Source organism: Pseudomonas sp. IT-P44 (assembly GCF_949768225.1).
GTDB lineage: Bacteria > Pseudomonadota > Gammaproteobacteria > Pseudomonadales > Pseudomonadaceae > Aquipseudomonas > Aquipseudomonas migulae.
The window spans coordinates 1-40,581 of record NZ_CATKQM010000039.1 but is presented as its reverse complement, the minus strand read 5'-3'; the positions used below and the strand labels follow the sequence as shown (position 1 = coordinate 40,581).

Genomic DNA, 40,581 nt, shown 5'->3' with positions numbered 1-40,581 from the left:
CAAGGGGAATGTGTGAGTTCAGCTACCCCGCCTTTCGCACCACCCCCATATCAATCCCCAGATGCACCAGCTCGGCATGGGAGCTCACCTGCAATTTGCTCTTGAGCAACGTCAGGTGATTGGAGACGGTCTTGCTGCTGATGCTCAGTTGTTCGGCAATCACACGGGCCGGGGTGCCTTTGGCGAGCATCACGAAAATCTCCAGTTCGCGCTGGGTCATGCTCTGCAAACGCGGGTCGCTGGCGTCCTGTTGCGGGTGACACGCCAGTTGTGTGGCCAGGGGCTGTTCGATGTAGGCGTGGCCCGCGAGAATCCGCCGCACCGCCTCGATCAGCACTTCGGGCGCCGAGCTTTTGGTCAGGTAACCCGAAGCACCCGCCTCCAGTGCCTGGCGCACCAGCGGCAGCTCATCGTGCATGCTGAAAAACAGCACGCGCAGTTGCGGCAGACGCTGTCGCAACCGGCGCGTGGTTTCCAGCCCGCTGATCCCCGGCAGGCCGAAATCCATGATCACCAGATTCGGCACGGCCTCCTGAACCCTGATCAGCGCTTCTTCACCCGTCGCGGCTTCACGCACTTCCATCGCCGGCAGCAACGCGCGCAACAAACTCGCGTAGCCCTGACGGACTACCGCATGGTCATCCACCAGCAGAATATTCATGACGCCTCCAAAGGCATGCTCAAGGCCAGCGCCCAACCGGCGCCGGGGAGGCTGATGATGCGTAACTCACCGCCCAGACTGCGGGCGCGCTCGAACATCGAATACAAACCGACACCCGGCCGCTGTGGCTGGCGGGCGCCGCAACCGTTGTCACGGATCAATAAGCGCAAGTGGCCGCCGCAGTGTTGCAGGCGAACCCGCACCTGGCTTGCATCGGCGTGGCGGGCGACGTTGGTCAAGGCTTCCTGCAACAGGCGGTAGAGATGGGTCTTGTCCGGCGCAGACAATGGCGGCAACGAAGCGCTGACGCGCAACTGACAATCGACACCCTGTCGGCCTTGCCACTGCTCCACCAACAACGCGAAAGCCTCGGCCAACGGCAGGTGTTGCAACACCACCGGATAGAGGTCGTGCACCAGCGCTCTGAATCCTTGTTGCAGGTGCTCGCAGTTGTGTTCCAGCTCACGCACCGTGCGCTCCACGGTGTCCGGTTGGTCGGCGACCAGGCGCAACAGACAGGCCTGCGCGCGAATCCCCGCCAGGTATTGACCGAGGTCGTCGTGCAGGGTCTGCGCCAGATGAGTGCGTTCCTGTTCCTGCACCGCCAGCAAGGTCTGGGTCAGTTGCGTGTTGTCGGCCCGCGCCTGCTCCAGTGCTTCGGTCATGCGATTGAAGTGCACCGCCAGTTGCCGCGCTTCCGGCAGCCCTTGCGCGCGCAGTCGCACCTTGAGCTGGCCTCCGGAAACCTGCCGCAAGGCGCGCAGCAACTCATCGAGCAGGCCCATGCCCCGGCGCACGGCCCAGCGAATGGTCAACAGACTCAACAACAACGCCAGGCCACACAGGCTCAGTAATTGCTGGAGGGAATCCCAGACTTCATCGATTTCATCCCGTGGGTCGACCGCAATCAGCACACGCCGGCCATCCTGCAGATCGAGCTCCCGCGCACTGTGCCTGGCCTCGGCAAACAGCAATCGCCCGAGCCAGGCGTCGAGCCCGTCCTGCATTGGCGGTTGTGCCGCTTCGCCCGGTTCGAGCCAGCGCACCCGCACGTGACGCAGACTTTGCGTCAGCCGTGGTTGCAGGCTGGCGGGATCGCGCGCGGCGGTTTCGCTCAAGTACTCGACCACCGCCTCGGCGGATTGCAGCTCTCGCTCCACATCCGCCAGCGCCTGGTGCACCAGCAAGCCCATGCACGCCAAAGTGACCAGCGCGAAAAATCCGCAGACCCAGAGGTTGATCCGCCACAGGGCCGACACGCCTAGCGCCCCGGTGTCGCAGGCATCACCAGCAGCGACGCGGGGCGCGGGCCGTGGAGCTTGTCGACGCCAATCAGACTCAGGATCAGCAACAACGGCAGGAGCAGCGCCTTGAGAATACGCATGGTCGATCTCCTTCAGAGTGATGGCCGTTGTTGCCCATGCTAAAACCGCGCCGCCCTCGGCGAGTTACTACCTTGGTACTGCCTCACTGGTACTTTCTGCATATTTCATCCCGTCCTCAGGCTTCCTATGCTGGCGCTACCCGTGATGGAGTGCCCTATGCGCCAGCTTGCCCCTTACGCCCTGATCTACCTGTTGGCGATTGCCTGCGCCGCCGGGCTGGCGACACAAAGTCAGGCGGCCGATGCACCGCTGCAAGTGCAGATCGGTTACCTGGGTTATCGCCCCGACCCGGGGCCCTTGCTGTCGAACATCATTCCCGAGCCCGTCGATGCCGGCCTGCGTGGCGCCGAATTGGCGATCACCGACAGCAACAGCACCGGGCGCTTTCTCAATCACAGTTACAGCCTGGCCAACGCCAACGTCGACAACCCGCAGGCCTTGCTCGATGCGGCCAAGGCGCAACACGCGCAAGGTCTGCGCCTGTTTGTGGTGAACGCGCCGGTGGCCAGCCTGCGGCAACTCAGCGCCGCCCTGCCCGACAGTTTGCTGATCAACGCCGGCAGCCCGGATGACAGCCTGCGCACCACCGATTGCCTGCCGAACGTGCTGCACACGCTGCCGAGCCGGGCCATGCTCGCTGATGCCTTGGCGCAGTTTCTGGTGGTGCGCAAATGGCAGCGGGCACTGCTGATTGTCGGCCCGACCGCCGACGATCAAGCCTATGCCGCCGCCCTGCGCCGCGCGGCGAAACGCTTCGGCGTGCAACTGGTGGCGGAAAAAACCTGGAGTTTCGATAACGATCAACGCCGCAGCGCCCAGGCCGACATGCCGCTGTTCACCCAGACCGCCGAGTACGACGTGGTTCTGGTGGCCGATGAACGCGGTGACTTCGGCGAATACGTGCCCTACCAGACCTGGTATCCGCGCCCGGTGGCCGGCACTCAAGGCCTGACCCCGGTGGGCTGGCACAAGACCGTGGAAACTTACGGCGCAGCGCAATTGCAGAAACGCTTCGAAGCCATGGCCGGACGCTGGATGAACGACCGCGACTTTGCCGCGTGGATGGCCGTGCGCAGCATCGCCAGCGCGGTGAGCAAACTGCGTCAGACCGATCCGATGGCGATCCGCAACCTGGAAATCAGTGACCAACTGCCGCTCGATGGCTTCAAGGGTCGCAAGCTCAGTTATCGCCCGTGGAACGGCCAGTTGCGCCAGCCGATCCCCATTGTGCAGCCGCGGGCGCTGGTCAGCACCTCGCCACAGGACGGCTTTCTGCACCCCTTCAACGAAATGGACAGCCTCGGTTACGACAAAGCCGAGGTCAGCTGCCGCTTTCCCTGATCTTCCACAACAACAATAAGGAATCCGCCATGCGCCGCACCCTGCTTTCATGCGCCCTGTTGCTCGCTGCCGGGCACGCCGCGGCCAGCACCGCCTGGGTCTCCAACGAAAAAGACAACAGCCTCAGCCTGATCGACATGCAGACCCTGCAAGTCACCGACACCCTGCCCGTCGGCCAGCGCCCGCGCGGTCTGTTGCTGTCCCACGACAACAAGCTGCTGTACATCTGCGCCAGCGATTCGGACCGGGTGCAGGTGATGGACGTGGCCACGCGCAAGATCATCAAGGAACTGCCTTCGGGCAAGGACCCCGAGCAATTCGCCCTGCACCCGAACAATCGCTGGCTCTACGTTTCCAACGAGGACGATGCGCTGGTGACGGTGATCGACACCGAAACCTCCAAGGTGCTGAGTCAGATCAACGTCGGCGTCGAGCCCGAAGGCATGGCCGTCAGCCCGGACGGCAAATGGGCGGTGAACACCAGCGAAACCACCAACATGCTGCACTGGATCGACACCGGCACCCAGACCCTGGCCGACAGCACGCTGGTGGATCAGCGCCCGCGTTTCGTCGAGTTCGCGCCCGATGGCAAACAGTTGTGGGCCTCGGCGGAAATCGGCGGCACCGTGACCATTCTTGACACCGCCACCCGGCAGGTCCTCAAGACCCTGACCTTCCAGATCAAGGGCGTGCACCCGGACAAGGTGCAACCGGTGGGCATCAAACTCAGCGCTGACGGCAAGTACGGTTTCGTCGCGCTGGGCCCGGCCAACCACGTCGCGGTGATCGATGCCAAAACCTTCGAAATCCTCGATTACCTGCTGGTCGGCCGGCGCGTGTGGCAGATGGCATTCACCCCGGATCAGAAGCAGTTGCTGGCCACTAATGGCGTCAGCGGCGATGTGTCGGTGATTGATATCGACAGCCTCAAAGTGAGCAAATCGGTGAAGGTCGGGCGCTATCCGTGGGGCGTGGTGGTGACGCCATGAACGCACTGGAAGTCAGCGACCTGAGTTTCGCCTACGGCGCGCGGGAGGCGTTGCGCCAAGTGAGTTTCAGCCTGGCGCCCGGTCGTTTTGCGGCGCTGCTGGGGCCGAACGGCGCCGGCAAATCGACGCTGATTGCCTTGCTGACCCGACTGTACGATGTGCAACGCGGTGATATCCGTGTCGGCGCTTGTTCATTGCGGGGTGCTCCGCGCCCGGCGCTCAAGCAATTGGGGGTGGTGTTTCAGCAAAGTACGCTGGACCTGGACCTCAGCGTCGAGCAGAACCTGCGTTATCACGCCGCGCTGCACGGAATGTCGCGGCGTGAAACCGCAATTCGGGTCGATGCCGAACTGGCCCGCCAGTCGTTGACCGAACGCCGTCGCGAGCGGGTACGCGAGCTGAATGGCGGTCATCGTCGCCGGGTGGAAATCGCTCGCGCGCTGCTGCATGAGCCACGCCTGTTGCTGCTCGACGAGGCCAGTGTCGGCCTTGATCCGGCCAGTCGCCTGGCGCTCAATCAACACATCCGCAGCTTGTGCCGCGAGCACCGCCTCAGCGTGCTCTGGACCACGCACTTGCTGGACGAGGTGCAGCCGAGCGATGACTTGCTGATTCTCCATCAAGGGCGCTTGGTCGCCAGTGGCCAGGCCGATGCGTTGAGCCTGGAACACGGCGGCGACCTCGGTTCGGCCTTCGCTCGCCTGACCACCTCGGGAGCCGTCCAATGAATGCTTACTGGCAATGTTTCAGCGGCATCGTGCTGCGTGAATGGCTGCGTTTTGTCTTGCAGCGCACGCGGTTTCTCAGTGCACTGGTGCGGCCACTGCTGTGGCTGCTGGTGTTCGCCGCCGGTTTTCGCGCAGCACTCGGCATCGCGATCATCGAGCCCTACGACACCTACATTCCGTATGACGTCTACATCATTCCGGGGCTGGCCTGCATGATCCTGTTGTTCAACGGCATGCAAGGTTCGCTGTCGATGGTCTACGACCGGGAGATGGGCAGCATGCGTGTACTGCTCACCAGTCCCTTGCCCCGCACATTTCTGCTGTGCAGCAAACTGTTGGCCACCTCGCTGATTTCGCTGTTGCAGGTGTATGCCTTTCTGGCGATTGCCTGGGTGTACGGCGTGCAGCCGCCGGCCATGGGCCTGTTGATCGCTTTGCCGGCGTTGCTGCTGGTGGCGTTGATGCTCAGTGCGTTGGGGTTGTTGCTGTCGAACGCGATCCGCCAACTGGAGAACTTTGCCGGGGTGATGAACTTCGTGATCTTCCCGCTGTTTTTCCTATCGTCGGCGCTGTACCCGCTGTGGAAGATGCGCGAGTCGAGCGAGTGGTTGTATTGGTTGTGCGCCGTGAACCCGTTTACGCATGCAGTGGAACTGGTGCGGTTTGCCTTGTACGAGCGCTTCAACCCGTTGGCATTGGCGGTGTGCATCGGCCTGACGCTGCTGTTCTCGCTACTGGCAGTCCTCACCTTCAACCCCCAACACGCCGCCCTGCGCAAATCCAGCTAACCCCAGTGTGCCAGACACGCCGCCATCGTCGGAACGCCGCCCGCAGCAAGCCGGCTCCTACAAGGGATGTGACCTGCCGCAATCGTGTGATCGACATCGAACTGTAGGAGCCGGCTTGCTGGCGATCCAGACAACGCGGTGTATCAGACACACCGCCATCGCCGGCAAGCCGGCTCCTACAGTTGATCTCACCAAAATTACTACTTTAGTACTGGTTTTCCTGTCTATCGTCGCATTCCCAACGCACCGCGACTGGCATGTAATGGGCTCATAACTATAAGGACTGAACCCATGCCGCGTGCCCGACGTGTTCTGCTGCGCCCTTCCCTCGCTGTGTTATCGCTGAGCCTGTTGCTGGGCGTCGCACACGCCGAAACACCGCTGTTCTCAGCTGATGGCTACCGCATCGGCCTGTACCGCAGCCCCACGCCGAATCAGGCCGAGGGGGTCACCATCGTCGACACCGCCGCCCTGCAAACCCTGCTCACCCAGACGCCTCGCCCAGTGTTGATCGATGTCTACCGCCGCCAATGGCTGCAAGGGCGTTTCATCGAAGACCAGCCCCACGAAAACCTGCCCGGCAGCCACTGGCTGGCCAACACCGGCGATGGCGACCTGACACCCGACTGGCAGGATTACTTCTCGCGCAATCTGCAAAAATTCACCGCCGGCGATCCCCGGCAACCGCTGGTCTTTTACTGCCGGTCCGATTGCTGGTTGAGCTGGAATGCGGTCAAACGCGCCGCCGCCATGGGCTATAAGACTCTGTATTGGTATCGCGATGGCCTGGATGCCTGGCAAGCGGCGAACCTGCCCGTGACACCCGCCCTGCCCGAACCTTTTCCCTGACCTTTACGCGTGCGTGTTGTTGCCACACCATAATCAAAATAATGAGGTGAAAGGCTATGTACAAAATTCTGATTGCCGACGATCACCCGCTGTTTCGCGAAGCCATTCATAACGTCATCAGCGATGGATTCCCGGGCAGCGAGGTCATGGAAACCGCCGACCTCGACAGCGCCCTGGCGCTGACTCAGGACCACGACGACCTGGACCTGATCCTGCTCGACCTGAACATGCCCGGCATGCACGGCCTCAATGGCCTGATCAACCTGCGCAACGAGGCACCGACCATTCCAGTGGTGATCGTCTCGGCGGAACAGGACAAGCAGATCGTGCTGCAAGCCATCACCTATGGCGCGGTGGGTTTCATCACCAAGTCCTCGCCACGGGTGCAGATGACCGAGGCTATCCAGCAGATTCTCAATGGCAACGTCTACCTGCCGCCGGACATCATCCGCACGCAGAAAAGCGGCACCCACCGCCGGATGAACGACACCCCGAGCTTCCCGCCGGAACTGCTCCAGGCCCTGACCCGCAAACAGTTGCTGGTGCTGGAGCGCATGACCAAAGGCGAGTCGAACAAACAGATCGCCTACACCCTGGAAATCGCTGAAACCACGGTCAAGGCCCACGTTTCGGCGATCTTGCGCAAACTCAACGTGCATAATCGGGTACAGGCGATCCTGAGTGCCGGGGATATTGATTTCGGCTCTTATCTACGACGTTGAGACCGCGTCGCGCCCATCGCCATCAAGCCGGCTCCTACAAGAACAACGCAATCCCCTGTAGGAGCCGGCTTGCTGGCGATGAGGCCCTCAACATCAACAAATATCTCAAGGCCTGCCGAGCAAATCGCCAGCAAGCTGGCTCCTACAGGAACAACGCAATCCCCTGTAGGAGCCGGCTTGCCGGCGATGAGGCCATCAGCCCCCGCACAAATTTCAGGGCCGGCCAAGCAAATCGCCAGCAAGCCGGCTCCTACAGGAACAACGCGATCCCCTGTAGGAGCCGGCTTGCTGGCGATGAGGCCCTCAACATCAACAAATATCTCAAGGCCTACCGAGCAAATGACTCATCGCCGTCTTCAGCTTCATCGGCCGCACCGGCTTATGCATCAAGGTGTGCCCCAGCTCTCGAATCTGCAATTTGAGCTCATTGCTGTAATTGGCGGTGATCATCATCGCCGGAATGGCTGAGCCGCGCCGGGCGTTGATCCGCGCCACGGCATCCACGCCGTTCTGATCGTCATCCAGGTGGTAATCGGCAATCAGCAAATCCGCCTCGGCGTGATAGTTGTCCACTTGCCGCGCCAGGTCCTGCTCCGACAGCGCCGTCACCACCAGACAGCCCCAGCCTTCGAGCAAGGTGCGCATGCCGGCGCAAATCGCCGCATCGTTATCCAGCACCCACACTCGCGCACCGCGCAGACGTTCGAGCATCGGCTCACTCATCAACAGGCTCGGCAGTGCCTTGGGTGCCGTCGCGCTCAACGGCACCTCGACGGAAAACACCGAGCCCTTGCCCGGCCACGAACGCACGTGAATGCGGTGCCCGAGAATCCCGGCAATTTTCTCGACGATTGCCAGCCCCAGCCCCAACCCGCGATCCTGATCCGGACGTTGCACATCACCGCGTTTGAACTCCTGGAAAATCTCTTCCAGACGGTTTTCGGCGATGCCCATGCCGCTGTCCCAGACCTCGATCGACAGCCGCTGATGATGCCGCCGGCAACCGAGCACCACGCGGCCGCTGTAGGTGTAGCGAATCGCGTTGCTCAACAGGTTGCGCAAGATCCGCGCGAGCAATTGAATGTCACTGCGAACCAGCGCCGAACACCCGATGAAATGCAGCTCAAGCCCTTCACTGCGCGCGACCTGGGTGTACTCGGCAGCGAGGTTTTCCAGCAACTCGCTCAAGGCGAACGGCGCAATGTCGGCTTTGATCACCCCGGCATCGAGTTTGGAAATGTCGACCAGCGTGCCGAGCAGATTCTCCACGTCTTCCAGGGAATTGCTGACGTTGCGCACCAGAATCTCGTTGGCCAGCGGCTCCCGGCGTTCGAGCAAGGCGCTGGTAAACAGGCGCGCGGCGTTCAGCGGTTGCAGCAAATCGTGGCTGACGGCGGCAAGAAACTTGGTCTTCGACAGGTTGGCCTGCTCGGCTTCGAGCTTGGCCTCCCGCAGGCGTGATTCAACCCGCCGACGTTCGTCGATCTCGCGCAGCAACTGGTCATTGAGGGTCGTCAGTTCCGCCGTGCGTTCGCGCACCCGCAGTTCGAGGTTCTGATAGGCCTGGTGCAACGCCTCGGCCGTGCGGCGGCGCTCGGTGATGTCGCGGATCAACACGAAAATCCCCACCACTTCGCCGGTTACCAGCCGATTGGGCACGTAGGAGCGCAGCATGTAGCGCTCCTGGTTGTTGATGTTGGTTTCGGCGAACTCGAACGTCACGCTTTCACCGGCCAACGCCCGCGCCACATAGGCTTCCAGGCGCTGGTAATGCTGCTCGCTGTGCACTTCGCGCAGGCTCTGCCCGAGCATCACGCCGCGTGGCCAGCAGTACCATTCTTCGTAGACCTTGTTGGTGAACTCGTAGACCAGATCGGCATTGAGGTAGGCGATCAGCGCCGGTACGTGGTCGGTGATCAGGCGAATCCAGCGCTCGCTTTCGCTCAGTGCTTCGGCGTGCTGGTAGCGTTCGGTGATGTCGGTAAAGGTGTTTACGAAGCCGCCGGTGGGCAGCGGATGCGTGCGGATTTCCAGGACCCGGCCATCGTACAGTCGCTGCTCGCATTCCTGCACCGGGCGCCCGTTGCCGTCGCGGCTGGCCGGGGTCAGCAGGTTCAACTCGCTGTCGGCGATCACTTCGGCGAACGGTCGATGCGCCGCCACCGGCGCCAGGCCGCTGAGTTCAAGGAAGCGCCGGTTCCACAACTCCAGAATGCCCTCGGCGTTGACCATCGCCACGCCTTGGGACAGGTTGTCCACGGCCCGTTGCAACAAATGCGATTTCTGCGCCACGGCCTGCTCGCGGCGCACGGTTTCACTGAGTTTGACGTCGGTGATGTCGGTGAACAGGATCACCCGCCCGCCTTCCTGGGTCGGCCGTTCGCTGACTTGCAGCCAGCGACCGTCCTGCAAGCGGAACAGCAGGTTCTCGTCGGCCTGCCCGCGCGGTTCTTCGGTGAACAGACCGGTGGACAGCATCAGCCGCTTGACCTCGGCCAGGCGCATGCCGGCGTTGATTCGCACCCGGCTGTTACCCCAGAACGCCTTGAAGCGGCTGTTGAACAGCACGATCCGCTGCTCTGCGTCGAACAATACAAAGGCGTCGGAAATGCTCTCGATCGCGTCGATCAGGTGTTGATGCGCGGTTTCCGCACGCAGACGCGCTTCGCTGAGCAAGTGATTGCCTGACTTCAGTTCAGCCATGGCTTGGTTCAAGGCATCGGTGCGCTCACGTACCTGTTCGGCCAGCACCACCGAATGCTGGAACGCCGCGTACGGGTCGTTGCCGCGGGTGATGCCGGACTCGATCCGTTCGATCAGCGCAGCATTGATGCGCTGCAATTTGTGGTTTTCGTGCCGCAGGCTGGCGACTTGAGCCGCAAGCTCAGCGATGTCCAGGGGAGCGGCCTCGGGCAATGGCAACCCCGGTGAAGGTCTGGTTGATGTGCATGCCATTGAACTGTTCTCCGTAGGTGTTGAAACCCATCACCCGCTGGTCGCGCAAAAACCTGCCGATCTGCTCCAGATTGCCGCCGTCTTCCAGCTCCAGGCGCCTGAGAAAGCAGTCGCAGCCGATGGTCAACAACAGGTCACCGAGGCGTTCCTGCAAACCGTCGAACAGGGTTTGCAGATTGGGCAGCATCGGGCCGGGCGTCATGACGGTGAGGACGATGCCGTTTTCCACGGCGCAGTAGAAACTCAGGCTCAAGTCCGGGTGCACCTGCTGGATGGCCCGCACGTAATACTGATCGTTGATCCGCACTGCCAGCGGGTGGGCGGCGAAGATCCGATGATCGAGTTCAGCCACAGGCACGCCGATGTGCCGGGCGTACTCCTCGGCGGCCGGTTCGGCATTCAGTTCGAAGACCCGGCGCGAGGTGCTGTCGGCGCCAGTGACCACCAGTTTTTCCGCCCTCGGCAGGATGTGGTGGGTGGTGAAGACTTCGAAGTCGAGCCAGGTATTGACCAGCACCACCACCGCCGCGCCGCTGTGGAACTCGCCGCCGAAGTAAACGTGGGTGTGGGTCAGGTAATTGTCGTCGCCGGCCGAGCCACCGAAATGCGGAATGTCGCCCAACGCCGCGCTCAACGCCGCGAGCACCATTTCTTCACGGCTGGACAAACCATCGAGCAAGGTCAGGGCAAAGCTGTTGCCCTTGATCGGCGCCAGGGTGTTGCTGCGACAACCACTGACCAGACGCTCGACCATTTGCTGGGCGTCGATCAGGCTGAAGCGCTCCATCTCGTCGATCAATTCGGCATCGATGGAAAAATGCCGATGGTCGAAACCCACCGCCGTCACGCAGTTGCGCCCGTAACCCAGCGGGGTGATTTCACCGGCGCTGGTGCAACCGACCAGACGGATACCGCCGAAGCTCTGCTGCAAGGCCTGGCCCAGCGCCTGCAAGTCGTACTCGGCGGAGCAGAAAAACAGCACAAAGCCCAAATGCGGATGCAGCAACTGCCGCGCCAACTCCTGGGCTACCTGCTGGGCATCGGTCGCCTGGGACATCGCACTGACGACCCCGTCGCTCTGAACCTGCTGCATCGTCGCCTCCCGCAGGTGCGCATGTGTGAGGTTGGAGTGTACGAAGGCAGCGGTCGGCGACGTATGCTACTTGGGTAGCGGTCAGGCGCTTCGATGGGATGAGAGTCCCTGCAAACACCGTCGATCCTTTGTAGGAGCGAGGCTTGCCCGCGAAAGCGGTGTGTCAGTCGACATTAATGTCAAATGTGACGGCCTCTTCGCGGGCAAGCCTCGCTCCTACAAAGGATTTGCGGTGTGGCTGGGGTTACCAGGTCAACACCGCCCCCACCGCGAAGGTGTCGGTGTCTTCGTTTTGCGCGCTGGTTTGGTGGCCATTGATTTCGAACTGGTTGTACTCGGCCACCAGCTTCAGGTTGTCATTGACGTCATGGAACAGCGCAATGCCGCGAGTCTCATAGTCCGCGCCGCTGCCCACCACGCCGTTGCCGTCGTCCTTGGTCTTGCCGTAGGACAAGGCCAGGCGGTTTTTGCCCAGCTTGTACGAGCCCTGCAACAGGTAGCCATCACTGTCGACATTCCGCAGCGTCGGTTCGCCGGCGTTGTTGGTGAAGAACGGGTTGATGCCCTTGGCCTGAAAACCCGAACCGGTCAGCGACAAACCGCCCATTTTCGCCTGCACGCCATAACCCAAACCTTTGGAGGTCACGGACTGCACCGTGGAATCGGTGTTGTCCGAAGTCTGGTAGCTGCCATTCACCCAGCTGTAAATCTTCGCCCCGGCGAGGTCGAACTGATAGGTGATCTCGCTCTCGGTGCGCGGATTTTCCTGATAGGCCTTGCCGGTCGCGCTGCTGTCGTTGGTGTCCACCGGGTCCATGATCCCTACCGCGACTCGCAGGCCGTCCATCACCGGGGTGCGGTAAGTGATCTGCGACGTCGGGAACGGGTACGGATAGCCGCTGCCGATGTTGCCGAACGACACCCCGCCGCCATCCACCAACCCGAGCGTGTCGCTGACCTGGCCATAACCGGCCAGCAACTCATCGAGCAGAATGTTGGAACGGGCAAACAGACCGAAGTCCTTGCCGATCAGCACTTCGCCCCATTCCGGGTTGGCCACCGTGCCGTAGAACTGCCGCACGTCGATGGCGGTGTCGGTGCCGTTGGTTTCGCTGTCGTTGATGGTCACCCAGAACGACGCCCTGGCGCCGAGCTTGAGGTCGTCGACCTGCTTGCCCATGTTGAAGCCAAGGTAGTTGGGCAAAAAGCCCATTTTCACCCGTGCCTGTCGACGGTCGAACTGCTCGCCGGCACGGTCGACGTCGCTGTTCACATAGAAGGCGTTGATGTAGCCATCGGTGGAAAACGTAGTCTGGTCCTTGTCGTACAGCATGATTTCGGCTTCGGCCATTGAGCTCAAACCCAGGGCCGACAGGCTGGCGATGAAGGCTGGCAAGTAACGGTGCTTGAAATTCTTATTGTTGTGCATGACGCGCTCCGCAGCGGGGGACTGGATGTCGGAGGCGATTATCGAAAGCGGACCGGCGGCGTCATACGCTGCCTTGGGGGTGGTTTTGAAGTGCTTTGGCGTGGCCGGTGGAGTGCAGCAAGTTCGGTGTAAGACCGGGCCACGACGAGGGCCCGGAACTTAAGGTGTAAGACGCCTAGATGCCGGCCTTGAACAGCATGTAGGCCGCGACCACCACGCAGAGGCTGGCGAAGCCGATCTGCAAGGCCCGGGCCGGTACTCGGGCGCACAACTGTCGACCAACGATCATGCCGATGACGCTCGCAACAATGAACGCCACCCCCAGACCATCGATCCGCACCCCGGCATGAAATGCACCGATCACGCCGATGGCAGAAATCAGGCTGATGACCATCAAGGACGTCGCGACGATCCCGCGCATCTGCACATCGGTCAGTTGCTTGAACGCCGGGACAATCAGAAACCCGCCACCAACCCCGAGCAACCCGGAGACCACGCCGGTCACCGCGCCAAGTGCGGCCAGGGTTGCGGTGCATTTGGCGGTCCAGGAAAAACGCCCGGTCTGTTGATCGAGCATGCAGTTTTTCTGGCCCCAGTGGGCGTGGCCGTGGTCGCTCGGCCCTTCTTCATGGCGCTCGCGGCGCAGCATCCGCCAGGCCACCATGACCATCAGCAGGCTGAACAGAATCATCAGGATTTTTTCCGGCAGTTGATGGGCAAAGTAGATGCCGACCGGGGAAAAAATCGCCCCCAGCAAGGCGATCAACAACGCTGCGCGATAACGCACCAGGCCATGGCGCAACCCATCGACGGCCCCGACCGCCGCCGCACTGCCCACCGCAAACAATGCAACGGGGGCCGCTTGTGTCATGGTCAAACCCAACCCCAGCACCAGGGCCGGAACCGCAAGAATGCCGCCACCGGCACCGGTCAATCCGAGGACCAGGCCCATGGCCACACCAAAAAAACTTGCCAGCAACATAAAACGCTCGTGATCCGTGAGAAGAGCCGGGAACGCCCGGTATCGATGACTGACAGGATAGAGCCCGCGCAGCTTTTTTCCTGCATTGAATTGATCGGGGCTGGTCAGCGCAGGGAAAATGAAACTACCCTGAACACCTGTCCCAAAAGAAACGGCCACCATGCCCGCCTTGATTGAATCCTTCCTCGACCCCGCCTCATCGACCTACAGTTACGTCGTTTACGAGGCCGACGGCAGCCAGTGTGCAATCGTCGACCCCGTGCTCGACTACGACCCGGCCGCCGGGCGCACCGCCACCACCCAGGCCGATAAAATCATCGCCTTCGTGGGTGAACATCAGTTGCAGGTGCAATGGCTGCTGGAAACCCACGCCCACGCCGATCATATGTCTGCCGCGCCTTATCTGCGTCGGGAGCTGGGCGGCAGGATTGCGATTGGTCAGTCGATCAGCAAGGTGCAGGGCGTGTTCAAAGGCCTGTTCAACCTTGAACCGGAATTTGCCGTGGACGGTTCGCAGTTCGATCACCTGTTCGCCCCCGACGAATCGTTCATGATCGGCAACCTCAGGGCCACGGCGCTGCACGTACCCGGTCACACGCCGGCGGACATGGCCTATTTGATCGACAGCAGCGTCATTCTGGTGGGCGATACGTTGTTCATGCCGGATGTCGGCACTGCGCGCTGCGACTTTCCCGGCGGGAATGCCAATCAATTGTTCGCCTCGATCCAGAAGCTGCTGGCGTTTCCGGCCAGCGTGCGGCTTTACGTTTGCCACGACTATCCGCCTGAAAATCGCAAGCCCCAGTGCCAGACCACAGTGGGCGAGCAGCGCAAGAGCAACATCCACATCCATGACGGCATCGACGAAGCGGCATTCGTCGCCATGCGCACCCGGCGCGATGCGGGGCTGGGCATGCCGACGCTGTTGTTACCGGCGATTCAGGTCAACGTACGAGCCGGGAATTTGCCGCCGCCCGAAGAAAACGGCGTCACCTACCTGAAAATCCCCCTGAACAAACTCTGACTCTTGCTGGCGATGGCGATTCCGAGGCCGCCATCGCCGGCAAGCCAGGCTCCCACAATTGCGCGGTGTCACACAAACCCGCCCCCACCACAAAATCCTGTAGGAGCCGGCTTGCTGGCGATAGCGGTGTGTCAGGCAACAATGATGGTGGCTGATGCGCCGCCATCGCCGGCAAGCCGGCTCCTACAGGTTTTGTGGTGTTTGGGGGGGCAGGTCAATTGGTCAGGGTCAATCCGTTTGCCGGCAGCGGCAGCGCGGTTTTATAGCGCACTTGCTTGAGCGCAAAGCTTGAGCGGATGTTCGCCACACCGGGCACTTTGGTGAGGAAGTCCATCATGAAACGCTCCAGCGACTGAATGGTCGGCACCAGCACCCGGATCAGATAATCCGGATCACCCGCCATCAAATAGCACTCCATCACTTCCGGGCGATCCGAGATCGCTTCCTCGAAATGCTGCAACGCCTCCTCCACCTGTTTCTCCAGGCTGACATGAATGAACACATTCACATGCAGCCCCAACAGATCGGCGTCCAGCAGCGTCACTTGCTCGCGAATCAGGCCCAATTCTTCCATCGCCTTGACCCGGTTGAAGCACGGCGTCGGCGACAGATTCACCGAGCGTGCGAGGTCGGCGTTGGTGATGCGCGCGTTCTCCTGAAGGCTGTTGAGAATGCCGATATCGGTACGGTCCAATTTGCGCATGAGAAAAAACCACCTGTTATTTTTGTTTATGCAGATTTTTTAACCTCAAATGACCACCAACGCAACGAAACACAGATAAATATTCTCCTGCGCCGGGCCTATGATGTTTGTAGGACAAGATTTCCATAACACGTGGAATGACGGTCAGCTCACTACAAGAAATTCACAAGATCGAGCGTAGAAGCCATGAACCAAGCGTATGAACCGCTGCGCCTGCACGTCCCTGAACCCTCGGGCCGTCCCGGCTGTAAAACCGACTTCTCCTACCTGCATCTGACTGATGCCGGCACGGTGCGCAAACCCCCAATCGACGTTGAACCCGCCGACACGGCCGACCTGGCCAGCGGCCTGATTCGCGTGCTCGACGATCAGGGCAATGCCCTGGGCCCGTGGGCTGAAGGCGTACCGGTGGAGATCCTGCGTAAAGGCATGCGCGCCATGCTCAAAACGCGGATCTACGACAACCGCATGGTGGTCGCCCAGCGTCAGAAAAAAATGTCGTTCTACATGCAAAGCCTTGGCGAAGAAGCCATCGGCAGCGCCCAGGCCCTGGCCTTGAACATCGACGACATGTGCTTCCCGACCTACCGCCAGCAAAGCATCCTGATGGCACGTGAAGTGCCGCTGGTGGACCTGATCTGCCAGTTGCTGTCCAACGAGCGCGATCCGCTCAAGGGCCGTCAGTTGCCGATCATGTACTCGGTCAAGGAAGCCGGTTTCTTCACCATTTCCGGCAACCTCGCCACCCAATTCGTCCAGGCTGTCGGCTGGGGCATGGCCTCGGCGATCAAGGGCGACACCAAAATCGCCTCGGCCTGGATCGGCGACGGCGCCACTGCCGAGTCGGACTTCCACACCGCCCTGACCTTCGCCCACGTGTACCGCGCGCCGGTGATCCTCAACGTGGTCAACAACCAATGGGCCATCTCCACCTTCCAGGCGATTGCCGGTGGTGAAGCCACTACGTTCGCCGGTCGTGGCGTCGGTTGCGGCATCGCCTCCCTGCGCGTCGACGGTAACGATTTCTACGCGGTCTACGCCGCTTCCGCCTGGGCTGCCGAGCGCGCCCGCCGCAACCTTGGCCCGACCATGATCGAATGGGTCACCTACCGCGCCGGCCCGCACTCGACCTCCGATGATCCGTCCAAATACCGTCCTGCCGACGACTGGAGCCACTTCCCGTTGGGCGACCCGATTGCGCGCCTGAAGCAGCACCTGGTGAAAATCGGTCACTGGTCCGAAGAGGAACACGTCGCCGTCAGCGCCGAACTGGAAGCCGAAGTCATCGCCGCGCAGAAAGAAGCCGAGCAGTACGGCACCCTCGCCGGCGGCCAGATTCCGAGCGCCGCGACCATGTTCGAAGACGTTTATAAAGAGATGCCGGAGCACTTGAAGCGCCAGCGTCAAGAGTTGGGGATCTGACATGAACGATCACAACAACAATATTCAACCGGAAACCGCCATGACCACGACCACCATGACCATGATCCAGGCCCTGCGCTCGGCCATGGATGTGATGCTTGAACGTGACGACAACGTCGTGGTGTTTGGTCAGGACGTCGGCTACTTCGGCGGCGTGTTCCGTTGCACCGAAGGCTTGCAGAACAAGTACGGCACCTCCCGCGTGTTCGATGCGCCGATCTCCGAAAGCGGCATCGTCGGCGTTGCCGTGGGCATGGGCGCCTACGGTTTGCGTCCGGTGGCCGAGATCCAGTTCGCCGACTACGTGTACCCGGCATCGGACCAGATCATTTCCGAAGCCGCCCGCCTGCGTTATCGCTCGGCCGGCGAGTTCACCGCACCGATGACCCTGCGCATGCCATGCGGCGGCGGCATCTATGGCGGCCAGACGCACAGCCAGAGTATCGAGGCGATGTTTACCCAAGTCTGCGGCTTGCGCACGGTGATGCCGTCCAACCCGTACGACGCCAAGGGCCTGCTGATTGCCTCCATCGAAAACGATGACCCGGTGATCTTCCTGGAGCCAAAACGCCTGTACAACGGCCCGTTCGATGGTCACCACGAACGTCCGGTCACGCCATGGTCGAAACACCCGGCCGCGCAAGTCCCGGACGGTTACTACACCGTGCCGCTGGACGTCGCCGCCATCACCCGCCCGGGCAAGGATGTGACCATCCTGACTTACGGCACCACCGTTTATGTGTCGCAAGTCGCCGCTGAAGAAAGCGGGATCGACGCTGAAGTCATCGACCTGCGCAGCCTGTGGCCGCTGGACCTGGAAACCATCACCAAGTCGGTGAAGAAAACCGGCCGTTGCGTGATCGTTCACGAAGCGACCCGCACTTGCGGTTTCGGTGCCGAACTGGCTGCCCTGGTGCAAGAGCATTGCTTCCACTACCTGGAAGCGCCGATCGAACGCGTCACCGGTTGGGACACCCCCTACCCGCACGCGCAAGAGTGGGCGTATTTCCCTGGTCCGTCCCGAGTGGGCGCGGCTTTGCATCGGGTTATGGAGGTCTGAATGGGCACGCACGTTATTAAAATGCCGGACATTGGTGAAGGCATTGCAGAAGTTGAACTGTCGGTGTGGCACGTCAAAGTCGGCGACATGGTCGTCGAAGATCAGGTGCTGGCCGATGTCATGACCGACAAGGCGATGGTCGACATCCCTTCGCCGGTACACGGCAAGGTGATTGCGCTGGGCGGCGTACCCGGCGAAGTCATGGCGGTTGGCAGCATCCTGATCAGCATTGAAGTCGAAGGCGCGGGCAACGTTAAAGAGTCGGCCCAGCCTGCGGTTGCCGCCGCGAAAGAAGCACCGGCCCCCAAAGTCGAAGCTGTTGCAGCAACCAAACCGGCTCCTGCCGCAGCGCCGCGAGCGGCCGTCTGCCAGGGCCCGATGGTGGCTCGCGAAGCTGACGAGCGTCCGCTGGCCTCCCCGGCCGTGCGCAAACATGCGCTGGACCTCGGCATTCAATTGCGCCTGGTGCGCGGCACCGGTCCTGCCGGTCGCGTGCTGCACGAAGACCTGGACGCCTATCTGGCGCAAGGTCAGTCGAATGCAACGACTGCCACCGCCGCTTACGCCCAGCGTAACGACGAAGAACAGATCCCGGTGATCGGCATGCGCCGCAAGATCGCCCAGCGTATGCAGGACGCCACCCAGCGCGCCGCCCACTTCAGTTATGTCGAAGAAATCGACGTGACCGCTGTGGAAGAACTACGTGCGCACCTGAACGAAAAACACGGTGCGACCCGTGGCAAGCTGACCCTGTTGCCATTTTTGGTCCGCGCCCTGGTCGTCGCCCTGCGCGACTTCCCGCAGATCAACGCCCGTTACGACGACGAAGCCCAGGTCATCACCCGCCTCGGCGCGGTGCATGTGGGCATCGCCACTCAAGCCGACATCGGTTTGATGGTGCCCGTGGTACGTCACGCCGAAGCCCGCAGCCTGTGGGACAACGCTGCCGAAATCTCCCGATTGGCCAACGCCGCGCGTAACGGCAAGGCCAGCCGCGATGAATTGTCCGGCTCGAGCATCACCCTGACCAGCCTCGGCGCATTGGGCGGAATCGTCAGCACCCCGGTGCTGAACCTGCCGGAAGTGGCGATCGTCGGCGTCAACAAAATCGTCGAACGCCCGATGGTGGTCAAAGGCCAGATCGTGATCCGCAAGATGATGAACCTCTCCAGCTCCTTCGATCACCGCGTGGTCGATGGCATGGACGCGGCGCAATTCATCCAGGCCGTTCGTGGCTTGCTCGAACAACCCGCTACCTTGTTTGTGGAGTAAGGCATGCAGATTTTGAACACCACGCTGCTGATCATCGGCGGCGGTCCTGGCGGTTATGTGACGGCGATCCGTGCCGGCCAGCTGGGCATCTCGACCATTCTGGTGGAAGGCGAATCGTTGGGCGGTACGTGCCTGAACATCGGCTGTATCCCATCGAAAGCGTTGATCCACGTTGCCGAGCAGTTCCACCAGACGCAGCACCACAGCAAACATTCTGCGTTGGGCATCAGCGTCTCGGCGCCGACCCTCGATATCAGCAAAAGCGTCGAATGGAAGGACGGCATCGTTGATCGCCTGACCACTGGCGTTTCGGCGCTGCTGAAAAAGAACAAAATTCAGGTTATTCAAGGTTTTGCGAAAGTTATCGATGGTAAAACCGTAGAAGTCGGCGACACGCGCATTCAGTGCGAGCACCTGGTGCTGGCCACCGGTTCGAAAAGCGTGAACCTGCCGATGCTGCCGATTGGCGGGCCGATCATCTCCTCCACCGAAGCCTTGGCACCCACATCGGTACCGAAACGGCTGGTCGTGGTGGGTGGCGGTTACATCGGTCTGGAACTGGGGATTGCCTATCGCAAGCTCGGCGCCGACGTCAGTGTGGTCGAGGCGCAAGATCGCATCCTGCCGGCCTACGACGCTGAACTGACCCAGCCTGTTCATGATGAATTGAAAAAACTCGGCGTGAAGCTTTACTTGAAGCACAGCGTCCAAGGCTTTGATTCTAATAACAATACGTTGCAGGTTCTCGAACCGAACGGCGAAACCCTGAACCTGGAAACCGATCAGGTACTGGTCGCCGTTGGCCGCAAACCCAACACCCAGGGCTGGAACCTCGAAGCGCTGAATCTGGACATGAACGGCTCGGCGATCAAGATCGACAACCGTTGCCAGACCAGCATGCGCAACGTCTACGCCATCGGCGACCTCAGCGGTGAACCGATGCTTGCGCACCGGGCCATGGCTCAGGGCGAGATGGTGGCCGAGCTGATCAGCGGTAAAACCCGCGAGTTCAACCCGACGGCTATCGCTGCCGTGTGCTTCACCGACCCGGAACTGGTGGTGGTCGGCAAGACCCCGGACGAGGTCAAGGCAGCGGGCCTGGACTGCATCGTTTCAAGCTTCCCGTTCGCGGCCAATGGCCGGGCGATGACGCTGGAATCGAAAAGCGGCTTCGTGCGAGTGGTCGCTCGTCGGGACAATCACGTGATTGTTGGCTGGCAGGCCGTTGGGGTGGGTGTTTCGGAATTGTCGACCGCGTTTGGCCAAAGCCTGGAAATGGGCGCCCGGCTGGAAGACATCGCCGGCACCATCCATGCGCATCCGACCTTGGGCGAAGCCGTCCAGGAAGCGGCGTTGCGTGCTCTTGGCCACGCGCTGCACCTTTAAGCCGACCCCGTAGGAGCGAGGCTTGCCCGCGAAGAACGATAACGCGGTGTATCTGAACCACCGCGTTATCGTTCTTCGCGGGCAAGCCTCGCTCCTACAAAGGAATGCATTCCGGGCTGCGAAACAGGCCCGGAATGAAGTATTGTTGTCCCCATCCAAAAAACGTCAGAAGCCTTGAACCGTTTCGACGGTTGTTAAGTGATAGAGGGTGTCATGGGTAACGAAAGCATCAATTGGGACAAGCTGGGTTTTGATTACATCAAGACAGACAAGCGCTATCTGTCGCACTGGCGTAATGGCGAGTGGGACAAAGGCACCCTGACCGAAGACAATGTGCTGCACATCAGCGAAGGCTCGACTGCCCTTCACTATGGCCAGCAATGCTTCGAAGGCCTGAAGGCCTATCGTTGCAAGGACGGTTCGATCAACCTGTTCCGCCCGGACCAGAACGCCGCCCGCATGCAGCGCAGCTGCGCCCGCCTGCTGATGCCGCATGTGTCGACCGAGCAGTTCATCGAAGCGTGCAAGGAAGTGGTCCGCGCCAACGAGCGTTTCATCCCGCCTTACGGCACCGGCGGCGCGCTGTACCTGCGCCCGTTCGTGATCGGCGTGGGTGACAACATCGGCGTGCGTACCGCACCCGAGTTCATCTTCTCGATCTTCTGCATCCCGGTCGGCGCTTACTTCAAAGGTGGCCTGACCCCGCACAACTTCCTGATCTCCAGCTACGACCGTGCCGCCCCACAAGGCACCGGCGCAGCCAAGGTCGGTGGCAACTACGCCGCCAGCCTGATGCCTGGTTCCCAGGCCAAGAAGGCGCATTTTGCCGACTGCATCTACCTGGATCCGATGACCCATACCAAAATCGAGGAAGTCGGTTCGGCCAACTTCTTCGGGATCACCCACGACAACAAGTTCGTCACCCCGAACTCGCCGTCGGTGCTGCCGGGCATCACCCGTCTGTCGTTGATCGAGCTGGCCAAGACGCGTCTGGGCCTGGAAGTGGTTGAAGGTGACGTGTTCATCGACAAGCTGTCCGACTTCAAGGAAGCCGGCGCTTGCGGTACGGCTGCCGTGATCACCCCGATCGGCGGTATCAGCTACAACGACCACCTGCACGTGTTCCACAGCGAAACCGAGGTCGGCCCGGTCACCCAGAAGCTCTACAAAGAGCTGACCGGCGTGCAAACCGGTGAGATCGAAGCGCCAGCAGGCTGGATCGTCAAGGTTTGACCTGACATCTGCTGCATCCAAGCCCCCCATCGTCTTGGCGATGGGGGGCTTTTTTATGAGCCAGATATTCCGTCCGCCTCAGAACTGTAGGAGCCGGCTTGCTGGCGATGGTCGTTAACGATAACGCTTACTGACTGGTTCACCGCGGTGCACTGGAGTCCATCGCCAGCAAGCCGGCTCCTACAGGTTCTGTGTTTCCCGAGAATCCGTGTCAGGAACTCCGTTTGCCAGTGTGAGGCGCTTGCCCACCCTGCCCTTGATGCCGCGGACCTGACCGGCCTGGGTGATCAATCCCGGAATCAGCTCGCCTACGGGCAGACTTTGCTTCAGGTCAAACCGGGCGCCGATTTCCTTGCGGCCCAACGCGGTCAACGTCAGCGCCCGGCTGTCCAGATCCTGCGTCACCCATTTGCGCTTGATCGCCATTTGCAGCAACGCCGCGCCCAACGAACCACCCAGATGCGGGCGGCGCATGCTCCAGTCCAGGCACGGGCAGGCAAACCGTCGGCGCTGCGTGGTCAGGTCGTTGACTTCAATGCCCAGCCCTTCGAACAACGCCTCGCCGCTGTCACTCAGCCGATAAGCCTGCTCATCGGTTTCCAGCAACCAGCCTTTTTCCAGCAGCCGGTCATGCAGCAACACCGCCAGCGTGCCGGCCATGTGGTCGTAGCACGTGCGGGCAAATTGCAGGCGGTCCGGAGTGCGAGGGTTGAACGTCGGCGCGGTGTTCTGGCCGATCACCATCAACGCTTCCAGCGCCTGGGCCACGCGTTTGTCCGCGAGGCTGTAATAGCGATGACGCCCTTGAACATGCAGACGCAGCAGCGCCAGGTCCTTGAGTTTGGCCAGATGCGCGCTGGCAGTGGAAGCGCTGACTTCGGCAATCGCCGCCAACTCGGTGCTGGTGCGGGCGTGGCCGTCCATCAAAGAACACAACATTTTGGTCCGGGCCGGTTCGGCAATGGCCGCCGCCACCTGTGAAACACCGAGGTCGTGTGGTTCTGCGTTCATATTTCGCTCCCGGACGAATCAAGCCCCTTTCGGACTGGAGATAGTAGCAACACTTTTCCCACCACGAACAAGGCTGCGACCCATGGACCCGATCATCGCTGCGACTCATGCCGATCCTTATCCTTATTACGCGCAACTGCGCGCTCAAGGCGGACTGGTTTTTCACCAGGGACTGAAACTGTGGGTGGCCAGTAGCGCCAAAGCCGTGGCGGCGGTGCTGGCGCATCCTGACTGTCACGTTCGGCCGACTCACGAGCCAGTGCCCAAGACCATTGCCAGTGGCATGGCCGGCAAGGTCTTCAGTCAGTTGATGCGGATGAACGAGGGCGAACGCCAGCGTTGCCCAAGATCGGCGATCCAGCCGGAGGTGGCGCTTATTGACGGGGAGGAAGTCAACGCGTTGGTCGGCGCGAGGCTGCTCAGCCCCGACGCCGAAGGGCTGCACAAGGCAATGTTTCTTGGCCCGGTGTGCGTAGTGGCGGCGTTACTGGGGTTTTCGCCCGCACAGGCTCGGGTGATCAGCGAGCTGACCGGGGATTTCGTCGCGTGCCTGTCGCCCCTCAGCGCTCAGGCACACCTGGACGCTGCCCATGCGGCGGCGGAACAGTTGCGTGGTTATTTCATTGAGCTGCTGGACGACCCGGACAATCAAAGCGCCCTGCTTGCCGGTATCCGCCAGCGGTTTTCGGCAACCTCCGACGACAGCGAAGCCCTGATTGCCAACCTCATCGGCCTGTTCTCCCAAACCTATGAAGCCACCGCCGGGCTGATCGGCAATGCGTTACTGGCGTTGATTCGACATCCGCAGTGGCTGAACGATTCGATCAACATTGACGACCTGCTGGCCGAAGTCCAGCGCTTCGATCCGCCGGTACAGAACACCCGTCGCTTCGTCGCCGCATCCTGTGAAATCGAGGGTATGAACTTCAATGCGGGCGATGTGATCCTGGTGATGCTGGCGTCGGCCAATCGCGATCCGCAGCTCAATGAGCAGCCTGATGCATTCATGCTCGAACGCCCGCAGCGACGCAGTTTTACCTTCGGTGCCGGTCGTCATCAATGCCCGGGGCAGGTACTGGCCATGAGTATCGCCAGCGCCACGCTGAGGCAGATTCTGGCCTTGAAACCCGCGCTGGAGCACTTGACCTGGCGCTACCGCCCTTCCCTGAATGGCCGAATCCCGCTGTTCTCGTGAAGAGCACGCCGGCGCATTTGTTACATCAGGTTAAGGGTGTAATGACTGGCAATGCGTTTATCGCGAGTGACTTTCTCCCTAGAGTCACTCTGATAAACGTCAGCGAGGCGCCATCGATGCAAACCCAACTGGACAAAGCCCTGAGCGCTTTTGCGCGAGCAGACCTTCTGCAAGGCCCCACGCCCATTCAACGGGCCGAACGCCTCGAACAGCTGTTGGGCCTGGGGGCGCGGGAAATTCGCCTGTTTCTCAAGCGCGACGATCACATGTTGCTGGGTGGTGGCGGCAACAAACTGCGCAAACTCGAATTCCATATCGGGGCGGCGCAGCAGGCCGGCATTGATACGGTCATTACCGTCGGCGGCGTGCAGTCCAACCATGCGCGCCTGACCGCCGCAGCCTGCGCACGCCTGGGCATCGCCTGCGAATTGATCCTGACGCGCTCGGTCCCCAAGACTGATGTGGATTACGAACTCAACGGCAATGTGCTGCTCGACCAATTGTTTGGCGCGCAACTGCAAGTGCTGGCGGGAGGCACCGACTCGCTCGCCCGGGCCGAGGCTCGCGCGGCGCAACTTCGGGACGCGGGACACAAGGTGCTGGTGATTCCCATGGGCGGCTCAACGCCCCTCGGCAGTCTCGGTTATGCACGTTGCGCCGCAGAAATCACGCAGCAGGAGACGGTACTCGGCCTGGTCTTCAATCAGGTCGTGGTGCCCAACGGCAGCGCCGGCACCCACGCCGGGCTCGCGGCCGGCTTCCAGTTGCTGGACCGAGGGGCCTCGATGGTCAAGTCTTATTCGGTGTTGTCGGATCGGGAATCGTCAGCGACCAGAACCCTGAAATTGACCCAGGATACGCTGGCATTACTCGGCGGCAATACCAGCGTACGACCCGAAGAGATCGTCGTTGACGGCAGTCAGTTGGGCGAAGGTTACGGCCTGCCTACCGAAGCCATGCAAGACGCCGTACGCCTGATGGCTCGCGCCGAAGGCTTGTTGATCGACCCGGTTTACTCCGGCAAGGCGTTTGCTGGCCTGGTGGCGGATCTCAAGCAAGAACGTTTTCGCGCCGGGGACAACGTGTTGTTTGTAATGACGGGCGGGACACCGGGGTTGTATGCGTACCGGGAGACGTTTCAGGGTTAGCCCCAATTCGCCGAACGCCTGATCGACCGCGTTATCGTTCATCGCCGGCAAGCCGGCTCCTACAACGCCCTTTGTAGGAGCCGGCTTGCCGGCGATGGCGGCATGACAACCAACATCGTTTTCGCGCGAACATCTAAGAACAAAACACCCAGCACCATTGCCAACAACTACGTCCGTTCAGGAAAGATCAATTGAGTCAATCTTGTAACAACAGGCATGTTTTCAGATCCGTCCTACAGCCAGGCATAGCCTTCACGAGATAACGTCCGCATCGCTTTCAAAGGATGTAACAAGGACGCTCATGTCTCGCAAAACAGACATTCCACGGATTCAAAACCCACCCTCAGGGGACGGACATCACGTCACCAGCCGGTATATGACCGCAACCGAACTGGCGGAGCGGGATGCCAGACAAAAATCTTATGACGACATGATGGCCCGCCAGCAGGCTTACGAAGATCGTATTGTCAGGCAACCTCTGCAGGAAAATCGACCCACTAAGGGTTGCGTGTTCACCAAAAGCTGCAACCTCCCGTACGGAGTAATCGACCACGACAACCCAGCGGGGTTTGTTCCTGTCGAGAAACTGGCTGACTACGGAAACTTCTCTCTTCTGGGTGGTCGCGAAAGGGACGCGGCAGGAAACATTCCTCTCAAAAAAATCAGCGGTAGTGCGTTACCTGGCTCTCTTGGAACGCTTCTCTTGGGCGGGGCTGGAACGGCTGGTTTCGGGACCACAGTTGCCGGTGGTACAGGGGTAATAACTGCTGGTGTTGCTGCCGGCGCGTTAGCGGGCGTCGTTGCACTGCTCTGGCCGTCCAGTCTTGGGGACAGTTCCCTATACTCAGAGGAACAGCTCAAGACACTCAAGGAAGGTCGTACACGTGTCCGCCTGCATGTAGAACAACAGGCCGATGGAATTTTAAAGGGCTATGGGTACAACACCCAGAAGCGCAGCGACTGGGAAATGATTCCCGTCGTGCAGTTCGTGGCTCAAGGCTCTCAACAGGTGGCTGACTTTGGCAACGGGACAACGCTGATATGGACACCTGCCGTAGACCCGTCCAGCAATTCGGGAATCCCACCGCTGGAAGGTGCTCCACAAGTCCCGCACATCTGGATTTATCCGCCTACGCCAGCCGCAGACAGCATCATCGTTAATCCGATCTACCCGCCTGAGTATAAGGATTTCATTCTTGTATTCCCGGCTGATTCTGGCATCAAGCCTCTTTACATCGTCTTAACCCTGGAGTTCGATGCAGCCAGTTACCATGGAAAAACGGATACCCCAGTGAAAAGCAAGGGACCCGCCAATGGACAGGAAGCGCTCGACAACTCAGTGCAGGTAAAACCTACATCGGCACGTCGGATTGGTGTTGATCCAGAAACCAAAGAATTTGTCGTCTTTGATCGTACGGGAGGGGACATTTACCACGGCCATGTCAGGCCTTGGGATAAACTCCATCAAGATATGAAAAATGCTCTGATCAAGGCTAAAAAAGCCGACAACAAAGGAAATATTCTGGGGGTTGAAAGGTGAGTCTTCTCTATCAAGATCCATCAATGAGCCACGACGAAGCGGTCAGTCTTCTTGATACCGGCTTAGAAACAAGTATTGTCACCGCGCTGATTTCCATTGGCTTGAATGAGCAGGATAGATTTTGGGCCCAGACCATTTGCTTGAAATATCTCGACAGTGGCAGCGAGCGAGTCGTGGCATCGGCTATCACGTCGCTCGGTCATATAGCCCGCAGACACGGAACATTGGATATGAACGCAGTGCTTCCCGCCCTCGATACTGCGAAAACAAAATTCCCGGCACTTGAAGCGACCGTTGCTGACACGCTAGATGATATTGAAACTTTCATCTGACTCGCTAAATAAAAACCGGAAATCCTCCCAGCAGAACATAAAACCTGCCATCACCTCTAATCTGGATGACAGGTTTGTGTTTTCAGGCCACAACCAACAAATCAATCATCCCGCGTCAAAACTTCCAGCAATTCAATCTCGAAAATCAGGTTCGAATTCGGCGGGATCGCCCCCATCGTGCGCTCGCCATAGCCCAGATGCGCCGGCACCAGCAATTTGCGCTTGCCACCGACCTGCATCCCCATGATCCCCTGATCCCAGCCCTTGATCACGCGTCCGGTGCCGATCACGCACTGGAAAGGTTTGCCCCGGCTGTAGGAAGAATCGAACTCGGTTCCGTCTTCCAGCCAGCCACGATACTGGGTGGTGATCAGCGCACCTTTGACGGCAGCTTTGCCGTCGCCCGCTTCAAGATCGATTACCTGCAGTTCATCATTCATCATGTTCACTCTATTGTTCATTCGCCCAATTGGACGTAACGGCGCCGTTTTCCCAGAAACGTGCGCGATTGGCAACCCATACGGCCTGTTTCTGTCACTAGGCGTGAACTAAGATATGCAGCACCTACCCTAGGAATCAAAACGCCATGACGGCAACCTCTGCATGATTCATGTCTGGACCGGCGCAGCCATTTGCGCGTTGCTGCTTGCCCTGATTATCGCGCTGATCTGTCGCGAGCGTTCGCTGCGAAAGCAGCTCGACGAGTATCGCGTGCTCATCACCCACCTGTCCGAACGACAAAACATCCATCAGGACAGCGACGCCGAACGCTTCAAACGCAGCCAGTATTTCGCCCGCATCGGCACCTGGGATTGGGATGTCGACACCGATCGGCTCTACTGGTCGGACGCGATTTACGGCATGTTCGGCTTCAAGATCGGCGAAGTGACGCCCTCCTACGCCTTGTTTTGCGCCTGCGTGCATCCCGACGACCGGGTCAGGGTACGGGCCGGTGAGCTGCGTTGCCTGGAAACCGGCGAGAACCATGACGAGGAATACCGGGTCATCTGGCCCGACGGCACCATCCGCTGGTTGCGCGAGACCGGCAACGTGGTGAAAAACAACCACGATGAAACGATCAAGATGATGGGCGTGGTCCGCGACATCACCGAGGAAAAAGCCTCCGCCAGTTACCTGCAGCACCTGGCCCATTTCGACCCGTTGACCGGCCTGCCCAACCGGCTGGTGCTCGAAGAACGCCTGTCCGAGGCACTGGAACAAGCCCGAATCACCGCCACCCGAGTAGCACTGGTGTTCGTCGACCTTAACGGTTTCAAGGCGATCAACGACCGCTACGGCCATGCCGCCGGCGACCGCGTACTCGTCACCACCGCCACGCGCCTGAAGCGAATCCTGCGCTCAACCGACACCGTCGCCCGCATCGGTGGCGACGAATTCGTGGTCATCCTCCAGGGCCTGCCGCAAGGCGGCAGTTTGCAAGACGAAGCCCGCAACATCTGCCAGAAAATCTTCGTCGAACTCTCACCACCCGTGACCATCGGCAACGACCAGCGCCACATCGGCACCAGCCTGGGCGTCGCGGTGTTCCCCGATCATGCGCCGAGCATGGACCGGTTGATTCATATTGCAGACCTGGCGATGTATGAAGCCAAGCGCAGCGGGAATAATCAGTATCGGTTGGGCACCGAGCCCCCGGTGCGGGTTCACAGCGAATAGGCTTTGACGCTCCACTGGCCGACATGAAGCTGCACGATCAACCTGACTTGGCCGAAAGCAGTCAAGCCTTGGGTTTTCCGTTAACATCCTGCGCAAAATCTCCTTCCGTGAACAAGGACATCACACCATGAGCACTAACAGCATCGTCTTGCTGGTCATTTTGGCCGTTCTGGTTCTAGGCATTCTGTACGTCATCGGGCTCTTCAATAGCCTGGTCGCCCGCCGCAATGAAATAGCAAATGCCTTCGCGCAGGTTGAGGTGCAACTCAAGCGCCGTTATGACCTGATCCCCAATCTGGTAGCAACTGCCAAAGGTTATCTGACCCATGAGCGCGAGACGCTCGAGGCCGTCATCGCCGCCCGCAACAATGCAATGGCCGGGCTCAAGGCCGCCCAGGCTCAACCGGGCGACGCGCGAAATATGGCTCAACTGAGTCTGGCCGATGGTGTACTCAGCAGCGCCATGGGGCGACTGAATGTCACCCTGGAAGCCTACCCGGAACTCCAGGCTTTGCAGGCCATGCAGCAACTCAGTGAAGAAATCAGCAGCACTGAAAACAAAGTGACTTTCGCCCGCCAAGTGTTCAACGACGCGGTGCTGACCTACAACAATCTCAAACAAAGCTTCCCCGCCGTGCTACTGGCCGCTCGCTTCGGCCATGCCGCCGATGCCACCCCGCTGGAATTCCCCGATACCGCGTCTATTCAACAAGCACCTCAGGTTTCCTTCTAAAACGCTTTGCCCACGGATGGTCCGATGAATTTTTTTGAGCAACAGCGCCAGGCCAGACACCGAACGGCGCTGCTCGTCCTGTTGATGATCCTGTCGGTGCTAAGCCTGATCACCATAACCTGCCTCGCATTCAGTCTTGACCATGCGAATGACGGCAGCCGCAGATTGACCCTCAACTGGCAAGCCGTCGGGGTTGTGGCGCCGTTAATCATCGGCGTTGTTCTGCTGGGCAGTCTGGTCAAGTACGCAGAGCTCCGGGCCGGCGGTAAGGTCATCGCAGAAAAACTGGGCGGACGTCAGCTCAATCACGGCGGGCGAACGCTCGAAGAGCAACGCCTGATCAACATCGTCGAGGAAATGGCGCTTGCCTCAGGCATCGCTGTGCCGACGGTCTATCTGTTACCGGATGAGGGCATCAACGCCTTCGCGGCCGGGTTCACCCCCGAAGATGCAGTGATCGGCGTGACGCAGGGTGCGATATCGCTGCTCACGCGAGAAGAGCTGCAAGGCGTGATTGCCCATGAGTTCAGCCATATCTACAACGGGGACATGCGTCTCAACATGCACATGCTGGCAATCATTAGCGGACTGCTGGTGCTCGGACTGGCGGGCAGCCTGATATTGGTCAAAGCGAGTCAGAGCAACCACCGTGACCAACGACTGAAACTGGCGGGTGTACTGATCGGCATTTTTTTGTGTATAGCCGGATTCGCCGGGAGTTTTTTTGGCAGTCTGATCAAGGCCGCCGTCAGCCGGCAACGTGAATTTCTGGCCGATGCCACGGCGGTGCAGTACACCCGAAATCCGCAAAGCATTGCCGGCGCACTGAAAAAAATTGGCGGTCATGCACAAGGTTCGCACATCAAGGCCGCCAGGGCGGGTGAGTTCAGTCACCTGTATTTCAATACTGGCGTGTCGTCGGCAATGGATCGTTTATTTGCAACCCATCCTGATTTGAGTGAGCGAATCCGGCGGATCGATGCGCAATGGGACGGCATTTTTCCTCACGTTGAAATCCCTCGTTCTCAACTAAAAAGGAACTGAATAAACATTGGGGGTTTCTGTTCATCGGCTTTGTTGCAGGTGAAATACGCAACAACGCGCCATCCATACAATCATTGCAGGCCTGGCTTGCGCCCGTCGTCTCAGCCTTTATCCTTGTACCCCCCGCCGTACCGAGTTCTGGAGTTTCCCCATGCCCCATGAAGGCAACCTGTTGCAAGCCGCTGTCGTGTTCCTGTTCGCGGCGGTGCTCACCGTTCCTTTAGCCAAGCGCCTGCAACTCGGGGCGGTGCTGGGTTATCTGTTTGCCGGGGTGATCATCGGGCCGTCGGTACTGGGGCTGATCGGCAACCCGCAAAGCGTCAGTCATATTTCCGAGCTCGGCGTGGTGTTGCTGCTGTTTATCATCGGCCTGGAGCTGTCGCCGCGACGCTTGTGGGTGATGCGCAAATCGGTGTTTGGCGTCGGTCTGGCGCAGGTGCTGCTGACCGGATCGGTGATTGGCGTGGTGGCGCTGTTCGTGTTTGGCCAGCCGTTGAACAGCGCGATTGTGCTGGGGCTGGGCCTGGCACTTTCCTCAACGGCCTTCGGCCTGCAAAGCCTGGCCGAACGCAAGGAATTGACCAGCCCCCATGGGCGTCTGGCATTCGCGATTCTGCTGTTCCAGGACATCGCAGCGATCCCGCTGATCGCCATGGTGCCGTTGCTGGCGGGCGGTGATCACACCACCACCGCGACTGAGGATTTGAACCACGGCTTGCGCGTTTTGGGCAGCATCGCCGTGGTGGTGATCGGCGGACGGTATCTGCTGCGACCGGTGTTCCGTGTGGTCGCCCGCACCGGTCTGCCGGAGGTTTCCACCGCCACCGCGTTGCTGGTGGTGATCGGCACGGCGTGGCTGATGGATCTGGTCGGCGTATCGATGGCACTGGGCGCGTTCCTCGCCGGTTTGCTGCTGGCGGATTCCGAATACCGCCACGAACTGGAAGCGCAGATCGAGCCGTTCAAGGGCCTGCTGCTGGGGCTGTTTTTCATCAGCGTCGGCATGGGCGCGAATCTCAGCCTGCTGCTCAGCGCGCCGATCACGGTGCTGGGCCTGACCCTGCTGCTGATCGCCATCAAGCTGCCGCTGCTGTTTGTCGTGGGGCGGCTGGCTGGCGGTTTGGGCAAGGTCAGTGCGATTCGTCTCGGTATCGTACTGGCGGCGGGTGGTGAGTTTGCGTTTGTGGTGTTCAAGATCGGCCGCGACCAGAATTTGTTCGAACCGCGTCTGTACGATCTGCTGGTGCTGACCATCACCCTGTCCATGGCGGTGACGCCGTTGTTGTTGCTGATCTGCGCGCGACTGGTCAGCCCCAAGGTGCAGCCGGTGGTGGTGCCGGAGAAATTCCGCGAGATCGATACCGACGAACCGCGTGTGGTGATTGCCGGCATGGGCCGGATGGGGCAGATCGTCGCCCGTATCCTGCGCGCGCAGAACATCAAGTTCGTCGCCCTCGACACCTCGGTGGAAACCATCGAACTATCGCGCAGCTTTGGCGGCGTGCCGGTGTTCTACGGCGACCCGATGCGCCCGGAAATCCTCAGCGCGGCCAAGGTCGAGCAGGCGGAATACTTCATCATCGCTACCGACGACCCGGACACCAACATCAAGACCGCCGAGGTGGTGCACCGGCTGTATCCGCACATCAAGATCATCGCCCGCGCCCGTAACCGTCAGCATGTGCACCGTTTGGTGGACCTGGGGGCCGAGGCGATTCGGGAAACCTATTATTCGAGCCTGGAAATGAGCCGGCGCACCCTGGTGGGATTGGGCCTTACCCAGGCGCAGGCGGATGCGCGGATCAAGCGTTTCCAGCATCACGACGAGCAAGTGCTGGAAGCGCAGCATGCGGTGTATGACGATGCGGCGAAGGTGTTGCAGACCGCGCAGGAAGCCAGGGCGGAACTGGCGAAGCTGTTTGAGTCGGATCAGCTGGAAGAGCAATCCGCGAAGGGTTGAGGTGAATGTGAGGGCCCCATCGCGAGCAGGCTCACTCCCACAGTTGACCGCGTAATTCAGGCCGACACGGTCAACTGTGGGAATGAGACCGGCTTGCCGGCGATGAGGCCCTCAAACTCAGCGAATAATCACCCGCCGATCCGCGTCAGGAACACCCGCGTCACCCGCCGCTCCTCAACCGCCATCACCGTCATGCGCCAGCCTTCCCACTCATGGCTGTCGCCAATCATCGGCAGACGATCCAGCAAGCTCATCACCAGCCCCGCCAAGGTCTGATAGTCCTCGGTCGGCTCTACGGCGAACCCGGTCCGCTGGCGAACCCGCATCAGGTTCAACGCACCATTGACCCTGAACCCGCCCGGCTCTTCCACCACGTCCGGCCCCTCGATTTCGCTGGCGTCGGGCAACTCGCCGGCAATCGATTCGAGAATGTCGGTCATGGTCAGCACGCCCACGAAGTCACCGAACTCATTGACCACAAAGGCGATGTGCGTCGAGGCCTGGCGCATCTGTTCCAGGGCATTGAGGATCGAATAACTGTCCAGCAGGTTGATGGTCTTGCGCGCCAGATGCTCAAGGTCCGGCTCGTTGCCGGCCAGGTATTCCTTGAGCAATTCCTTCTTGTGCACGAAGCCCAGCGGCTCATCCACCGCACCGTCGCGTATCAACGGCAGGCGCGAGTAGGACGAATGCATCAGCCGTGTACGAATGGCTTCTGCGTCGTCGGACAGGTCGATGTGATCGACGTCGGCGCGGACCGTCATCAACGTGCGAATCGGGCGCTCGGCCAGTTGCAGCACGCCGCTGATCATCACCCGCTCGCGACGGTCGAACAGCTCTTCGCTTGGCGCCTCGCCGTTGTCGAGCATGTCGGCAATCTCTTCGCCGACCTCTTCCACCGCCAGTTTGCGACCACCCAGCAAACGCAAGACCGCGTGGGCTGTGCGCTCGCGCATCGGTCGCAGGCCCTGCATGGACTTTTTGCGACGCGCCCGGGCGATCTGGTTGAACAGCTCGATCAGGATCGAGAAACCAATGGCCGCGTACAGGTAGCCCTTCGGAATATGGAAGCCCAGGCCTTCAGCGGTCAGCGCGAAGCCGATCATCATCAGGAAGCCCAGGCACAGCATGATCACCGTAGGGTGTGCGTTGACGAAACGGGTCAGCGGCTTGCTGGCGACAATCATCAGGCCGATGGAGATGATCACCGCGATCATCATGACCGCCAGCTCATCGACCATGCCCACGGCGGTAATCACCGCGTCGAGGGAGAACACCGCGTCGAGCACCACGATCTGCGCGACGATCGGCCAGAACAGCGCGTAAGCCGTGTTGGACGAGCGCTGGCCAACATGGCCTTCAAGTCGCTCGTGCAATTCCATCGTCGCTTTGAACAACAGGAACACACCACCGAACAACATGATCAGGTCACGGCCGGAGAAACTGTGCTCGAACACCTCGAACAGCGGCTGGGTCAGGGTCACCAGCCAGGAAATACTCGCCAGCAGACCCAGGCGCATCAGCAAGGCCAGGGACAAACCGATGATTCGTGCACGGTCACGCTGCTCGGGCGGCAGTTTGTCCGCCAGGATCGCGATAAACACCAGGTTGTCGATGCCGAGCACCAGCTCCAGCACGATCAACGTCAACAGGCCCAGCCACGCGGTGGGGTCAGCTATCCATTCCATAAAAACGTCTCGATCTCTTCAGTGAATTCAGAATGCCGGGCACGGCAAGGCGCGGCGCAGAGGCCGTGGAGCTGCAATGACAAGGGTGTTCGGAAGGCGAAAGACCGGGTGTTTCGCGTGTATCAGGCGCGCACGATGGCGCTGAAGGGAAGGATAACTGGGGGGCTCCAAGAGGGTGTTCATGCAAGTCCTGAAAGGAAAAAGGCCTTGGAGCGTACAGGTGAAAGCGACTTTTCCTACAGCCAGAAATCATTACAAAATCTGTAACCAGCAGCAGATTCTGTGTTTTTGAAGCCGCCTTCGTCGGAATGCCGCCCAGACCAAGCCCGCTCCCACACTTGACCGTGTTCTATCAAATAATGGAGATCAAATGTGGGAGCGGGCTTGCTCGCGAAGCTTTTGCTCTTAGCGATGTTTGACCTGCTCGATATACCTGATAACCGCCGCCGATTTCTCAAACCGCCGATACACCAACGACAACCACGAGCTCGCCTCGCACCCTTTGATCGAGCGGTAAACCACACCGGGCAACCCGACGTGCCCGACCACCGACTCCGGCACCACCGCCACGCCCTGCCCCAGCGACACCAGCGCCAGCACCGCCACCAGCCCTCCGGGTTGCGCCCCGAGTTTCGGCGCAAACCCACCCTCGGCGGCGACTTGCAAGGTGCCGCTGATCTGCTCCGGCAGGATGAACGTCTCGCCCTGCAAATGCTCCGGGCCGATCTCGGTCAAACGGCACAGCCACGACTCGCTCGACAGCGCCAGCACAAAACCTTCCGCGTCGAGGCGAAGGGCTTCCAGCCCTTCGGGCAACGTCATGGGTGAACGCACATAACCGATATCGAACCGGCCTTCGAGGACCATCGCCGGTAAGCTCGCCATCGGGCTTTCGCGCACGTTGAGGCTGACGTCCGGGCATTCGCGGCTGAACGCCTGCACCTGCTTTTGCAGCAGGCCCGAGTACACCGCAGAGGCCACGTAACCCAGCTCGATATGACCGATATCCCCTCGCCCGGCGCGCTGGGCGTTGCGTTGGGCGTACTCGAATTGCCGCACCGTCGCCTCGGCTTCGATCAGCAGTGCGGCGCCGGCTTCGGTCAGGCTGACCTCACGGGTCTGGCGCACGAACAGTCGCGTGCCGAGTTCGTTCTCCATGTCCTGGATCTGTCGAGTCAAGGTCGGCGGTGCGATACCGAGTTGTTCGGCGGCACGCGTGAAGTTGCCTTGCCGGGCAACGGCCAGAAAGTAGCGGAAATGCCGTATGTCCATGGGCGCATTAGCTCAAAGGTAATGAAATGCCGGTTTTCGGCTAACGAAGCGCACAAGCGGTCGCGATAAGCTCATTCGGCAATCACAGTAGAGAGCCCACAGCATGTACGTCAAACCCCTTTTCGCCGTTACAGAAAGCTGCCTTGTGCAAAAGGCAATCAGGTCATGAGCCGCGTCAATCCGCGCCTCACATTGCTGACCGCTTCCGGCGTGTGTTCGTTGATCGTCCTCGATACCAACATCGTCGCCGTCACCCTGCCGACGATCGCCCGGGACCTGGGCGCAAATTTTGCCGACATCGAATGGGTGGTCAGCGCCTACATGCTCGCCTTCGCCGCCCTGTTGCTGCCGGCGGGCAGCATCGCCGACCGCTTCGGCCGGCAGAAAACCCTGCTCTGCGGCCTGGGCATTTTCATTCTGGCGTCCATCGGTTGCGGCGCTGCGCCCAACGCGTTGTTCCTCGACATCGCACGGGCGATCAAGGGGGTCGGCGCGGCGTTGCTGCTGACCTCGGCACTGGCCTCTATCGGCCATACGTTTCACGATGAAGTGGAACGGGCCAAAGCCTGGGCGTTCTGGGGCGCGTGCATGGGCGTGGCGATGACCGCCGCGCCGACCGTCGGCGGTTTGATCACTGAATTCATTGGCTGGCGCTGGATCTTCTACCTCAATTTACCGGTGGGCCTGTTCCTGATGGTCATGGTCTGGCGTGCGGTGCCGGAATCCCGCGACCCTCAATCCGCACGCCTCGATCCGTGGGGCAGCCTGGCGTTCAGTGGCAGTTTGTTGTGCCTGATCTGGGGTCTGATCGAGGCCAACCGGATCGGCTGGAACAACCCGATCACTTACGCCCGACTGATCGGCGGCGCGCTGTTACTGGGGTTGTTCGTCGTGATCGAGCGGATGCAGCGGCGGCCGATGGTCGACCTGCAATTGTTCAAACATCCGCGCTTCATTGGCGCGCTGCTGGGGATGTTTGCCTACGCCGGTTGCGCGCAGGTGATGATGACGTTGCTGCCGTTTTATCTGCAAAACGGCCTGGGTTTCTCGGCCATCGCCTCAGGGCTGGGCATGTTGCCGTTTGCCCTGACCATGTTGATTTGCCCGCGTATCGGCGTGCGCCTGGCCAGTCGATTTGCCCCGGCCACGTTGATGGCGACCGGTTTGACCCTGGTCGGCAGCGGCAATCTGCTCAGTGCCTGGGCGGTCAGCAGCGGCGGTTACCTGCCTTTTGCCCTGGCGATTGCCGTCACCGGCGCGGGGGCCGGGCTGCTCAACGGCGACACGCAGAAAAACATCATGGCCTGCGTGCCCAGGGAGCGCACCGGGATGGCCTCGGGCATGAGCACCACCATGCGTTTCAGTGCGATCGTGCTGGCCATCGGCGTGTACGGCGCGTTGCTGTCCAGCCATGCCGAACAGTTGTTGCACGCAGATTTGTCGGCACAAGGCGCGCAATGGCTCGCCCAGACCCAAGGCATCGCGTCGCGGGTAGTGGCCGGTGACATGCCCGCAGCGCTGGACCTGTTGCCGCAAGCCGCGCGCAGCGTGGTCGAACCGTTGGCCCGACAGGCGTTCGTCGGCGGCTTCAGTCTCTTGTTGTTGGTCGCCGGATTACTCGCATTGCTGGGGGCGTTGGTGGTGGGCACGCTGATGCGCAATCCGATTCCCGCCCCATCGGCTGCCGCCATCAGCGCGAGGGCTTGAACGACGCCAGAGCCAATTCACCAATTTTCATCCCGGCCTCGTTTTCCTGCTTGACATTAAAGTGAGCTTTAAGCTTAGCCTCTGTACTCCACTGATGAGGAGTCAAGCATGTCGCCCTTCCAAGCGTTGAATTTGCCCAACGGCCAGACAATCGGCAATCGCATTGCCAAAGCGGCGATGGAAGAGAACCTTGCCGACACCGGGCAGGCGCCGTCCGATGCACTGTTTCGCTTGTACCAGGCCTGGGCCGGGGGCGAAACCGGGTTGTTGCTGACGGGCAATGTGATGATCGACCGCCGCGCCATGACCGGCCCCGGTGGCGTGGTGCTGGAAGATGAACGCGACATGGAACGCTTTCGCCAATGGGCAACGATTGGCCGCTCCGGTGGCGCGCAATTCTGGGTGCAGCTCAATCATCCGGGGCGCCAGACCATGGCCAACCTCGGCCAGCAAGCGTGGGCGCCCTCGGCGGTGGCACTGGATCTCGGTTCATTTTCCAAGATGTTTGCCGAACCCAAACCGATGTCCGAAGACGATATCGCCGAGGTAATCACGCGCTTCGCCACCAGCGCTGCCCTCGCCGAAAAGGCCGGTTTCACCGGCGTGCAGATTCATGCGGCACACGGTTACCTGATCAGCCAGTTCCTGTCGCCATTGACCAATCGCCGCACCGACCGCTGGGGCGGATCCCTGGAGAATCGCGCACGCTTGTTGCTCGACGTGATCAGCGCCGTTCGCCAGGCCGTATCACCGAAATTCTGCGTCTCGGTAAAACTCAACTCGGCCGACTTCCAGCGCGGTGGCTTCGACGCCGACGATGCCCGCCAAGTGATCCAGTGGCTCAACGATCAGCCGATCGATTTGCTTGAGTTGTCGGGCGGCAGCTACGAAGCACCGGCCATGCAGGGCGAGGCACGCGATGGCCGGACCCTGGCGCGGGAAGCGTACTTTCTGGAAATGGCCGGTGAACTGGCGAGCGTGGCGCGCATGCCGGTAATGGTGACCGGCGGGATTCGGCGTTTGGCGATCGTCGAACAAGTACTCGACAGCGGCATCGCCATGGCAGGTATCGGCACGGCGTTGGCCCTCGAACCGCAGTTGGTCAAACACTGGCGCGAAGGCCGGAACAGCCATCCGCAACTGCCGCCGATCCAGTGGAAACGCAAACCGTTGGCCGCGCTGGCGAGCATGGCTGTGGTGAAATTCCAGCTCCAGCGCCTGAGCCGTGGCCGCAAGCCCCGGCCTGAGGTGTCGGCAGTCTGGGCGCTGATCCTTGACCGTTTGTACATTGGGCGGCGTACGCGGCAGTACCGACAGGCGATGGGGAAGTAATCAGGGGGAAGTTCAAAGTTCCACTGACGCGGGGAGACCGTGTCGCCCCCATCGCCGGCAAGCCGGTCTCGCTCCCACATTTGGTCGGTGGCGTACACAAATCCCATGTGGGAGCGAGCCTGCTCGCGATGGGGCCATTGGATACACTGATTTACCGTCCGGAGAATCGCAATCTGGACAGCTGCCGCAAATCCCCCGCCAGGTAGTAATCATCGGTCCAGCTGTCATCCACCTTCAACGGCTGCACCTGTTTGAGCGCAAGCTTCTTCGCGAAGTAGCGAAAGCGGTAATGCTCGTAGAACCGCAGCAACTCCAAACCATAACGATCAGCCAGATCGGTATCGCCGCGCACGATCAGATAGTTCTCGTCGTTGCCGTTGCTGGCCGCAGCGCTGAGGTTGTGGCTGCCGCTGATGATCGTCGGCGCGTCGCTGGTGAAGTCGGTGACCACGGCTTTGGTGTGCACCAGCAGATTGCCCTTCTGGCCCTTCATGTTCTCTCGAAGCCAGCCCTCCAACCCGGTGTTGAGCAGCGCAGTCGCGGCAAATTCGGCGCTGCGATCAGCGTGAAAACCGGTGATGCGGCTGGCGGTGTTTTGCAGGCCGTAACGCAAAATGTCGTCGTGGGGCTGGCCGAGCAGCGCGTTGAGAATGTCGTCGGGCAAGGCGAACGCGGTGACAAACAGCACGTCCTTTTTCGCGGCGTTGATGATCTCGACAAACGCCCGCAAATCACCCTGCCCTGAACGCGGTGAGAACCCGGCGAACAACGGTTGCTGCGGGTCTATCGGGTTGTGTTGCGTGATCCATTGCCGGGTGGCGCCGACGTCGTCCGGTGTCGCCCAGACTTGCTCGAAGGTCTGCAGATAGCTGGCGCTGATGCGCGCGTCGTCCAGCACATGCACCACGTTGGCCTGGCGATAAACGCCATTGGGCGTGAAGTTGGTGCTGCCGCACAGCACTGCTTCAGGCTGAAGCTGCCCGGCGGCATCGACCCGGCTCAGCACCATGAATTTGTTGTGGAAGATGTTATGGGTGACACGCCCGCGCTTGTTCGCCGCCGGGATTTTTTCCAGGCTGGCCTGGTTGATGACCGTGTCGTCATCGTCGGGTTGTGCGTGATACAGCACGCGAACCTTCACACCCCGTTCGAACGCCGCGTTGACGGCATCGACGATCACCTGCAACTCGTACTCGTAAATGGCAATGTCCAGCGCCCACTGACCATCCAGCGCCCGTTCGATAAACCCCAGCAGGCGCCCGAGCAAACCGTTTTCCAGCCACTGGCGCGGCGCATCGGGCCAGGCCTCGATGGGCAGGTTCTTGTTGGCGCTGATCAACGCGTCGAGGTCGGGAAACTTGCGCTGGAATGCCTGGCTGGCGGCCACCGCGCGGTTGAAAATCACACTCTGATTGTGTGGCAGGCCGTTGTCGGACGTGACGGTCACTTCGAGAAATTCGCCCAGCTGCGGTGCATCGGCGCTGCCATAGGCGAGGTGGATTCGGTAATGGATCGTCATCCCCGGATTGACCGCGTAATCGGCCCAGCGAAATTTCTGCAGCGGCGCGAGGTCGCTCGGGGTGGCGTGAAACTGCGGGAACGTATGAGCCTTGCCGGGGAACGTCAGGCTATTGAACAGGAACAACCAGGGCTTGCTGCCTTGCTGTTTTTCGATGGCGAAACCCAGCAGGCCCTTGCGGCGGGATTCGGCCAGGTCCATGGCCAGCAGCACGCCGTTGGTGCCGGCGTAGGCTTTGACGCGGAAATCGTCCTGACTGTTTGTGGCTAGAACACGCATGCTTCACTCCTGTGAATGGCTTGCCTGGATAGCATAGGGCAGCGCTGCAGATTAACCGGATTATCCGGAACCGAGGTGATGCCTTCGCGGGCAAGCCTCGCTCCTACCGGGTTCGCAGTGTC

At 60.6% G+C, this 40,581-nt stretch carries 35 protein-coding genes; 22 read left to right on the top strand and 13 right to left on the bottom strand.

The genetic code is table 11. The features are described from left to right. Nucleotides 1–22: 22 nt before the first annotated feature. From ACM6IO_RS20545 to ACM6IO_RS20535, 3 genes are read right to left on the bottom strand one after another with little or no spacing between them, the layout of a single operon-like run. A complete protein-coding gene (locus ACM6IO_RS20545; RefSeq protein WP_192227438.1) occupies nt 23–661 on the bottom strand; it encodes a response regulator transcription factor in 639 nt (212 codons plus the stop codon). Further along, a complete protein-coding gene (locus tag ACM6IO_RS20540; RefSeq protein ID WP_414912123.1) occupies nt 658–1,920 on the bottom strand; it encodes a histidine kinase in 1,263 nt (420 codons plus the stop codon). The genes ACM6IO_RS20545 and ACM6IO_RS20540 overlap by 4 nt, the downstream gene beginning before the upstream one ends. Before the next feature lie 2 nt (nt 1,921–1,922). Next, on the bottom strand, nt 1,923–2,045 hold the full coding sequence (locus ACM6IO_RS20535) for a hypothetical protein (protein WP_008024888.1): 123 nt from the start codon (nt 2,043–2,045) through the stop codon (nt 1,923–1,925). 157 nt (nt 2,046–2,202) lie between these two features. Between ACM6IO_RS20535 and ACM6IO_RS20530 the strand changes: the two genes are divergently transcribed. From ACM6IO_RS20530 to ACM6IO_RS20505, 6 genes are all read left to right on the top strand, one after another. Then, nucleotides 2,203–3,387, top strand: a complete 1,185-nt coding sequence (locus ACM6IO_RS20530) for an ABC transporter substrate-binding protein (protein WP_414912122.1) — start codon at nt 2,203–2,205, stop codon at nt 3,385–3,387. A 29-nt stretch (nt 3,388–3,416) separates the two neighbouring features. Next, on the top strand, nt 3,417–4,376 hold the full coding sequence (locus ACM6IO_RS20525; protein ID WP_223450520.1) for a YVTN family beta-propeller repeat protein: 960 nt from the start codon (nt 3,417–3,419) through the stop codon (nt 4,374–4,376). Continuing rightward, entirely contained in the window at nt 4,373–5,104 is a 732-nt protein-coding gene (locus tag ACM6IO_RS20520; protein WP_414912121.1) for an ABC transporter ATP-binding protein, read from the top strand. The genes ACM6IO_RS20525 and ACM6IO_RS20520 overlap by 4 nt, the downstream gene beginning before the upstream one ends. Further along, nucleotides 5,101–5,892 carry an ABC transporter permease gene (locus tag ACM6IO_RS20515; RefSeq protein WP_414912120.1) on the top strand — a complete coding sequence of 264 codons (792 nt, stop codon included), beginning with the start codon at nt 5,101–5,103 and terminating at the stop codon, nt 5,890–5,892. Before ACM6IO_RS20520 ends, ACM6IO_RS20515 begins: the two co-directional genes overlap by 4 nt. 291 nt (nt 5,893–6,183) lie before the next feature. Beyond that, nucleotides 6,184–6,741 (top strand): PQQ-dependent catabolism-associated CXXCW motif protein, encoded by a 558-nt coding sequence (locus tag ACM6IO_RS20510; RefSeq protein WP_192227433.1) that lies wholly within the window; start codon nt 6,184–6,186, stop codon nt 6,739–6,741. A gap of 56 nt (nt 6,742–6,797) precedes the next feature. Then, nucleotides 6,798–7,463, top strand: coding sequence for a response regulator transcription factor (locus ACM6IO_RS20505; RefSeq protein WP_084320911.1), 666 nt, complete (start codon nt 6,798–6,800; stop codon nt 7,461–7,463). A 321-nt stretch (nt 7,464–7,784) separates the two neighbouring features. On the opposite strand, the gene nahK is transcribed toward ACM6IO_RS20505, so the two are convergent. From nahK to ACM6IO_RS20485, 4 genes are all read right to left on the bottom strand, one after another. After that, nucleotides 7,785–10,418 (bottom strand): hybrid sensor histidine kinase/response regulator NahK/ErcS', encoded by a 2,634-nt coding sequence (gene nahK / locus ACM6IO_RS20500; protein ID WP_162130703.1) that lies wholly within the window; start codon nt 10,416–10,418, stop codon nt 7,785–7,787. Next, complete coding sequence (gene nosP, locus ACM6IO_RS20495; RefSeq protein ID WP_414912119.1) at nt 10,348–11,511, bottom strand: nitric oxide-sensing protein NosP; 1,164 nt, start codon at nt 11,509–11,511, stop codon at nt 10,348–10,350. Before nosP ends, nahK begins: the two co-directional genes overlap by 71 nt. Nucleotides 11,512–11,755: 244 nt before the next feature. Beyond that, entirely contained in the window at nt 11,756–12,940 is a 1,185-nt protein-coding gene (locus ACM6IO_RS20490) for a porin (protein WP_008040029.1), read from the bottom strand. A 175-nt stretch (nt 12,941–13,115) separates the two neighbouring features. Further along, the gene (locus ACM6IO_RS20485; RefSeq protein ID WP_414912118.1) at nt 13,116–13,922 is read right to left on the bottom strand and encodes a sulfite exporter TauE/SafE family protein; all 807 of its coding nucleotides are present in this window, start codon (nt 13,920–13,922) and stop codon (nt 13,116–13,118) included. 160 nt (nt 13,923–14,082) lie between these two features. On the opposite strand from ACM6IO_RS20485, the gene ACM6IO_RS20480 reads away from it, so the two are divergent. Further along, nucleotides 14,083–14,946, top strand: coding sequence for an MBL fold metallo-hydrolase (locus ACM6IO_RS20480; RefSeq protein ID WP_414912117.1), 864 nt, complete (start codon nt 14,083–14,085; stop codon nt 14,944–14,946). A 214-nt stretch (nt 14,947–15,160) separates the two neighbouring features. Here ACM6IO_RS20480 and bkdR read toward each other — a convergent pair whose 3' ends face one another. Then, nucleotides 15,161–15,649, bottom strand: a complete 489-nt coding sequence (gene bkdR / locus ACM6IO_RS20475; RefSeq protein ID WP_008034067.1) for a Bkd operon transcriptional regulator BkdR — start codon at nt 15,647–15,649, stop codon at nt 15,161–15,163. A gap of 186 nt (nt 15,650–15,835) precedes the next feature. Between bkdR and ACM6IO_RS20470 the strand changes: the two genes are divergently transcribed. The 5 genes from ACM6IO_RS20470 (at nt 15,836) to ACM6IO_RS20450 (ending at nt 22,022) form a co-directional block, all read left to right on the top strand. Continuing rightward, nucleotides 15,836–17,071 (top strand): 3-methyl-2-oxobutanoate dehydrogenase (2-methylpropanoyl-transferring) subunit alpha, encoded by a 1,236-nt coding sequence (locus ACM6IO_RS20470; protein WP_084321716.1) that lies wholly within the window; start codon nt 15,836–15,838, stop codon nt 17,069–17,071. A 1-nt stretch (nt 17,072) separates the two neighbouring features. Then, a complete protein-coding gene (locus ACM6IO_RS20465) occupies nt 17,073–18,131 on the top strand; it encodes an alpha-ketoacid dehydrogenase subunit beta (protein WP_008040031.1) in 1,059 nt (352 codons plus the stop codon). Beyond that, a complete protein-coding gene (locus ACM6IO_RS20460; protein WP_414912116.1) occupies nt 18,132–19,403 on the top strand; it encodes a dihydrolipoamide acetyltransferase family protein in 1,272 nt (423 codons plus the stop codon). A 3-nt stretch (nt 19,404–19,406) separates the two neighbouring features. Then, complete coding sequence (gene lpdA / locus ACM6IO_RS20455) at nt 19,407–20,789, top strand: dihydrolipoyl dehydrogenase (protein ID WP_192416574.1); 1,383 nt, start codon at nt 19,407–19,409, stop codon at nt 20,787–20,789. Between the two features lie 213 nt (nt 20,790–21,002). After that, on the top strand, nt 21,003–22,022 hold the full coding sequence (locus tag ACM6IO_RS20450) for a branched-chain amino acid aminotransferase (protein ID WP_008034076.1): 1,020 nt from the start codon (nt 21,003–21,005) through the stop codon (nt 22,020–22,022). A 180-nt stretch (nt 22,023–22,202) separates the two neighbouring features. Here the strand turns inward: ACM6IO_RS20450 and ACM6IO_RS20445 are convergent, their stop codons facing one another. Next, complete coding sequence (locus tag ACM6IO_RS20445) at nt 22,203–23,033, bottom strand: ArsR/SmtB family transcription factor (RefSeq protein WP_414912115.1); 831 nt, start codon at nt 23,031–23,033, stop codon at nt 22,203–22,205. An 82-nt stretch (nt 23,034–23,115) separates the two neighbouring features. Between ACM6IO_RS20445 and ACM6IO_RS20440 the strand changes: the two genes are divergently transcribed. The 4 genes from ACM6IO_RS20440 (at nt 23,116) to ACM6IO_RS20425 (ending at nt 27,248) form a co-directional block, all read left to right on the top strand. Next, on the top strand, nt 23,116–24,228 hold the full coding sequence (locus tag ACM6IO_RS20440) for a cytochrome P450 (RefSeq protein WP_414912114.1): 1,113 nt from the start codon (nt 23,116–23,118) through the stop codon (nt 24,226–24,228). A 116-nt stretch (nt 24,229–24,344) separates the two neighbouring features. Further along, the gene (locus tag ACM6IO_RS20435) at nt 24,345–25,376 is read left to right on the top strand and encodes a D-cysteine desulfhydrase family protein (protein ID WP_414912113.1); all 1,032 of its coding nucleotides are present in this window, start codon (nt 24,345–24,347) and stop codon (nt 25,374–25,376) included. Between the two features lie 301 nt (nt 25,377–25,677). Beyond that, complete coding sequence (locus ACM6IO_RS20430) at nt 25,678–26,916, top strand: S-type pyocin domain-containing protein (RefSeq protein WP_008040039.1); 1,239 nt, start codon at nt 25,678–25,680, stop codon at nt 26,914–26,916. A 23-nt stretch (nt 26,917–26,939) separates the two neighbouring features. Next, complete coding sequence (locus ACM6IO_RS20425) at nt 26,940–27,248, top strand: hypothetical protein (RefSeq protein ID WP_219739876.1); 309 nt, start codon at nt 26,940–26,942, stop codon at nt 27,246–27,248. A gap of 101 nt (nt 27,249–27,349) precedes the next feature. Here ACM6IO_RS20425 and ACM6IO_RS20420 read toward each other — a convergent pair whose 3' ends face one another. Further along, nucleotides 27,350–27,688 (bottom strand): FKBP-type peptidyl-prolyl cis-trans isomerase, encoded by a 339-nt coding sequence (locus ACM6IO_RS20420; protein ID WP_207285623.1) that lies wholly within the window; start codon nt 27,686–27,688, stop codon nt 27,350–27,352. 163 nt (nt 27,689–27,851) lie between these two features. Here ACM6IO_RS20420 and ACM6IO_RS20415 point away from each other — a divergent pair, with 163 nt between their 5' ends. The 4 genes from ACM6IO_RS20415 (at nt 27,852) to ACM6IO_RS20400 (ending at nt 32,662) form a co-directional block, all read left to right on the top strand. Then, entirely contained in the window at nt 27,852–28,925 is a 1,074-nt protein-coding gene (locus ACM6IO_RS20415) for a sensor domain-containing diguanylate cyclase (protein WP_008040041.1), read from the top strand. Nucleotides 28,926–29,052: 127 nt separating this feature from the next. Continuing rightward, nucleotides 29,053–29,658 (top strand): LemA family protein, encoded by a 606-nt coding sequence (locus ACM6IO_RS20410; protein WP_414912112.1) that lies wholly within the window; start codon nt 29,053–29,055, stop codon nt 29,656–29,658. 24 nt (nt 29,659–29,682) lie between these two features. Then, nucleotides 29,683–30,702, top strand: a complete 1,020-nt coding sequence (locus ACM6IO_RS20405) for a M48 family metalloprotease (protein WP_414912111.1) — start codon at nt 29,683–29,685, stop codon at nt 30,700–30,702. A 151-nt stretch (nt 30,703–30,853) separates the two neighbouring features. Then, complete coding sequence (locus ACM6IO_RS20400) at nt 30,854–32,662, top strand: monovalent cation:proton antiporter-2 (CPA2) family protein (protein WP_280163795.1); 1,809 nt, start codon at nt 30,854–30,856, stop codon at nt 32,660–32,662. Between the two features lie 128 nt (nt 32,663–32,790). Here the strand turns inward: ACM6IO_RS20400 and ACM6IO_RS20395 are convergent, their stop codons facing one another. Next, nucleotides 32,791–34,350, bottom strand: a complete 1,560-nt coding sequence (locus ACM6IO_RS20395) for a TerC family protein (protein ID WP_008040048.1) — start codon at nt 34,348–34,350, stop codon at nt 32,791–32,793. Nucleotides 34,351–34,755: 405 nt separating this feature from the next. Beyond that, the gene (locus tag ACM6IO_RS20390) at nt 34,756–35,622 is read right to left on the bottom strand and encodes a LysR family transcriptional regulator (RefSeq protein WP_414912110.1); all 867 of its coding nucleotides are present in this window, start codon (nt 35,620–35,622) and stop codon (nt 34,756–34,758) included. Nucleotides 35,623–35,787: 165 nt separating this feature from the next. Between ACM6IO_RS20390 and ACM6IO_RS20385 the strand changes: the two genes are divergently transcribed. Next, the gene (locus ACM6IO_RS20385) at nt 35,788–37,329 is read left to right on the top strand and encodes an MFS transporter (protein WP_414912109.1); all 1,542 of its coding nucleotides are present in this window, start codon (nt 35,788–35,790) and stop codon (nt 37,327–37,329) included. A gap of 108 nt (nt 37,330–37,437) precedes the next feature. Continuing rightward, the gene (locus tag ACM6IO_RS20380; RefSeq protein WP_414912108.1) at nt 37,438–38,661 is read left to right on the top strand and encodes an NADH:flavin oxidoreductase/NADH oxidase family protein; all 1,224 of its coding nucleotides are present in this window, start codon (nt 37,438–37,440) and stop codon (nt 38,659–38,661) included. A 151-nt stretch (nt 38,662–38,812) separates the two neighbouring features. On the opposite strand, the gene ACM6IO_RS20375 is transcribed toward ACM6IO_RS20380, so the two are convergent. After that, nucleotides 38,813–40,459, bottom strand: coding sequence for a phospholipase D-like domain-containing protein (locus ACM6IO_RS20375; protein WP_414912107.1), 1,647 nt, complete (start codon nt 40,457–40,459; stop codon nt 38,813–38,815). Nucleotides 40,460–40,581 lie beyond the last annotated feature (122 nt).

Coding starts and splice junctions, on each gene's coding strand:
- ACM6IO_RS20410 (WP_414912112.1), top strand. CDS start 29,053: ATGAGCACTAACAGCATCGTCTTGCTGGTCATTTTGGCCGTTCTGGTT.
- ACM6IO_RS20375 (WP_414912107.1), bottom strand. CDS start 40,459: ATGCGTGTTCTAGCCACAAACAGTCAGGACGATTTCCGCGTCAAAGCC.
- ACM6IO_RS20385 (WP_414912109.1), top strand. CDS start 35,788: ATGAGCCGCGTCAATCCGCGCCTCACATTGCTGACCGCTTCCGGCGTG.
- ACM6IO_RS20430 (WP_008040039.1), top strand. CDS start 25,678: ATGTCTCGCAAAACAGACATTCCACGGATTCAAAACCCACCCTCAGGG.
- bkdR (WP_008034067.1), bottom strand. CDS start 15,649: ATGCGCAAATTGGACCGTACCGATATCGGCATTCTCAACAGCCTTCAG.
- ACM6IO_RS20425 (WP_219739876.1), top strand. CDS start 26,940: ATGAGCCACGACGAAGCGGTCAGTCTTCTTGATACCGGCTTAGAAACA.
- ACM6IO_RS20440 (WP_414912114.1), top strand. CDS start 23,116: ATGGACCCGATCATCGCTGCGACTCATGCCGATCCTTATCCTTATTAC.
- ACM6IO_RS20415 (WP_008040041.1), top strand. CDS start 27,852: ATGATTCATGTCTGGACCGGCGCAGCCATTTGCGCGTTGCTGCTTGCC.
- ACM6IO_RS20520 (WP_414912121.1), top strand. CDS start 4,373: ATGAACGCACTGGAAGTCAGCGACCTGAGTTTCGCCTACGGCGCGCGG.
- ACM6IO_RS20470 (WP_084321716.1), top strand. CDS start 15,836: ATGAACCAAGCGTATGAACCGCTGCGCCTGCACGTCCCTGAACCCTCG.
- ACM6IO_RS20420 (WP_207285623.1), bottom strand. CDS start 27,688: ATGAATGATGAACTGCAGGTAATCGATCTTGAAGCGGGCGACGGCAAA.
- ACM6IO_RS20485 (WP_414912118.1), bottom strand. CDS start 13,922: ATGTTGCTGGCAAGTTTTTTTGGTGTGGCCATGGGCCTGGTCCTCGGA.
- ACM6IO_RS20490 (WP_008040029.1), bottom strand. CDS start 12,940: ATGCACAACAATAAGAATTTCAAGCACCGTTACTTGCCAGCCTTCATC.
- ACM6IO_RS20510 (WP_192227433.1), top strand. CDS start 6,184: ATGCCGCGTGCCCGACGTGTTCTGCTGCGCCCTTCCCTCGCTGTGTTA.
- ACM6IO_RS20515 (WP_414912120.1), top strand. CDS start 5,101: ATGAATGCTTACTGGCAATGTTTCAGCGGCATCGTGCTGCGTGAATGG.
- nahK (WP_162130703.1), bottom strand. CDS start 10,418: ATGGCATGCACATCAACCAGACCTTCACCGGGGTTGCCATTGCCCGAG.
- ACM6IO_RS20400 (WP_280163795.1), top strand. CDS start 30,854: ATGCCCCATGAAGGCAACCTGTTGCAAGCCGCTGTCGTGTTCCTGTTC.
- ACM6IO_RS20465 (WP_008040031.1), top strand. CDS start 17,073: ATGAACGATCACAACAACAATATTCAACCGGAAACCGCCATGACCACG.
- ACM6IO_RS20525 (WP_223450520.1), top strand. CDS start 3,417: ATGCGCCGCACCCTGCTTTCATGCGCCCTGTTGCTCGCTGCCGGGCAC.
- ACM6IO_RS20435 (WP_414912113.1), top strand. CDS start 24,345: ATGCAAACCCAACTGGACAAAGCCCTGAGCGCTTTTGCGCGAGCAGAC.
- ACM6IO_RS20380 (WP_414912108.1), top strand. CDS start 37,438: ATGTCGCCCTTCCAAGCGTTGAATTTGCCCAACGGCCAGACAATCGGC.
- ACM6IO_RS20405 (WP_414912111.1), top strand. CDS start 29,683: ATGAATTTTTTTGAGCAACAGCGCCAGGCCAGACACCGAACGGCGCTG.
- ACM6IO_RS20480 (WP_414912117.1), top strand. CDS start 14,083: ATGCCCGCCTTGATTGAATCCTTCCTCGACCCCGCCTCATCGACCTAC.
- ACM6IO_RS20460 (WP_414912116.1), top strand. CDS start 18,132: ATGGGCACGCACGTTATTAAAATGCCGGACATTGGTGAAGGCATTGCA.
- ACM6IO_RS20395 (WP_008040048.1), bottom strand. CDS start 34,350: ATGGAATGGATAGCTGACCCCACCGCGTGGCTGGGCCTGTTGACGTTG.
- ACM6IO_RS20535 (WP_008024888.1), bottom strand. CDS start 2,045: ATGCGTATTCTCAAGGCGCTGCTCCTGCCGTTGTTGCTGATCCTGAGT.
- ACM6IO_RS20530 (WP_414912122.1), top strand. CDS start 2,203: ATGCGCCAGCTTGCCCCTTACGCCCTGATCTACCTGTTGGCGATTGCC.
- ACM6IO_RS20505 (WP_084320911.1), top strand. CDS start 6,798: ATGTACAAAATTCTGATTGCCGACGATCACCCGCTGTTTCGCGAAGCC.
- ACM6IO_RS20390 (WP_414912110.1), bottom strand. CDS start 35,622: ATGGACATACGGCATTTCCGCTACTTTCTGGCCGTTGCCCGGCAAGGC.
- lpdA (WP_192416574.1), top strand. CDS start 19,407: ATGCAGATTTTGAACACCACGCTGCTGATCATCGGCGGCGGTCCTGGC.
- ACM6IO_RS20545 (WP_192227438.1), bottom strand. CDS start 661: ATGAATATTCTGCTGGTGGATGACCATGCGGTAGTCCGTCAGGGCTAC.
- ACM6IO_RS20445 (WP_414912115.1), bottom strand. CDS start 23,033: ATGAACGCAGAACCACACGACCTCGGTGTTTCACAGGTGGCGGCGGCC.
- ACM6IO_RS20450 (WP_008034076.1), top strand. CDS start 21,003: ATGGGTAACGAAAGCATCAATTGGGACAAGCTGGGTTTTGATTACATC.
- nosP (WP_414912119.1), bottom strand. CDS start 11,511: ATGCAGCAGGTTCAGAGCGACGGGGTCGTCAGTGCGATGTCCCAGGCG.